This window comes from Flaviflexus sp. (assembly GCF_041440645.1).
Taxonomy (GTDB): Bacteria; Actinomycetota; Actinomycetes; order Actinomycetales; family Actinomycetaceae; genus Flaviflexus.
The window spans coordinates 1-57,671 of record NZ_JASDVN010000048.1 but is presented as its reverse complement, the minus strand read 5'-3'; the positions used below and the strand labels follow the sequence as shown (position 1 = coordinate 57,671).

Here is a 57,671-nt window from a genome sequence, read left to right as displayed (position 1 = left end):
TACCTGGGCGTCGATGCTGGATCGACCACGATCAAGGCCGTCCTCATCGACGAGGACGACTCGATCGTCTTCACCCACTACGCCTCCAACGAGGGCGACCCTGTGGCGGCCGCCGTCGACATTGTTCGCCGCATCCAGAGCGAGCTTCCTCCCGGGCTCGAGATCGCCCGCTCCTGCTCAACCGGGTACGGCGAGGGCATCGTCAAGACCGCTCTGGGGTTGGACGATGGTGAGATCGAGACCATGGCTCACTTCAGGGCCGCGAATAAGCTCATGCCGGGTGTCGACTCCGTCATCGACATTGGTGGTCAGGACATGAAGTACCTGAAGATCAAGGATGGAATCGTCGATTCCATTTCCGTCAACGAGGCGTGCTCGTCTGGTTGCGGTTCCTTCCTCCAAACCTTCGCCACAACAATGGGGCACACGGTCCAGGAGTTCGCCTCCGCGGCACTCGAGGCGAAGAGCCCCGTGGATCTCGGCACCAGATGCACCGTCTTCATGAACTCGTCCGTGAAGTCGGCCCAAAAGGAAGGCGCATCAGTCTCCGACATCTCCTCCGGCCTGTCGTACTCGGTTGTGCGCAACGCCCTCTACAAGGTCATCAAGCTCAAGAGCCCGGAGGACCTGGGGGAGAATGTCGTTGTTCAGGGCGGCACGTTCCTCAACGACTCGGTCCTGCGCGCCTTCGAGCTTCTGACGAAGCGCGAGGTCGTTCGCCCGAATCTTGCGGGTCTCATGGGCGCGTACGGCGCGGCCCTGACCGGGAAGAAGAACGACGATGGGTCGGCTGGACCCCACGTGCTGCCCCTCGAGGAGCTCGAGGCTCTGACGGTCGAGACCTCCGTCAAGGTGTGCCGCCTGTGCCAGAACCACTGCAAGATGACGATCAGTGAGTTCTCCACCGGTCAGCGTCACGTGTCCGGCAACCGCTGCGACCGTGGTGCATCCCTCGAGAAGCGTCCCCCGAAGTCCCCGATCCCCAACATGTTCGACTGGAAGTACAAGCGGACCTTCGGATATCGCAGGCTGACCGAGGCGAAGGCCTTCAGGGGCGACATCGGCATCCCGCGCGTCCTTGGCATGTACGAGAACTACCCGTTCTGGTTCACGGTCCTGTCCGAGCTTGGTTTCCGCGTCATGCTGTCCGGCAGGTCCTCGCACGAACTGTTCAAGGACGGCATGGAGTCCATCCCCTCGGAGAACGTGTGCTACCCGGCGAAGTTCGCCCACGGACACATCGAATCCCTTCTCGACAAGGGCGTGAAGACGATCTTCTATCCGTGCGTCTCGTACGAGAAGAAGGTCTCCGATGGTCAGGACAACAACTTCAACTGCCCGATCGTTGCCACCTATCCCGAGGTGCTACGAAACAACATGGAGCGGCTCGCGGGTCACGACGTCACCTTCATGTCCCCGTTCCTGTCCCTCTCGGACCGTGGGCTCCTTCCCAAGCGTCTCGTTGAGGTCTTTGCCGACTTCGGTGTGACCGAGGAGGAGGCGCTCGTTGCGTGCACGAAGGGCTGGGAAGAGGACGATGCCTACCGGCAGGATATTCTCGACAAGGGCCAGGAAACTCTCGACTACATCGCGAAGCACAATATTCGCGGCATCGTCCTCGCGGGCCGCCCTTACCATCTTGATCCCGAGATCAACCACGGCATCCCCGATGTCATCATCGGGTTGGGCATGGCGGTGCTGACAGAGGACGCAGTGAACTTCGGTGAGCTTGAGAGACCCCTGCGCGTGCGTGACCAATGGTCCTACCACTCCCGCCTCTACGAGGCCGCAGCCACCGTCGGCAACGCCCCCGACCTTCAGCTCGTCCAACTCACCTCCTTCGGGTGCGGGCTGGACGCCGTCACCTCCGACCAGGTCATCGAGATCCTCGAGGCCAAGAACGACGTGTACACGGGACTGAAGATCGATGAGGTCTCCAACCTCGGCGCCGCCAGGATCCGCCTCCGCTCTCTCGCGGCGGCAGCGGACGAACGACTCGAGTCGCAGTCGATCTCCACCCACCCGGATGATGCTGACGACATTCACGAGATGCGTCAGGAAAAGTACCCACGTGTGGCGTTCACGAAGGAGATGAAGAAGGAGTACACGATCCTGGCTCCGCAGATGGCGCCAATCCACTTCCGTCTGCTCGCTCCCGCGCTGCGCAGGGCCGGCTACAACGTCAAGCTTCTCGAGCACACAGACAGGGACAATATCGAAACCGGGTTGACCTATGTGCACAACGATGCGTGCTACCCAGCAATCGTTGTTATCGGTCAGCTGATCTCCCAGTTCACCGAGGGTAGGGAGAACCCGGACAGTAGCGCGGTCATCATCACCCAGACCGGTGGCATGTGTCGCGCCACCAACTACGCCGGCATGCTCCGCAAGGGCCTGGGCGACGCCGGCTACCCCCAGGTCCCTGTCATTGCGGCATCCGCGCAGGGCATCGAAGAGAACCCCGGGTTCGAACTCAGTGTTCCTCTCCTGCACCGTGCCTTCCAGTCCGTCACCGTCGGTGACGTTCTCCAGAAGGTCCTGCTCCGCACCCGCCCCTACCAGAAAGAAGGGAACGCGACAACACTCTACGAGCGCTGGGACCAGATCGCCCGCGAATACTTCGAATACGGGTATTCGGACACCCTGGGAGAGCGGATCACGTTCAACAAGATGATCAAGCGCATCGTCACCGAGTTCGACGAGCTTCCCCTCCAAGACATCCCACGCAAGCCCCGCGTCGGTGTCGTGGGCGAGATCCTCGTCCAGTACCACCCGGATGCCAACAACAACGCCGTCGGCACCGTCGAGGAAGAGGGCTGCGAGGCAGAACTACCGTCCCTCGCGCAGTTCTTCCACAACTCCCTGGCCACCGCCCAGTGGAAGCACGACACACTCGGCTCCCTCAGTCAGAAGCAGGCGAACCTCCACTCGATCGGTCTCTGGATTCTCCAGCAGTACGAGAAGCCGGCCCGGAAAGCACTCGAAGCATCTACGCGCTTCGAGGCGGGAGCCACCATCCAACAGCTCCGCGAGAAGGCGCAGGACATCGTCTCCCTTGGCAACCAGGCTGGTGAGGGCTGGTACCTCGTGGCGGACATGATGGACATGATTGAACGGGGATGCCCGAACATCATCTGTGCCCAGCCGTTCGCCTGCCTCCCGAACCACATCGTGGGTCGCGGCATGTTCAAGGCGCTACGCGGCAAGTACCCGGAGGCCAACATCGTCTCCATCGACTACGACGCGGGTGCCTCAGCGGTCAACCAGCTCAATCGCATCAAGCTCATGATCTCCACCGCCTTCCTCGGACATGAGGACGTCACGGAAGAAACCGAGTACGAGGTTCCGACCAACGTCGTCTCTCTCGGCATGCCCCGCGTGCGCGTCTCGAACTGACCTCACCGCGACCCGGCTCTCGCGCGATATAGCTCTGGCACGACCAGGCTGCAGAACGGAGTCCCTCGATCCCACGTCTCTCCTGGGCGAGCGAGGGAGTATTAGAGCGAAACAGGGCCCCTCCCACATGATCCGGTGGGAGGGGCCTGCCAATTGGAAGACAAACTAGTCTCCTGTTGACTGAACGAGGAACTACTTCTCTGTCACGGGTCCGAGAACAACCTTGGCCCAGGAACCGTGGAGCGATTCCTGATCGGAGGGCTGGAACAGGCCAGCAAGAACGTCTCGGTAGAGGCGGGAGAGCTCGTTCGAGTTCGAATAGGAGGAGCCACCGCTCGAGCGAATCGCCTGATCGACGGCGTAGAGGGAGGCCTCAGCGGCAGCATTCTTTGCGGCAGAGAGCTGGGGGTACCAGAGCTCACCACGGTCCCGCCCCTCATCCAGATCCCGCGCAATGAGGGTGACCTCGGCGGTTGCGGAGTTCATGCGCAGGGCTGCGCTCGCGAGCCGCCACCGAATGTCCGGGTCGTTCGCATACACATCCTGGTTGAGAACGGACTTGCGGGTTTTGACCTTGTCGGACGCCACCTCGATCGCGCGATTGCCGATGCCGAGGTACGTGGCGGCAAGGAAGGCCTCAAAGTAGGCGAAGATGCCGAACACGACCGGTTCGTAGCTGGGTCCCGGGGTAACCCTCTGGAGGACCTGCTCCTTAGGAGCGTGAGCACCCTCGAGCTTTGTCGAGTTCGACTGCGTCCCCCTCATGCCGAGCGTGTCCCAGTCATCCGCAATGGTGAACCCGCCACCTTCCCGGTTCAGGAGTGCAAACACAGAGTGCGGGCCGTCCTCGCCGGAGTCGTCACGACCGAAGGTCATGAGTTTCGTCCACACGGGGGAGAGGGACGTGAAGATCTTCTGTCCGTGGAAGCAGTAGCCGCCCTCGCCATCGGGCCGTGCCTCGGTGATGGAGCCGAACAGGACGAGGTCGTTGCCGGGTTCGGAGATACCGAAGGCAAAGACGTCACCGTTCACTGCGCCCTCGAGAATCTGCCGGCCTGAATCGACACCGTTTGCGACAAGGTGACGTCCGAGGCCCACGATGATTTGGTGCATGTTGATTGATAGTGCGGTCGCGGGTGCCGCCTGTGCTAGCCTGGTCTGCTCGTTGCAGATCTCCTCAACGCTGAGGCCCGCACCACCAAACTCCTGCGGAACGAAGGCCTTGAGGTAACCGGCCTCCTTGAGGTCCCTCAGATCCTCGTCAGGAAACACGTTCGCTTGATCGACAGCGTTTGCTCGGGAATGGATGGCGGAGAGGAGATCATCGGAAAGAAACATGGGTTCTGCCTTTCAGTCGTGGGATTGACCCGCGTCATTAGTTCTCTATTGTTGCGAAGGAAACGGCGTCTATTGGCGTCATTGCACGGTAATCATTCCTAGATAATCAGTGCACTATAATCACTGCTGCGTGATCATTGTCGAACGGTCAGTGCTGGATGTAAGGCTGTGGCCCAAGCCTTGGGCTTGGGCCACAGGGGTGAGCGGCCCGCCATCAGGCAGTGTGCTCAATGAGGTGGATCGCCTACTTGCCGATGACCTCCATGGCCTGGCGAGCAATAGCGAGCTCTTCGTTCGTGGGAACGACGAGAACCTGGACGGAGGAGTCGTCGGTGGAGATCTGACGGATCTCGTCACCACGGACCGCGTTAGTCTCGGCGTCGAGCTTGAGTCCGAAGCCCGCGAGACGCTCGAGGACCTCTGCGCGGAGCAGGTCGTCGTTCTCGCCGATGCCGGCAGTGAAGGCGATGACGTCGAGGCCACCCATGACGGCCGCGTAGGAGCCGATGTACTTGACGATGCGGTGCACGTAGATGTCGAGTGCCTCGCGTGCGTGAGCATCGCCGCTCTCAGCGAGCGACCACACGGCCCTCATGTCGTTTACTCCAGCAAGACCCTTAAGGCCGGACTGCTTGTTGAACAGGTTGTCGATCTCGTCGATCGAGAGGCCACCAACGCGGGACAGGTGGAAGATCGCCGCGGGATCGATGTCGCCCGTGCGGGTGCCCATGACCAGGCCCTCGAGCGGGGTGAGACCCATCGACGTGTCGACTGCCTTGCCGTTCAGGACTGCGGATACCGATGCGCCGTTACCGAGGTGGAGGACGATCTGCTTGAGATCATCGCGACTAACGTAGTCCGCAACCGCCTGCGCCACGAACTGGTGGGAGGTGCCGTGAGCGCCGTAGCGACGGATCGAGTACTTGTCAGCGATCTCGCGGTCGAGTGCGTAGCGGGCAGCCTCTTCGGGGAGGGACTGGAAGAAGGCAGTGTCGAACACGACGACGTGCGGGACGTCGAGGAGCTCGCGTGCCACGTCAATGCCGCGCAGGTGCGCGGGATTGTGGAGAGGAGCGAGCGGTGCCAGCTCCTCAATGAGGTCACGAACTTCCTGGGTTACGAGTGCGGGACCATCGAAGTGGTTACCGCCCTGAACAACACGATGACCAACGGCTTCAATGTGGGCGTCCGCGAGCTTCGGGCCAATGTTCTCGAATAGGTCGAGAACGAATCGGAGTCCCTCACCGTGATCAGCAATCGGCTGATCGTACTCGTGCTTCTCACCCTTGTAGGTGTGCTTAATGTGGCTAGATTCTTCGCCGATCTGCTCGACGAGACCCACGGCAATTGCTTCGCCCGACTCCGGATCAACAAGCTGGTACTTAATGGATGAGGAACCGGAGTTAATGACGAGGACTGTCATATGGAATACCCTTCGAGCTAGTTCTGTGCCTGGACTGCCGTGATCGCGATCGTGTTGACGATGTCGTCGACGAGGGCGCCGCGGGAGAGGTCGTTGACGGGTTTGTTGAGGCCCTGGAGGATCGGGCCGACAGCGATCACGCCGGAGGAGCGCTGAACGGCCTTGTAGCCAATGTTTCCGGCATTGAGTGACGGGAAGATGAAGACGTTGGCCTTGCCAGCTACGGGCGAGTTCGGCATCTTCTTACGTGCCACGTTCGGGTCGACAGCAGCGTCATACTGGATCGGGCCCTCGATGAGCAGATCCGGGTTCTTCTCACGTGCGAGTCGCGTTGCCTCAACGACTGCCTCAACGTCTGCGCCGGTGCCGGAGGAACCGGTTGAGTAGGACAGGAGCGCGATCCTCGGGTCGACACCGAACTGTTTCGCGGTCTCCGCGGAGGAGATGGTGATGTCGGCAAGCTGCTGGGGGGTCGGGTTCGTGTTGACGGCGCAGTCGCCATACACGAGAACGCGGTCGGCCATGAGCATGAGGAACACGGAGGAAACGATCGAGGTGTCCGGCTTGGTCTTGATGATCTGGAACGACGGAACAATAGTTTCCGCGGTCGTGTGGTTCGCACCCGACACCATGCCGTCAGCGTCCCCCATGTGCACCATCATGGTTGCGAAGTAGGATAGGTCCTTGAGCTTCTCCACGGCCTGTTCCTCGGTCATGCCCTTCTTGGCGCGCAGGCGAGCGAGCTCCGGGGCGTACCGGGACATGTAGGACTCGTCGGTTGGATCGATGATCTCCGCCTTCGACAGGTCGTAACCGCGCTCCGCGGCGCGGGCAAGGACCTCGTCCTTGTTGCCCAGGAGAACGATGTCGGAGACATCGTTGGACAGGATGATCGAGGCCGCCTGGAGCACGCGATCGTCGTCAGCCTCGGGCAGGACAACGCGCTTGCGATCCACGCGAGCACGCTCCATCAGCTCCGACTGGAACATGAGGGGCGGGCGGATGGCGGGCTTCTGAGTAAACACATCGAGGATTCGCTCATCGACCGCGCCGGCAAAGACCGGGATGTCCGGGTGGTCCTCGTTGATCTCGTCAACGAGACCCTCCTGGGGGTTGATGAGGAACACGGACGTGATCGGCACGTGTGCCGCACCCATCTCCCCTGCCGCGAGATCGATGTAACCCGCGGTCCTGTCCACGCTCCTGCGGCTCGCGTCGACAACCATGCCGATCGTGGTGCCAACGTTGGCTGCGGTGCGGCCGGAACGACCGATAAGACCGGGGTTGACGGGGTCACCTTCGGTATGACCAACAAGGAGTACTGCGTCGTAGTCTGTTGCAAACTTGCGGTAGGCACGCATGATGGCGTTCATGGCGGACGCTTCATCTTCGAAGTAGTGGTCACGCGTTGTGCCATGCCCCGCATCAAATCGCTGAACGATGGGATCTTCCTCTGCCGGACCGTTGACGTAGGGGCGGAAAACGCCCACCCTGTCGTACTTGGTGCGCAGAATATCCACAATTTGCTGAGCTATTTCAATGCCGCCGGTCACCTGTTCGGTTGATGCCAGGTACAGCGAGTCGGTCACGAGTTTTCCTTCCGCAGAGGTTCGTCCTGATATATACAGTATCGGTCATCAGGGGGACCAATGTCTTGGATCATGGCAAAAGTGACATAGGATCAACACATGGAAGAACGGGGCCGCGGTTGGGACTGGGTGAGGGAAGCTTTCACCCCAAAAATGATTGTTTTGTTCATCTTTCTGGCCATTGCCGCTGGTGTATGCATCAGGCTCGGATATTGGCAGCTTGAGCGAGCCACGGCTCGGGGAGCCGAACGGATCACGGCCGAGCACCAGGAGAGACTGAACTCACCTGCCGAACCCCTCGGCAATGTCCTCCGCGCCCAGACCAACATGACCTCGGACGAGTACGCGAGGCCCGTGTACGTGACCGGAACCTTTGATGAGAATCAGCTCCGCGTCCTCGATCGCGCAGTCAACGGCGAACCAGCCGACCTCATCCTTGCCGAATTCACCATCACCGAAGGACCCGATGCTGGGGCGAGGGCCCCAATCATTCGCGGCTGGGTTGAACCCGGAACAGAGCTTCCCTCCGTCCCCGATGGCGAGGTCACGGTCTTCGGGTACCTCGCGGCCCCGGAGGACTCCATCGGTGGCCTCACGGACGAGACCGCGGTATCGATCTCTCCTGCCGAACTCGTGAACGCGTGGGGTGGCCCCATCCTCTCCGGATACATTGTCGAGTTCACGCCCACGAGCGTGGACCCCGCGGCCATCGACGCAGGTGAAACCATCAGTGTCACAGCAGAAGCCACGTCCCCCGACGGGGTTCGCCACGCATCGGCACCCAAGCCCACGGAAGAGGGCGGCTTCAACCTCCAGAACGCCGCCTACGCAGTCGAATGGGTTGTGTTTGCCGGCTTTGCTCTCTTCATCTGGTTCCGCATCCTGCGCTCCACCGTCCACTCCAAGCGTGAAGAGAGAATGCTTGATGAGTGGGCGGAAGAGTTCCTGACTCAAGAGGAGTCTTCAACTTCCCAACCCTCACCGGAGTCCGCATCGGCAGGATCCGACTCTGAGAAGTAGTACTGACGCTGACACCTTCAATACGTGAGCACGACTTACGTCGGATGAGGACAACGTCGGTCATTTGCTCGTAATTTGCCGCATTGGTCATGTGAGTTGTTCCGACGTGGCCAGGTGTGAGAGTTAGCCGCATGTTGCTGACATGGGCGACAAACGACTCCTAGTTGGCGACCCAGGATCGAGAGACGCGTCAGCCAATAAACGGGGCGAGAGCCTCGGCTTCGCGTCGAAGTCGTGCAGCTTCGCCCAGCTGTCCCAGCGATTCAAACTCTTGTGCCACCTCTATGCGCTCGCTCATCTCACGCTCAAGAATGGCTCGAATCTCGACCTCGGAAAGCTCTCGACGCATCGCTTCTGCGGAGCCAGCGCCTATCGACGCTCCCGCTACGTGCTCGCTCGTTGTCTCGAGCTTCGTTGGACTAGCGTCAACGGCTTCAGCATTGTCGATCGCTGCGAGCGCCGACCGCAGGGCTGTTCCGGCGTCGCGTCCCCTGCCCTTCATGGCGTCCTTCAAGGCGGCGCGAAGTGCTTCGCGCGCCGATGTTGAATCCGTCAATGGCATGTACTCTCCTGAATTTGGGTCTTGTCCTCTACGGTACCGCCAACGTCCACTGAGACTCCCGTTGTGGATGTCCTCTGAATTCGTTTTTCTATTTCTCGAATTCCTTTTTCTATTTCCATTTGGGGTTCCGAAAGATCGGGAACGACCAGAGGCCACCAGAATCCGCCGGTCGTATCGGTGCGGGATTCTGATGGCCTCGAGGATGGATCCGGGCGTGGAACGACATTGATCAGGGGGCTGTCACCGCCACCGGTTCGGCGGGTGCGGCCGTATCCGCGGTCTTTGAGCTCCGGTTGAGTCCGAAGGCGACGAGAAGGATGAGAGTTCCGGCCAGGGCGAGGAGAACGCCGACCATGGAGGGGGCGCGGTATCCGAAGCCGGCGGTCACAACGACACCACCGAGGTAGGCGCCGAGGGCGTTGGCGGCATTGAAGGCGGCGTGATTCATGGCGGCCGACATGTTCGGAGCATCGGACGCGGCACGGAGCAGTCGTGCCTGCAGGCCGGTCGTGAACAGGCTCATCGCAATCGCGTTGAGGAACATGAGGGGGAGTACCACATACCAGATGTGCATGAAGATCGACATGAGGCTCAGGATCACCGCCATGCCCAGCACCCCAGCGAGAGCGGACTTGTCGATGGAGCGGTCGATGCAGGGGCCGGCCACGAGTGAACCCACGGTCATGCCACACCCGTAGAGAACGAGAACCCAGGGCAGGTACTCATCCGGAATCCCCGTCACCTCGGTCATGGTGGGCGTGATGTAGGTGTAGAACGCGAACGAGCCACCAAAACCAACGGCGCCCGCCACGAGCGGCAACCACACCTGGACGCGGGTCATGGACTTGAGCTCGGCACGGGCCGAAGAGGTCTTCTCAGCCGGAACTGGCGGCAGGAACTTGAACAGAGCCAGCATGGTGAGCAGACCAATGGCCGCGATGATCACGTAAGCCCAACGCCACCCAAAGGTCGACCCCATCCAGGTTGCGGCAGGGACGCCAATGATGTTCGCGATAGTCAGTCCCAGCATGGTGCGTGCCATGGCGGTGCCGCGCTTCTCGGGGCGGACCAGGCTCGCGGCAATGACCGCCGCAATGCCCAGGGTGATGCCGTGGGGGAGGCCGGTCAGGAACCGGGCCGCCAACAGGGTGGGCAGATCAAGTGCGAACACGGTCAGCAGGTTGCCAGCCGAGAAGAGGATCGAGCTCCAGATGAGCAGGTTCTTCCTGTCCATCTTCGACGTCAACGCCGTAATGAGAGGTGCACCAACGACCACGCCAATCGCGTAGGCGCTCACGGCCCAACCCGCCTGCGGATTGGTGATACCAAGGTCGGTTGCGATCCAGGGGATGAGGCTCATGGAGGCGAACTCCGTTGTACCCACGGCAAAACCACCCGCTGCGAGAGCGGTGAGAGCCAGGGGGACAGAACGAGCTGAAGGCATAAGTGTTCCTATCAAAGCGTCATCGAAGGGGTTTCTGCCGTTCAGTTACGCGGAGAGGTTCCGTACAGAAAGAAACGGAAAGTCCGAGAAGGCAGAGCACAAGCATAGGATGTGCGGGCACAACTATGCACGCATCTGACCGCCGTGGTGATCGTTCTCAGGCCCCATCCCACCATGTGATTAACGCAAGGAGAACGCAGTGACACAAGGAGGACAGAGGGATAGGGAAGGGGCCGCCCGACACCAGTCCGGCGGCCCCAGGCCTGGTTACCCGGCGCATGCGGGTACGTACTGCCAGAGGCTACCGAGAACTCGCCATTGCTCAGCGCTCCCGGTGCCAGGTTTCCCAGAGCTTCGCGTACGCTCCACCAGCATTCACCAGTTCGTCGTGGGTTCCGAGCTCGCTGATGAGACCATCCTCGATCACGGCAACGCGATCGGCGTCGTGGGCCGTGTAGAGGCGGTGGGCGATGGCGATGACGGTGCGAGCATCCAGCACTGCGCTGAGGCTCGCCTCGAGGCTCCGTGCCGAACGGGGATCGATGAGGGAGGTCGCTTCGTCCAGCACCACCGTGTGGGGGTTGAGGAGGACGAGGCGGGCGAGGGCGATCTGCTGGGCCTCCGCCGGAGTCAGCGTCTTTGAACCGGAACCGACCTCCGTCTCGAGCCCGTTCTCCAGCTCGTTCACCCAGCGCAGCGCATCGACGGAACGCAGAGCATCCCGCAGCTCCTCATCGGTTGCATCGGCCTTGGCGAGGCGGAGGTTGTGTGCAAGGGTGCCGACGAACACGTGGTGCTCCTGGGTGACGAGAGCGACCTGGCCACGGAGTTCCTCCTCTGTCAGGTCAACGAGGTTGACCCCACCGACCGTGACGGAACCGCCCGTGGGAGGGTGGATGCCGGCCAGCATGCGACCGAAGGTGGACTTGCCGGCACCGGACGGACCGACGATGGCGAGCCGCTCACCGGGAACAAGATCAAGGTTGATGCCCTTCAGGACATCCTTGCCCTCCCGGTACGCGTACCGCACGTCTTTGGCCACCAGGTTGTCTCCCTGGGGCTTCTCACCGGTGGCAACGCGGTCGTTCTCCACGAGGCGGACGCCGACGATGCGGGCGAGGGACACGGATGCCACCTGCAGCTCATCCAGCCACATGAGGAACTCGACGAGCGGGTTGCGGAGCTGAGCAGTGTAGAGCGCAACGGTTGCGACCATGCCGATTGAGACCGCATCGAGGCTGATGAGGTGAGCGCCCCACACGACCGCCACGGCGGTCGGTAGCGCACAACCAAACAACAGGAAGAAGAACAGCTCCATGCGGAGCTTCGCTGCCTGGGACTCGGATGCGCAGGCGCCAGCATCCACCACGGTGCGCATGCGGTTGCGGCGGGGTTCACCCAGGTGCATGGCGTCGATTGTGCCAACGAACTCGACCGACTCTGCGACCACGGAGTTGAGGCCTGCCCACGCCTGTGCGTTCCACAGGTAGACGGGGCGGGCGCGTTTCAGGTAGCGAACCGCGGCAACCACGACGAAGGGTACGCCCGTCAGGAGGGAGAGCGAGACCAGGGGAGAGGCCACGACCGCCATGATGATCGTGATGATGATCGTGATCGCGGAGGTGATGATCGCGGGTAGGCCGAAGCGCACGATCCACTGGATGCGATCCACGTCGTTCGTGGTGCGGGACAGGAGGTCACCCGTACCGGCCGACTCGACCGTCGAGAGCGGCAGGGTCGTGACCGACTCGAGGAACTCCTCGCGCACCTCGGCAAACACCTGCTCGCCCAGGACACGGGTGCGGAGCTGGACCGAGCGGGTCAGGATCGCGTAGATGAGGTACGAGCCGATGACGATGAGGATCGCGGCGGACACGTAGGACCGGGTCGTGCCGTCGAGGACGGCGTCAACAAGCTTACCGACGATAAACGGGACGGCAAGTGAGCTGACGGACGCGAGGGCGTGGATGACGACGATGGCAACAAACCGCCACTTGTGCCGGGAGAGAATCTCCTTGGCGTAGGCGATGACCTGCCGATTGTCGGCAATGGGAAGGATCTGGTTCATGATTCCTCACCGGACTGGCGGGTGACGACCCACTCGTAGCGCTGTGCTAGTGGATCGCCCGCGGAAGAACGAGCAAGCAGGTCATCGTGGGACCCGCGAATGACTTCCCGACCATCCTCGAGGAGAACGACTTCGTCGACCCTGTTGAGAATGAGCGGGAAGCCGGAGGTGATGATTGTGGTCTTGCCTGCCCGGCGTTCGGTCAGGCGCTGCGCGATCCTGTCCTCCGTGTGGGAGTCGACAGCCGAGGTGGGTTCCACGAGAACGAGAACCTTGGGGGAGTCGAGGATGGCGCGAGCGAGGGCTGCGCGCTGGCGCTGACCACCGGACAGGGAACGAGCCTTCTCCGTGACCTCACCCGAGAGCGAGTTGTCGAGGGAGGACAGCACGTCGTGAGCATCAGCATCGTCGAGCGCGTCAAGGATCTCCTCATCGCGCTTCGGATCAATCTCTGTCTTCGTGACTGCCGCGGGTCCAAAGACCTCGGCGCGGGCCTTGGCGAGCGGCTGATCGATGATCGCGTACGGGGTGGCGGCGTCGATGACGGAGCGAAGCTGACCGCCAAAGAGCTCGGGAGTTGCTCGCGCAAGCAGCACGTTCTCACGCACATCAACGATTGGTAGCGTCCGCACGTCGACACCTGATGCCGTGACGTCGGCAACCTCGTCGTCGATGCGAGCAAGACGCTCCGCGAGCTCAGCCACCTGCTGCGGCGCGCTCGACACGATCGCCGTGGAGATTCCCGGCTTGATCTCGATGCCGGTCACGTTGTCAACGATTGGACCATCGAAGACCGAGGCGGAACCCGTCTCCTGATGAGCGGAACCTGCCTCCTGAGAGGCGGAGCTCCACTCCGCGCTGGTGGAGTTCGTGGACGCACCGCTCGTTGCGGCCCGGGCAGCTGCGCTCACGTACTCGCGATCGGCGGTATCTGTCTCTGAGGCGACGCGTTCGGCCAGGGTGCCGGAGATCGGCTGGATGCGGAAGATGTTGAACATCTTGCGTGCACCAACGCGTGCGCGACCGAACTGGGTCACGACCATCATGACGATCTGGAGGGGACGTACCAGGTAAACGGTGAGGCCGAACAGGGCGGTGTAGTCGCCGACCGAGATGTCACCGTCGAGCGCGAGGAGGGCACCCTGCCACATGACGAAGGACGTGAAGAGGCCGGGGATGAGAATCTGGAGGCCATCGATCCACGACTGCAGGTAGGCAACCTTGTTGCCCGCCATACGCACCTTCTGCGACTGCTCGGCGTAGCGTTTCGCGAACTGTTCCTCGCCGCCAATGCCGCGCAGAACACGCAGGCCCGCAACCGTGTCAGTGCCGAGGGCCGTGAGCTTGCCCTGCTCGTCGCGTTGGAGCTGCTGTCGGCTCTGCAGGGGCCTGATCAGGAGGGAAGCGAGAGCGGTGATGATCGGAACACCGATGAGAACCACAAGCCCGAGACCGACGTTTTGGTTGAGCAGAACCATCGCAACGGTCAGGAACGCAAAAAGCCCGCCGACGAGGCGGGGAATGAATTCGACCAGGTTACCGACGTGTTCGGCATCGCTCATGGCGGTGGCGACAACCTCCCCGCTCGATTTCGTGCGGAGGATGGCAGGGCCGGATCTGGTCACGTGATTGTGCAACTGGGTGACGGCGCGCATGGTGGTGCGCAGCCAGGACACGATCTCGTAGCCGTGGCCCATCGACATGGCGAAGGCCTGGACGATGGCCAGCACTGTCAGCCAGCCTGCGATCGTCCACACGGCAGTGGTCGCGCCGTGCTCCATGCCCGAGTCGAGCGCAATACCGAGAACAACGGGTGTGAGGGCACCAACGACTTCTTGGATGGAACGGAAAATGGTGGCCGTGGTCAGTTGCACCTTTGATGAGGTGATGAAATCGGCCATGATTGCCCGCGGCCTGTATGCGGGCAGGGGTTTATCGACAACCGGAGGAAAGGAAAACACCACGACAGTCTAGCGACCACTAGGCGGAAGTGCTCACCCCCAATTTTGCGCCCTACTATAGGGTTGAGTAACAAGATGCCGAGTAAAGGATGTGACGTGGCCTCAGCATTGCCTGAACCAACTGAAGAAGAGGTGGAGCTGGCGCGGGTTGCGCGTCAGGACGCGGGCAAGAAGGCCCAGGTCGCCATGGCTTTCTACCGCGCCATGGCATACATCACCGGCTTCTGGCTCCTGCTCCTCGTGCTGGAGATGGTGCTGAAGTACCTGGTCGATGTGAACGGAAACCACGAGCCCGTTCTCGGCACGTGGGTGGCAATCGTGCACGGCATGATCTACGTCGTGTACGTCCTTGCGGTCTTCAATCTCTGGTCAGTTATGCGCTGGAGCTTTAGCCGTATGATTTATCTCATCCTTGCCGGTGTGGTGCCCGTCCTTTCCTTCGTTCTCGAACGCAAGGCGGCATCCTGGTATCGCGAGGACCTCCCCGGGGCCCTCGATGCGGTGGAGGGCCGCGCCCTGCGGCGCGCACAGATCTCACGCCTCAAGGCAGAGCGCGAAAGGTAGGACACGATGGAACACGAAACCGTTTACGTTGTCGACAACGGAGCCCAGTATGCACAGCTCATCGCACGTCGCGTGCGCGAAGCCGGCTACTATTCCGAGATCGTGCCGCACACGATCGCGACCGAGAAGCTCCTCGACAAGGATCCCGCAGCGATCATCCTGTCCGGTGGTCCCGCCTCCGTCTACGCCGAGGGTGCACCCTCGCTCGATAAGAACCTGCTTGAGGCCGGCGTTCCCGTTCTCGGCATCTGCTACGGCTTCCAGTCCATGGCTGCGGCCCTGGGCGGCACCGTCGACAAGACCGGTGAGCGCGAGTACGGCCACACTGACATCGAGGTGTCGGGTGGCTTGCTTGGTGAAGGTAACGACGAGTCGGTGTGGATGAGCCACGGCGATGCCGTGTCCGTTGCCCCCGAAGGCTTCACCGTCACCGCCACCTCGAAGGGTGCACCCGTTGCCGCCTTCGAGGATCCCGAACGCAAGCTGTACGGCGTCCAGTGGCACCCCGAGGTCCGCCACACCCCGGGTGGACAGGCATTCCTCGAGCGCTTCCTGCGCGAGGGCGCGGGACTCGAGTCCAACTGGAGCACCGGCTCCATCATTGATGAGCAGGTCTCCCGCATCCGTAACCAGATCGGAACCGACAGGGTCATCTGTGGCCTGTCCGGCGGTGTTGACTCTGCCGTGGCCGCGGCTCTCGTACAGAAAGCAGTTGGCGATCAGCTCACCTGCGTGTTCGTCGATCACGGCCTGCTGCGAGCAGGGGAGCGCGAGCAGGTCGAACGGGACTTCGTTGAAGCCATCGGCGTCAAGCTCATCACGGTCGATGACTCCGCGATCTTCCTCGACGCCCTCATCGGCGTCACCGACCCCGAAGAGAAGCGCAAGATCATCGGACGCGAGTTCATCCGTTCCTTCGAACGCGCCGCCCGCATGGTTTCCGAGGAGGAAGGCGGGGTCAAGTTCCTCGCTCAGGGCACCCTCTACCCGGATGTTGTTGAGTCCGGTGGCGGCGAGGGCGCAGCCAATATCAAGTCGCACCACAACGTGGGCGGCCTTCCCGACGACCTCCAGTTTGAGCTGTGCGAACCGCTGCGCGAGCTGTTCAAGGACGAGGTTCGTGCAGTGGGCCGCGAACTCGGCATCCCCGAGGTCATCGTGGGCCGCCAGCCGTTCCCGGGTCCCGGACTCGGCATCCGCATCATCGGTGAGGTCACAGGGGAGCGTCTCGACATTCTCCGTCGCGCTGACTTCATTGTCCGCGAGGAGCTCACGGCGGCCGGTCTCGATTCCGAGATCTGGCAGTGCCCGGTCGTGCTGCTCGCAGACGTTCGTTCCGTCGGTGTTCAGGGCGATGGTCGTACTTACGGCCACCCGATCGTGCTTCGTCCCGTGTCCTCAGAGGATGCGATGACGGCGGACTGGTCGCGACTGCCCTACGACGTGATCGCGAAGATCTCTAACCGCATCACCAACTCCGTGGCGGAGGTCAACCGAGTTGTTGTTGACGTGACCTCCAAGCCCCCGGGCACCATTGAGTGGGAGTAATTGAGGGAGGAACCTCCTCGGAGCTGAGACGCTGCGCAGGGTAACTCACGAAGGGCACGACCATGGTCGTGCCCTTCACTCATGTCGGGCTCATGTCTCATGACTGAGGTGAGCGAATAGTCGAGCGTGAAGCCGTGGGATGAGAGTTGGCCAAGTTCGTAAGTGCGACGCAGGGCGTGTGAAGGCAGTGTGAAGCGGGGCGTGAATCAGCCCAACTCGGACTCGTACGGTCTGGGGTAGCGGAGTGAGGCGAGCTGGAGGAGCGGAACACGCGTCGAGAGTCCAGGTCGCCTTCGGCACGATTCTTCGGACACGCCTGGCATGGAACGGCTTCAGGCACACATCATTCAGAACTGATTCGAGCACCCATCACTCAGAACTGCTTCGGGCGCACATCACTCGGAACGGCTTCAGCCACCCATCAATTAGAACCAGTGGGAGCCCGGCGGTTTGGCTGGACAGGGGGAGCGCACTCAAGGAGGCCCTGGGCACGCCTCTGGCTGGTTTCGAGATGGAGGCTTGGACAGTAACTCTGAAGGTGCTTCGGCGGACGTTCTACTCCCGTTGGTGGCACGTGGCGAGGTGCCACTTTGGCTCTCTAGGAGCTCTCTGACGGCGGTGCCAAGCACTGCATATCAATAGATCCCTGGAAGCCGTCACGGAAGTGGCAGAAGAAAAACTCAGACTAACCTGTGAAACCGGCTATACGACACGTGTTATGCCCGTCTCAAACGAGTCGCTTCGGGGGTGGAGCGGAGGCCAAATCGGAATAGTGGACCATTTTGCCCTGTCAAATTGGGACCTTTGTCTTCCCTAAGTTTATGAATATATCCAGAAAACTGAATAAACAATGGGGCAATTTGTCCGAATTGAAGTATGAATATTAGTGTCCGAATTGCCATCAATGTGATGCGTAGCACGTTAGGTTTCATAAAGTTACCGGGATTCCGCCGATTTACGCAAGGTTGGCGTCGCGGTATCAAATGTATACTTGTTGCCCGTTTCGGCACCCCATAAATTTGAGTCAACAGAGCAAGCAAGGGTTTGCTCGAGAAAGCGGGAGCAACAGGGGTTGCCCCGAAGGAGGAAGTTATGTTCACGAAGCTTGGGAAGATCACCGGCATTGTCACTCTGATCTTTGGCGTTCTGTTCGTGGGTACGGGCGGCGTTGCATGGGGTCTGGTTACCAGCCAGCTCAAGGCAGAAGACATCACCGTGTCGGCAGATGCTTCGATGTTCGGTGGCAAGCAGGTTGGTGGACCCCTCACCGCCTACGCACAGGCAGAGGTCATCAACAAGCACGCCCTCGCCATCTCCGGTGGCGAAACCTACGCAACTCTCGGCGCTCTCGCCAACCAGGCTGAAGAAGACGGCGACACCGATGCGGCTGCTGAGTACCAGGCACAGCGCACCACGATGATGAACGCTTCGTTCCTGCGCTCCTCGCTCTTTACCTCGGTCCTCGCATACGGCGTCTCGCTCTTCGCAATCGGTGTTGGTGTTTGGATGCTCCTCATGGGCGCAACCATGGTCTCCGCTGGTCGCAAGCAGAACGAAGTGACCAACGCCTGAGACGAGTGACAGCTAGTCAATAGCTCATCAGTAATCAGAGGAAGGTGCACGGCGCAGGTCGTGCGCCTTCCTCTTTGTATATGGTGGTGAAGGCTTCCATTGCATGTGACTGGTCCCAGTGCTTCCGTGCCTAGAAGTGGAACGTCAGCCACGACGAGAGATATCAAGTGACCTAGGTTCGAGCGGCTACTTGTGCAGATTCGTGTAGCGCAAAACGGTGTCAAATGTGATGTGGGTAAACTCTCCACGAAACGAATGTTCGAAGCTCGAAGTGGCAAGTTCGAGACGTTAGGCTGGCAGGCATGGATATTGTGCGTTCTATTCTGATCATCCTCCACCTCCTCAGCTGGGCTCTCGTCTTTGGCTACGCCATCGCCTCCCTGAAGACCAAGGAAATGCCGAAGGGTCTTCTGCACGGTGCACTCGGCGCCCTCGCAACCGGCCTGCTTCTCGTGGGCGTCGCCGAGATGAACGACTACGACGTCAACCACATGAAGATCGGTATCAAGCTCGTCGTTGCCCTGGTTATTAGCGGCATGGCGATCTGGGGCGGCCGACAGGAGAAGCTGAGCGCAGGCTTCTTCGGAGGCATTGCGGCGCTCGTGGCCGCCAACGTCGCCATCGCCGTCATCGTCTGACACTCTTAGTCGCCACCACCCCCAAGGTCGGATGTACCATTTCGTGTACGATCCGCGCACACCAGTAACTCGGTTTTTCGCTTCCCTGCGATAGCTATCTAGAGGACTTTCGTCGATGCCTTCTCAGCCACTTTCAGCACTCGATCGCCTGCGTCAGAAGGTCGCGGCCCAGGCCGCTGGCGCTGCCGCTGCGCCGCAAGCCCCGGCCGCACCGGCGGGGGCACAGTCACGCGAATCTGCACCCCAGGTGCAGGCCAGTGGCGCAGAGCGGCTGACCGAAGGTCTCAACCCACAGCAGCGTGCCGCGGTTGTGCACGAGGGGAGCCCCCTTCTCGTGATCGCCGGTGCCGGCTCGGGCAAGACCCGCGTCCTCACCCATCGCATCGCCTACCTCGTTGAGACGGGCCGTGCACGTCCCGGCGAGATCCTCGCCATTACGTTCACGAACAAGGCCGCGAAGGAGATGAGGGAGCGCCTGCAGGGCCTCCTCGGTCCCGTTGCGAACCGCATGTGGATCTCCACCTTCCACTCGGCCTGCGTGAGGATTCTCCGTGCGGAGCACGAGGCTCTCGGCATGAGATCCTCGTTCACGATCTACGACTCTGCCGATTCTCTCCGCCTCATGAACCAGGTGTGCCGAGAAGAGGCAATCGACTCTCGGGTGGCAACCCCGAAGTCCCTGCTGCGCAGGATCTCGGATCTGAAGAACGAGCTCATTGATCCGGATGACTTCGCACGGAACCTGACCGATCAGGCCGATGTCACTGTCGCTGCCGCTTACCGCGCGTACCAGGATCGTCTGAAGGCAGCAAACGCACTCGACTTCGACGACATCATCATGACGACCGTGAATCTCCTCCAGTCGCATCCGCTCATCACCGAGCACTACCAGCGCCGCTTCCGCCACATCCTGGTCGACGAGTACCAGGACACGAACCACGCCCAGTACGTTCTCATCAAGGTCCTGACGGGCACAGGGGAGAACATGGGTGAGTTGACGGTCGTTGGTGACGCCGACCAGTCCATCTACGCCTTCCGTGGCGCCACGATCCGTAACATCGAATCCTTCGAAGATGACTACCCGTCGGCCACATCGATCCTGCTCGAGCAGAACTACCGCTCAACACAGAACATCCTGTCCGCAGCCAACGCCGTGATCGCCAACAACCCGAACCGCAGGGCCAAGAAGCTTTGGACCGACCAGGGAGCGGGTGACAAGGTCATCGGCTACGTGGCCGACTCGGAACACGACGAGGCACGCTTCCTCATCGAGGAACTCGAGTCCCTCCACCCGAAGCGCAAGTGGTCCGATGTTGCGATCTTCTATCGCGCGAACGCACAGTCCCGCGCCATCGAGGAAATGCTCATCCGCGCGGGTATTCCGTACCGCCTCATTGGTGGCACCAGGTTCTACGAGCGCAAGGAAATCAAGGACGCACTTGCTTACCTGCAGGTCGTTGCCAACCCCGATGACACGGTTGCGCTTCGCCGTGTCTTCAATACTCCGCGCCGCGGGCTCGGAGCGAAGGCCGAGGAGGCCGTCGCTACCCATGCTCTCCGGTACGGACTGTCCTTTGGTGGTGCGCTCGCGGATGTGAAGAACGAGGAATCCCCTCGTGGCCCAGTCATGGGTCTCGCCACCCGCGCCGAGAACACCATCGTCGACTTCCGCACCCTTCTTGAAGAGGCACGTGACATGGCTGAGAAGGGTTCCGCCCCCGCAGACATTCTCGATGAGCTCATGTCCAAGTCGGGTTACATGGACGAGCTGCGCAGCTCGGAGGATCCGCAGGACGAGGCGCGCGTCGACAACCTGGCAGAACTGCACTCCGTTGCGACCGAGTTCAAGACAACCAACCCGGATGCTGGGCTCGGGGACTTCCTTGAGCACGTGGCACTCGTGTCCGACTCCGACCAGTTGCCTGATGACGGGGGAGTGGACGAAGGTGAGGTCACGCTCATGACCGTCCACACCGCGAAGGGCCTCGAGTTCCCCGTCGTGTTCGTGACCGGCCTCGAGGACGGCACATTCCCGCACATGAGGTCGCTGGCCGACCCGTTCGAGCTGTCGGAAGAGCGCCGCCTCGCCTACGTGGCACTGACGCGTGCCCGCGAAACCCTCTACATCTCCCGCGCAGCGGTGCGGAGCCAGTGGGGCGCGCCCCAGGAGCTCCCGCCTTCCCGTTTCCTTGACGAGATCCCCGAGGACCTCGTCGATTGGCGCAGGGAATACTCCGCGGGGGACGTACTGCGACGCTCCAGCACGACCAAGTACTCCAGTCCCGACTTCTCCCAGTCCAGCAGTGGAGGTGGGGAACGATCCTCCGGCAAGGTGAAGCCGGGCAGGCTCGATGGTGGGCCAAAGCGCAAGCAGTCTACCCGCCCGCAGGACTCCCTCAACCCAGCCGATCTCGAACGGCTCCAGGCCCGCCAGGCGGAGCTCGAGGCCGAACGCCAGAAGGCCGCAGAGGAGGCGAAGGCGGCACGAGCAGAACGCGCCAAGAAGGAAGAGGAGAGCCTCGGTGCTCTCGCCTCCCTCAAGGTTGGCGACACCGTCATCCACCGCTCCTTCGGTGCTGGCACGGTCATGGAGCTTGAAGGCGCTGGCGCCAACAGGGTCGCAAAGGTCAAGTTCGACTCCAAGACCAAGCGCCTCATGCTCGCCATGGCTCCGCTGACTCTGCCTGAGTAAACGGAACACCGCCCGTCAACGGAACGCCATCGCGATCATCGTCGAAGTGGCCCAGGCTCGTAGAGCCTGGGCTTTTTCGATGCTGCCGTACAGCTCATACTCGCCCAAGAATCCAGAATCCTGAATCCTGCGAGGGCGCTGCGCATGGCAGGGGCTCATGGAGCCGCTTTGATACAGCTGTGACAGATGTGAATATGCGTCGTCTAAGCGTAAGTTCCCTGCTTGGCGGCCCGGTGCATTGCGGCGAGTCACCTCCTGCAGTTTGTCCGGGACCCAATTAAGGTTGTTCCCAGGATTGAAGGGGGCGAGATGAGCACAGAAGCACAGGGGCGGCGTAAAGCGCGCCGTCACCCGATGGCAGACCCGGGTGGAATGATCCGCGGTCTTGATGGCCTGAGGGCGCTCGCTGTTGTTGCTGTTGTCATCTACCACATCACTCCAGGAGCCCTGCCCGGCGGTTTCCTTGGCGTCGACATCTTCTTCGTTGTTTCCGGCTTCCTCATCACGACACTTCTCCTTCGCGAGGTTCGCAAGACAAAACGAGTCGACCTCAAGGGCTTTTGGACGAGGCGTGCACGCAGGCTCCTGCCCGCGCTCCTTCTCCTCGTCGTGACCGTCGTTCCCATCGCTGGGCTCATCAACAGGGATTTACTTGTCGGTATTGGCAGGCAGGTGCTCGGTGCGCTGACCTTCTCGTCGAACTGGCTTGAGATCGCCAACGGCTCCTCCTACTTCGACCAGACCTCCCCGATGCTGTTCAAGAACTTCTGGTCTCTTGCGGTGGAGGAGCAGTTCTATCTGCTGTGGCCGCTCATCTTCATCGGAGTCATCATGCTGCTCCGGACCTGGAAGGCGCGAGTTGGGCTTGCCGGGGGATTGGCGCTGCTGTCGGGAGTTTTGATGGCGGTCTTAGCAGACCCCATGAACCTGACCCGCGTGTACTACGGAACCGATACCCACCTGTTCGGTCTCGCACTCGGCATTGCTCTAGCGTTCTCCTGGTCGCCGCCCTCGGGAACCTGGATGGCGGGAACGTGGCAGAAGTACAGCCAGGTTGCTGGCATTGCCGCCTTCATTGGTCTGATCGCACTCTTGCTGACGCTGTCGGACCAGTCCCTCATTGCCTACCGTGGCGGCATCTTCCTGTCCTCAATCTTGACCCTCATTCTCATCGCATCGATGCTGGCACCGGGATCCAAGCTCCCGACGATCTCGGACAACCCCGTGGCCACATGGATAGGTCACCGCTCCTACGGGATCTACCTGTGGCACTGGCCGATCCTCGTCATGATGAGCCTCATCGTTCCGGCCGCACCAGGTTCCGTGACCTTCTGGATCCGTTCGCTTGTCGCGGTGGCCCTCACCTTCCTCATCTGCGACCTCTCGTTCCGCTATGTCGAAACCCCGATCCGCCAGAACGGTTTCAGGGCTACGTGGGCGGCAGTGAGGGATCGCGTTGTCTCCCGTAGCCCCCTCGCGGTCGGACTAACAGTTGCGACCATCATCATGACTACAGGAACCGGAATCGCAGTTGCCGTCGCTCCCGAGAAGTCCTCCGTTCAGCTCGAGATCGAGGAGAACGAGGCACGCTTCGAGGAGCAGAACGGGGCAGATCCCGCGCAGCCACCTGGTCCAGGCGAGGAAGAACAGCCACCCCCTGGTGAGGGCGAAGGAAGCGAGAAGCCCGATCCAAGCGGCGAGGACACCTCCGGTGAAGGCGATGATCCGGGCCAAGAAGACCAGGGCAATGAAGAGCCAAGCGATGCCGAGACGGACCCTGATTCGGATTCGGATAATGGGTCGAACTCTGGAAACCCAGACTGGGCGATGCCGACGGGGGAGGAGATCACCGCGATCGGTGACTCCCTGATCGTGACCGCGGCCGATGGTCTCGAGGTGACGTTCCCGGGACTCAACTTCATCGCGAAGTCGAACAGGCAGTGGCACGAAGCTCCCGCACTCGTTCAGGAGGGCCTGAACAACGGGACGATTCGCAGGGCCGTCATCCTCGACTTCGGCACCAACGCCGGCATCCCCGACCCCCAGGTGGTGCGCGACGTCATCGACATGTTGGGACCCGATCGCATGATCGTCATCGTGACGATCTACGGTCAGTCCACCTTCATCGACGGCTCGAACGACATCATCAGGGAGATTGCGTCCGAGTACCCGAACGTGGCGGTTGCGGATTGGCACGCCGCGGTCAGCGCAGAACCCCACATGTTGCAGGCGGATCAGACCCACCCAAACATTGAGGGAATGTATCTTTTTGCCGAAACGGTGCAGGCCGCATTTGAGACACTTACCGCGCAGGGTGGGTAATAGGTCACGTATCTGACGTGACCTTGCTATCCTTGTCTGGGTGTCTCGAAGTCGAGACACCCAGACGTTATGGGAAGGATCTCCTCCGTGGACCTCTTCGAGTACCAGGCTCGTGACCTCTTTGCCAAGCACGGCGTACCCGTGTTGGAAGGTCTTGTAGCCACCACTCCTCAGGAAGCTCGCCAAGCAGCCGAACAGTTGAACTCAAGCCTTTTTGTCGTGAAAGCCCAGGTCAAGACCGGTGGTCGTGGCAAGGCTGGCGGCGTGAAGCTCGCTCGCACCCCCGAGGAGGTGGAAGAGGCGGCGTCCCAGATTCTGGGAATGGACATCAAGGGCCACACGGTGCAACGCGTCATGATCGCTGAGGGTGCCGACATCGCCGAAGAGTACTACTTCTCGGTTCTGCTCGATCGTTCCGAGCGTCGCTACCTCGCCATGTGCTCGCGCGAGGGCGGCATGGAGATTGAACAGTTGGCAGTTGAGCGCCCCGAGGCGCTCGCCCGCATCCCCGTCGACCCCACCGTTGGCATCACCGAAGAGGTCGCCTACGATATCGTCAACCAGGCGGGTTTCGGCAAGGACGACGCCGACAAGATCGTTCCGGTCATCCTGTCCCTCTGGAAGGTGTATGTGAAGGAGGATGCGACCCTCGTTGAGGTCAACCCCCTCATCAAGTCTCCCGACGGCGAGATCATTGCCCTCGACGGCAAGGTGTCGCTCGACGACAACGCGTCCTTCCGCCACGAGGACCACGAGGCTCTCGTCGACAAGTCGGCGGAGAACCCGCTTGAAGCCAAGGCCAAGGAAAAGGGCCTGAACTACGTCAAGCTCGAGGGCGGCCAGGTCGGCATCATCGGTAACGGTGCCGGACTCGTCATGTCCACGCTCGATGTTGTCGCCTACGCGGGCGAACAGTACGGCGTTGGTCCCGCGAACTTCCTCGACATCGGTGGCGGCGCGTCCGCCTCGGTCATGGCCAACGGTCTCGACGTCATCCTCGGTGATGATGAGGTCCGTTCCGTGTTCGTCAACGTCTTCGGTGGCATCACTGCGTGCGACGAGGTCGCCAACGGCATCGTGCAGGCCCTCGCCATCCTCGGCGATTCCGCGACGAAGCCGATCGTGGTTCGCCTCGACGGCAACAACGTTGAGGAGGGGCGCCGCATTCTCGTGGAGGCTGCGCATCCTCTTGTGACGATCATGGACACGATGGACGGGGCTGCCGCCAAGGCCGCCGAGCTCGCGGCGTAAGGAACAAAAAGACATGTCTATTTTTCTCGACAAGAACTCCAAGGTCATCGTTCAGGGCATCACCGGTTCTGAGGGCTCGAAGCACACGCAAAGGATGCTGAACGCGGGTACCCAGATCGTGGGTGGTACCAACCCGAGGAAGGCCGGTCAGTCCCTCGACTTCGAGGTCACCCCCGTGGGCCCCGGCAACGCGGTTGCCGGAACCGTGTCAGTTCCCGTGTTTGGCACGGTCGCGGATGCGAAGGAGCAGACCGGTGCCACCGTGTCCGTCATCTTCGTTCCCCCCGCATTCACCAAGGGTGCTGTCGTGGAGGCGATCGATGCTGGCATGGATCTGGTTGTCATCATCACCGAAGGTGTCCCGGTAGCTGACACCGCGGAGTTCCGTGCATACGCAGAGCAGAAGGGCGTTCAGCTCATTGGACCCAACTGCCCCGGCATCATCACCCCCGGTCAGTCCAACGTCGGCATCACCCCTCCGAACATCACCGGTCCCGGTCGCATCGGTCTCGTCTCCAAGTCCGGAACCCTGACCTACCAGATGATGTACGAGCTGTCGGACATCGGCTTCTCCACCGCCATCGGGATTGGTGGCGACCCGATCGTGGGCACCACCCACATCGATGCGCTCCGCGCCTTCGAAGCAGATCCCGACACTGACCTCATCGTCATGATCGGTGAGATCGGTGGAGATGCTGAGGAGCGTGCAGCCGAGTTCATTAAGGCGAACGTGACGAAGCCCGTTGTTGGCTACGTTGCCGGCTTCACCGCGCCCGAGGGTAAGACCATGGGCCACGCCGGCGCCATCGTTTCAGGTTCCGCCGGCACCGCACAGGCAAAGAAGGAGGCCCTCGAGGCCGTTGGTGTCAAGGTTGGTAAGACCCCGACCGAGACCGCAAACCTTGCACGAGAGATCCTCACCGCCTAATCAACACGGGCAACAGTCCGTGAAACACTCATCGGGAACAAGTCGGGAATAGGACTCCTGGTGAGTTGTACAGGAGCTTTGGGGCCGGACCACTTAGTGGTTCCGGCCCCAAAAGCTATTGTGGCTGATCATTGAGACTTCGCTAGGCCCTGCTAGGTCCCTATGCCTGTTGAAAAGGAAGAGCCTTGGGACAAGGGGCGTTTTCATAAATTGGCGAGAATAGCTTAATTGAGACTAGTCGTAGGTGACGTCCTCGAGTGTGAGGATTTTGACCTCGGGGGGAGTCACATCTGTGTTGGTAACTTGGACGGTGACATCGGCAGTACGATCCCAGCCACTGGGGTAGTCTTCTACCGGCGGATCTTTGCGGGTGAACCCTTCGGCCTCAAAATCAAATCCCTCGTCGTAAGGGACTTGCAGATAGGCCCAGCAGCTGGTCAGGAAATCCTCGTTTCCGAGAGAGCTCTCATCCACCGAGAAGCAAATGTCTATTGCGTCGCTACCGTCCTCGTAGACCAGGGCAACGTGATCGGCAAGCAACTGGTCCCCAGCCTGAACTTCCTCAAGCACCCCGTCGTCCACCCCATTATGGTCAACTTCGATCGGCCCGGACGAGCAGGCTGCAAGCAACATCACCACGGGAGCAATCAAGTACTGTCTCGTTCTCTTCATGGCGGTCTCCTCGCGTCAATTCTGAACGGTTGCTCTGCGGTGATGTCTATTGGTTAATGAACTGACTTTCGTGTTGTCCATATCTTAATGAACTGACTTTCGTGAAGTTGGAATCACTCTATCCCAGGTTTTCGGATTTGCTAAGAGAATGGGGCAGCTATCGGTTCCGCTTTGCGAATTCCGACAGCAAGACGATCTCCGTTTGAGCCGAGGACTGCCCTCGTTCTGGATGTTTGGCGGGGATCAAGGACAGGCGGTCATCGGCTGGCCGCCTGAAATGTGGCTGATCACTAGGTGAGTTGTTCGCGGCCTCGGAGGGCTTCGGCTGGAATTATGGAAGGCGATGAAAGCCGACGTCAGAACCCACCCGCTGCGACTGATCCTCGCAGGTATCCAGCCTGTCCTCTTTGGATGGGCGGCCATTGTTGTTCTCGGTATCTTCGCCTACACGCTCATGGCCGACTCGCCATCGCTAGGTTCGACGACCTGGCAGGACGTGGCCGGAGTGACGACAGGGTGGTGGCTGACCGCATTCGGTGGCACCCTCCACTTCGATGGGGTGTCGATCTCGCTACCCCCGCTCCTCATCACCCTCCTCACCTTCCTCGGGTTGTACTTCCTCGTGCGACGCATGCCGGTGGCGGACTGGAGAGATACGGCGATCTTTGTCGTCTCGGCGGGTGCGACGACGGCACTTCTCGGTCAACTCGCACCGGCGGGCTCCAACTGGTGGCTGTCCGGCGTTGGCGTTGCTCTCCTCGCCTTCCTTGCCATCCTCATGTCGAAGAACAGAACGGACTGGTTTGGTTCCTCCTTCTTCACCTCGACCGTGGGCAGGGCACTGTACGACGGGCTCATGCTCTCGCGGCGGGCAGTCGCAGCCGGCCTCATCTTTGGACTTCTTGGTTTCATCGCTGCCGTGATTGCGGGCTGGTCCGAGATCCTCGCGATCAACAGCTACTACATTGTTGAGTGGCATTCGAACGTTCTCATGTGGCTGTTCCAGCTCTGCTACGTTCCCACTTTCGTTCTGTGGGCTCTCGCGTACATGATTGGTGCCGGCTTCGCCGTTGGCGCTGGCACGAGCTTCTCGGCACTAGGCGTCACGTCCGCTCCGCTGCCCGCAATCCCGCTCCTCGGTGCTCTCCCACAACCGGGAGCTGGCACCCCTTGGATCATCGCGGTTGTCGTGGTTCTGTCGTTCCTTCTTGGCGTGAGGCAGTCCCGAGCATTCCCTGGCATCAAGGAAGCGGCAGTCACCGGCGCCATTCACGTTGCCTTCGTCGCCGTGATCTGTTCCCTGCTGGCGGCTCTTGCCCAGGGCTCCATCGGCCCGGAGCGGCTCGCCATCACTGGCCCCGAGGCTCCTGTCATGGCGGGGTTGGGTGCCCTGGTCCTGGCACTGCCTCTCTACGCCGGCATGCTCGCCAATCACCGCACGGCACGCGCTGCCTACAAGTCGTGGTGGAAGAAACTCCGGGACAAGACGGGCGGGGGCGAGGTGACCACGGAGCAAGAGGAACCGGCGGCAGTCACGTCCCATTCCGTCTCCAGCGATAAGGTGAAGATCCAGCAGACCGATGAGGCCCCGCAGGCATCGAACGGTGCACCCGGTAATCACGCGGCACCGACCTCAACGACTGCGATCACAGCTCACACCGCCCCAGAGGCCGGAAGGAAGAATTCATGACTGCACCCGCACGGCTCGCCGTTCTGATCTCTGGCGGCGGATCGAACCTCGAGGCACTTATGAGGGCGTGCGAGGATCCGGCCTACGGCGCGGAGGTTGTGCTGGTCGTTGCGGATCGCGACGGGTGCGGGGGAATGGACCTTGCCGAACAGCGGGGTATCCCCACGGCCACCATCAAGGTGAACGACTATGCGGAGCGTGCTGACTGGGACCATGCGCTCGCTACCGAACTACAGGGAGCAAACCCTGACCTTGTGGTCTCTGCTGGTTTCCTCAAGATCATGGGTCCGCAGGTGCTCCAGGCATTCCCCGGAAAAATCATCAATACTCACAACTCGCTTCTCCCGTCATTCCCTGGGATTCACGGCCCCGTCGATGCCCTCAACTACGGCGTGAAGATCGCGGGAGCCACCCTGTTCCTCGTGGACGAAGGAATGGACACGGGTCAGATTCTTGCCCAATGCACCGTCCCCGTGCTCGAGGACGACACGGAAGACACGCTTCTCGAGCGGATCAAGGTCGCTGAGCGGGCTCAGCTGGTCGAGACCGTTGGCATCATGATGCGGTCGGGATGGCGGGTCGAGGGGCGACGCGCCTTCCTCAACTCCGAAGACTGACAGCACCTCATGACCCCTTGTCAGCATTACTTTTGTCGGCGCTGGTCACGAGTGTGGACGAATGGCCACGGGTGAGGGGTGCGCACCGCTCACCCGTGGTTTCTTCTTGGCAGCGTTTCGAATCGGGCTGGGTTCGGCAAGGGATAAAGTGAGGGTGTGGCTTGAGCGGTCTCACCAGCGTACTTATTTTGTGTAATTCGTTATGCCTGGGAGCAACCTGCAGGCAGACATGCTTAAATGGCGGTAGGTAATTGGATGGAGAGCAGATGCGCCACTGGGTGAGAGGAACGGCTTTCGGTGCCGTTCTGGTGACCGCGGGACTCATGACGGGAGTTGCGGCCGTTGCCGCCCCCGAGAACACCATCGACCCCGTGAGTGATGATCCGGCGCAGTCGATTGGGTTCCTGACCCCGAGCGATATTCTCCCTACTCCGACCGATCTGGACCCGGAGCCCACCGACGAACCCACGGATCCTCCGATCGAGGAACCCACAACTGAGCAGCCGACCGACCCTCCGACAGAGGAGCCGACCGATCCTCCCACCGAGGAGCCCACGGATCCGCCGACGGAAGAACCCACCGAACCTCCCACGGAGGAACCGACCGAGCCGCCGACAGAGGAGCCCACGACTCCTCCCACGCAGGAGCCGACGGCACCTCCGACCGATCCCGGCACTGGAGTGTTCCCGGAGGACCCGACGTTCCCGGTCGCTCCGCCCGTGAACCAGGCACCTCGCATCACCTCGATTCCCCCCATCACGGCTGTGAGCAGGGCGGACCTGACCGAGCCTGACCTGCTGAGCGGCATTGTCATTACCGACGATGTTGATCACTACTTAGTTCCCGAGATCACGAACTGGGGAGACTGGTACAACCCGGTTGAGTGCCCCAGCGGCTACCCCTGCATGTACCAGCTCGTGTACTTGGTGTTTGATTCGCACGGCAACTACGACGATGCCACGCGCAACATCATTATCACGGGCCAGCAGACGGGCCTCATGCGCTCCATTATTTCCACGGCCAGCAACAACCTGATCGACAATGGTGTGTTTGATCAAGGTGCTGGACAGGACGAGCTTCCCTACACGGGTGTCGATGCTGAGCACCTGTTCGGCATTTCTGCCGTTCTCATTGCTGGTGGGATCGGCTCCATGTACTGGGGAAGAAGAAAAGCTATCCGCTAGAATCGGATACGGTCACAACTGGCGAGGAAGATGGAACACCATCGGGGAGTGACCATGACTGCCGCGTCGCACGCCTGGGCTTAGCGGTGGATAGTCAAGAGGAGAATAATGTCTCGCGCACTCATTTCCGTATTTGATAAGACCGGCATCGTCGACATCGCCCAGGCCATCAGCCAGGTGGGCATCGACATCATTTCCACTGGAGCCACGGCACGTGCACTAGCGGAGGCAGGCATCCCTGTCTCCGGTGTCGAGTCCGTGACCGGCTTCCCCGAGTGCTTCGAGGGTCGCGTCAAGACCCTGCACCCGCTCATTCACGGTGGCATCCTGGCCGACCGTCGCGAGTCCGATCACGTTGAGCAGATGTCGGAGCTGGGTGTCGAACCCATCGACATCGTCATCGTCAACCTGTACCCGTTCGAGGAGACCCTCGCATCGGGCGCAACCCCAGACGAGTGCATCGAGCAGATCGACATCGGTGGCCCCGCCATGGTCCGCGCCGCAGCCAAGAACCACGCCTCCGTCGCTGTCCTCACCTCGCCCGCACAGTACGGTGAGGCCATCGAGGCGATCCAGCGTGGTGGTTTCACCGACGCCGAGAAGCGTACGCTCGCTGCCCGCGCCTACGCGCACACCGCCGCCTACGATGCTGCCGTTGCGAACTGGATGGCGACCCTGGCCGATGATGAGCCGCAGTACGTGGGCGTGGGTCTGCCCCGTACCGCAACCCTCCGCTACGGCGAGAACCCGCACCAGAGCGCATGGATCTCCGCCAACGGTGCCGGCGGCGTTGCGAACGCCGTTCAGCTCGGCGGCAAGGAAATGAGCTACAACAACTACCGCGACACGGACGCTGCCGTGCGTGCAGCCTACGACCACCTGTCCCCGACGGTTGCCATCATCAAGCACACGAACCCGTGTGGCATCGCAACCGCCGAGACCATTGAACAGGCGCACGCCTCCGCGCACGCATGCGACCCGGTCTCCGCCTACGGTGGTGTCATCGCGGCCAACAGGACCGTGACGCTGGCGATGGCGGAGCAGGTCAAGCCCGTCTTCACCGAGGTCATTGCCGCTCCCGGTTACGACGAGGATGCACTCGCGCTCCTCCAGACCAAGAAGAACCTCCGTATCCTTCAGGTCACCCCCTCTGACGAGACTCAGGACATCACACAGATCTCTGGTGGCTTTCTCGTACAGGGACGCGACCTGGTCGATCAGGCAGGTGACGTTGCCGCGGGATGGTCGCACGTGGCCGGACCCGAGGCTGACGAAGCCACCCTCAAGGATCTCGAGTTCGCGTGGCGCACGGTTCGTTCCGTCCGCTCCAACGCCATCCTGCTCGTCAAGGACGGTGCGTCCGTCGGTGTCGGCATGGGCCAGGTCAACCGCGTTGACTCCTGCCGCCTCTCCGTCGAACGAGCCAACACCCTCGGCGTGGCCGTCGAATCCGATGTGGATTCCGCAGGTGGCGCGCAGGCCTCCGCCTCCGGTAGCGAGGAGCGCGCACGCGGAGCCGTCGCAGCATCCGATGCCTTCTTCCCCTTCGCCGATGGTCTCGAGGTTCTCATTAACGCGGGAGTCAAGGCCGTGGTTCAGCCCGGTGGCTCAATCCGCGATGACGAGGTTATCGAGGCAGCCAACGCGGCAGGCGTACCCATGTACTTCACGGGTGTCCGCCACTTCGCCCACTGATCGCAAGACATCGACATCTCTCCCAAACACCTAAGCTGGACATCGCGTCACGGTCGAATGTGGTGGTGAGTTCTCGAGTGAATCTCAGTGAGTAACTGAGGATGCCGAGAAGAGCTAAAAGGAGATGTCGAGAGGAACTGAATAAGAGTTGGGCCAGGATTCATTCCTGGCCCAAACTTTTTCATCTCAGTGCAGTCCAGAGCGCAGACAATCACTGACTTGAGGACGATCCACTGTTTTCTGGCGAATGGGGGTGCCTGGGCTTGCTTGCGCGCTTGGCTCTCTATCCGCGCAGGATCTTCTTCAGGGGTCGGGGGTCTGCTGCCGCATCGGGGGTGAGGGGATGACCCAGGTTGCGGCGTAGTGCGACGCCGTCGGCGGGTCTGTCGATCGTGAAGCCACCTGTTAGCTGGTCGTTCAGGATCCAGAGCGTGCGTGAGCCGTCCTCGAGGGTGACGGGAGTACCCTCGGCCCTGCCGATGAAGAGGAGTTCCTTGTTCGCGATGGTGGAGAAGACATCCGAGACCAGGGGAAGCGGCTCGTCGGTTGGGTCCGTCATGATCGCCTCTGCCACGCGGGAAGCCTGATGAAGTGCTGTGTTCCAGTGGCCCCACGTGGGTCCTGTTGTCAGCGTCGCGCAGTCGCCGACGGCATAGACGTTGGGCATGGTCGTGCGGCCCCACCCGTCCGTCGTGAGGTCGAGTCCGAGCGTGTTCTGAATGGCTCCGGTTGCCTCGACGAGAGTGCCGTGTTTCTCCGGGAGCGTGTTGGTGATCGTGACCCCCATGTCCTCCAGCGCTCGTGCGATGGGTGCGGACGCTTCCTTGCCCAGGGTGGGTAGTATCGAGTCCGCGATCTCGACGAGGGTGACCTCGTGACCCTCCTGAACAAAGGATGAGGAGAGTTCGCATCCGAGCCAGCTGCCACCCACGATGGTGACGGGGCCGGTGACGGCACGGAGCTTGTCGGCATCCTCGCGGGTTCTGATCGTCAGTGCTCCCGGGAACATGTTCCGAGCATCTGCACCAAGAGCGAGCACGACGCTGTCGGACTGGTAGGCGACTTCTTCGTTTTGGTTGCTTTCTTCGCCTATTGTCTCTTCGCCGATTCCAATGCCGCTGGTGTTCCTGACGCAGACCGTGGTCCCCTCGACTCGGGAAACGGTGCCGTGAATGACCTCGTCGACGAGCTCGGACAGCTGACCGAGTCCTTCCGCCGAGAGTGGCCTGCGGTAGTTGCCGAACAACTCCTTTGTGAGCGGCGGGCGGTCGTAGGGCGGTACCCCTTCGCGATCAATGGCCCGGATGGGACCGGAGTATCCTCGCTCGCGTAGTTCCCCAGCAACCCGCAATCCGGCCAACCCGGTCCCGCATATTGTTAGCAAAAATACCTCCAAACGATACAGTAAGCGTATGGGAGAAAAGCGCGTACCGTCATCAACACTCTACGTTTTGATGACCGTGTGGATCGCAATTGTGACTGCCCTTGCTTTCGCTGTGGGGCCAGTGTTTTCAATCCGCTCCCTAGCAGTTAGCATGGTCCTTTTGGGCGGGGCGAGGCTCGTGCTCCCGACAGGTTTCGTTCCAGACATTCGCGGGCGAGTCTGGGACACATTGACACTGGTCAGCGGTGGCGCGGCTCTGCTACTCCTATCAGAATGGGGCAATGCCACAGTGGTGGCTTAAGGAAAGAAGGTTGTTGAATGGATGTCGTGACGCGGGCGGTTACAAAGGCGCAAGAGTGGTCGGAAAACGCGAGTAAGTACGCCACACCGTACGCATCGGAACTCCTCTCGAAGGTCCTTGACCACCCCGGTGGTCTGTCATACACAGTGAACTTCGTTGACGGCGTGATCCGCCCCGAAGATCCCCACGTGGTGGCAGACAAGCTCAAGGACATCTCCTCCCAGGACGCCTCGTTCCTCCCCGGATACCTCGCGACCCTCGCGAAGGGCGGAGGCGCCATCGCACCCCTCGCACCCAAGCTCGCAACGGAGGCCGCAACCAAGCTGTTTGCGGCACTCGTCGGTGACCTGGTTGCTGACGTGACCCCGGCCAAGCTCGGGCACACGATCGCGAAGAAGCGGGCCGATGGCTCAAGGCTCAATCTCAACCTCCTCGGCGAGGCAGTGTTTGGTGACGCCGAGGCCACCCGCAGACTAGCGGCCACAACCGAGCTCATCGAGCGAGACGACGTCGACTACGTGTCCCTCAAGGTCTCCTCCGTCATCGGCCACCACGCACCCTACGGTGTCGTCGAGGCAATCGAACACGCCGTCGAGAAGCTCCTGCCCGTGTTCAGGACGGCGCAGCAGCACGGCACGTTCATCAACTTGGACATGGAGGAGTACAAGGACCTGTACCTCACGAGCGAGGTGTTCAAGAAGATTCTCGATCGGGACGAATTCCTGAACTACCGCGCCGGTATTGTCCTCCAGTCCTACCTGCCCGATGGGAGGGCCGCACTCGCCGATCTGACCGCGTGGTCGAAGGAGCGTCGCGCTCGCGGCGGAGCCCCCATCAAGGTCCGCATCGTCAAGGGCGCGAACCTGTCGATGGAGCGCGTGGACGCCACCATGAGGGGATGGGAACTAGCCGTCCAACCCAGTAAGGCTGACACCGACGCCAACTACCTCGTCATGTTGAAGGATGCCCTGACGAAGGAGAACACCGACGCCGTTCACATCGGCATCGCTGGACAGAACCTCTTCACCCTCGCCTACGGCGTGCTGCTGGCCATGGACAACGGACTCGAGATCGGTCGTGAGGTCGATGTGGAGATGCTGGCGGGCATGGCCACCCCTCAGGCTCAGGCCGTCCGCGACGAGGTCGGTCCGCTCCTGTACTACGTTCCAGTGGTCCGACCCGAAGAATACGACGTCGCCATCTCCTACCTGGTGCGCCGTCTCGAGGAGAACGCAACCCCCGAGAACTTCATGTCCAATGTCTTCAACCTTGACGACGCTGCAACCTTCGAGAAGGAAGCGGAACGCTTCCGGACCGCAGCTCGTAAGGCCGAGGAGGGCATCGCGTTTGGTCCGCGCCGCCTCCAGGACCGCACCAAGGCACCCGAACCGGTCTCCCACGAGTTCGAGAACACCCCCGACACCGATCCCTCCCTGCCCGCCAACATCGCGTGGGCACGCGACATCGCGAGCCGGATGGCAACATCCGACCTCGGTGAGGAAACGGCGCACTCTCACACGATCACAACGTACGAAGAAATAGATGAGGTCGTGAAGACCGCGGAAGCGGCGGGTAAGGAATGGGCGGCGCGCCCAGCCACCGAACGAGCAGAGATTCTGCTGTCTGTTGCGAACGTGCTGGAAGCCAACCGCGGACGGCTTATTGAGGTCGCGGGTTCTGAGGCAGGTAAGGCCATCGACCAGGGCGATGTCGAGGTGTCCGAGGCCATCGACTTCACCCGCTACTACGCGTCCCTCGCGCCGGCACTGGAGAACCTCGAGGGTGCTCTCTTCCGTCCCGTGGGCACGACTCTCATTACCCCGCCCTGGAACTTCCCGATCGCGATCCCCGCCGGTGGCATTCTCGCCGCCCTCGCAACGGGCTCCTCGGTCCTGTTCAAGCCGGCGTCCGTCACGAAGCGCATCGGCTCCCTGATCGCGGAGCTCATGTGGGAGGCGGGCGTCCCGAAGGACGTTCTTCAGCTCATCAACATTGACGAGAAGGCACTCGGTGCGGACCGCGGGCTCGGTCGATACCTGGTGGAGAAGGCCGATCAGGTCATTCTCACGGGCTCCATCGACACGGCGCGCATGTTCCGTTCCTGGCGTCCCGACCTGCGCATCTTTGCAGAGACCTCCGGCAAGAACGCCATCATCGTCACCCCGCACGCCGACATTGACCTGGCGGTCAGGGACGTGGTCGCCTCCGCCTTTGGTCACGCGGGTCAGAAGTGTTCCGCGGCCTCCCTCGTCATCCTGGTTGGTTCTGTTGGCTTCTCGAAGCGTTTCCGAAACCAGCTGGTCGATGCTGTCCGCTCCCTCCACGTGGGATATCCGCAGGACCTGTCAACCGAGATGGGTCCCCTCACCGAGAAGGCCTCCGGCAAGCTCCTGCGCGGTCTGACGGAGCTCGAGCCGGGACAGTCCTGGGTGCTGGAGCCGAAGCAGATCGACGAGAAGCTGTGGACCCCGGGGGTGCGCGCGGGCGTGCAGCCCGGTTCCGAGTTCCACCTAACCGAGTACTTCGGCCCCATCCTCGGCATCATGCGTGCGGACAGCCTCGAAGAGGCTGTGGAATGGCAAAACGCCGTCGAGTTTGGTCTAACGGGTGGTATTCACTCGCTCGATTCGGCCGAGATCGCGTACTGGCTCGATCACGTTCAGATCGGCAACGCCTACGTCAACCGCACCATCACCGGAGCCATCGTGCGCCGCCAGCCGTTCGGTGGCTGGAAGCGTTCCACGGTCGGCACGGGCACCAAGGCGGGTGGCCCCAACTACCTGCTGTCGCTGGGACACGTGGAACCCGAGTTCACCCACGAGGCCGAGGGCCCCATCACCGACACGGTGCTGCGCGACGCTCACCGGGTCGCCAAGCTCATCGACACGACGAGCAGGACGAACGAGATCCTGGTCGGCATGGACAAGGCGCTGAAGGACGAGTTCCGAGGAGAGCACGATCCGTCCGGACTCGGGGTGGAGATCAATATTCTTCGCTACGTCGGATTCCCGAGGGTCATCGTGCGCTCGGGTGAGGGAGTTGCCCTCGGTGATCTGCTGGCAAGCGCAGCCGGTGCCGTCACCCTCGGGGCCGGAGTCGAAGTGTCCGTCACGGCTCCGCTGCCTCCGGCACTGTCGGAGTTCTTCGCGGACCACGAGGTCAAGGTGACGATCGAGACCGAGGAGGCGTGGCACCGCCGAGCAGGCGGCCTCTCCATCAACGCCGACGGCGTCCGCGTCCGCCTCCTGGGAGAGGACCCGGTTGCTCTGGCTCGGGCGGTCCGCGGTTCCGTGGACGTTGGCATCTACTCCGATCCCATCACCCCGGCCGGTAGGGTCGAGCTCCTCGCCTACGTTCAGGAGCAGGCGATCTCAGCAACAAACCACAGGTTCGGTAACAAGACGGACCTGCTCGAAGGCGTGCTGACATATTAGCAACGGCGTACTGACACTCGTCTTCTGGATGGATTGAGTGCTCGTCGACTGTTTGAGACAGTTGGGATGGACGAGGGCCCGTGGGATGAATCCCACGGGCCCTCACTGTCGATGGATTCTTATTTTCTGCCCTGAGTTTCCTCTGCCTTTGTGTCTATTCTGGCGTGAGGTCGTCTCTTTCTCACGGTCGCACCAACTGGTTGCGACCGGCCGGCTAGTTGTTTCTGACCTTTACGTCCTTGGCGGTGACGTCGATGATCATGAGGGCGTCGTCCACTCCCGTGATCCCAGGGCCGATGTAGACGTTCTTCTTCCCATCCATCTTCGCCCACGAGATGTTCATGTTGGCGTCGATGTCCATGGTGTTCTCGGAGCGGATTGCAACGTCTCGTGAGGAGGTGATGATGGTGGCGGTTCCGGTCGTGTAGATGGGGATGGTGATGGGGGAGGAGGGATCGAGCCAGCTCAGGTCTGCCACGATGTCTTCCTGGCGGGAGCGGACTCCCGCTGCCGCGAGTTCCTCGGTTACGGGAGAGAAGCGCAGGGGCCCTGCCTTCCTAGCAGACCGTGGCCACAGGGCCGCGATGATGAGGACGATGGCGAGTCCGATGAGGGTGAAGACGAGCACCTGGGTGGGGCTGATGTCCGTCACCACGGACCATTCCAAAGCGAGGGCCAGGATCCACAGGGATTGGAGGACGACAAGGATGCCGATGACGATGGTTCCGATGACGGGTTGCTTGGTCATGATGCCCTCTCGATCTTGAGGGAGGACATCATGATGTTCGTGTGGATGACGATGTCTGCATCGTCAATCGAATCGATGTCTCCCACGTAGTAGGTGAGTTCCCCAGAAAAACTGTTGTTTGACATGTTGCCGTCCCCACCCGATGGCACCTCTGCCATGGTGAAGTCGGTGATGATGGCGATCTTCTGATCGTCGTGAACGGTGATGTTGAGCTCTCCCATGCGGCCAATGACCTCGAACTCGCCCTCGTCGAGGTCGGTGACATCAATGTCCATGGTTCCCATGACGAAGGAGAAATCACCCTCGACGTCGGCCTGGGAGGTCGGTGCCCAGGACCCCTCACCCATGAGCACGTGATGCTCGTTGTGGGGGAGCGTTGCGATGACTCCAACCGGGATCGTGAGGAGCGCGGTGATGATGGCGAGGGCCGTGAGGCCACCGCCTCTCCTACCCGCAATTCCGTATCCGATGACCGCGAGGCCGAGGATCAGGGAAACGACGGCGAAGGTTGCGAGGACCAGGTTCGGGTTTGAGAGCGGGCTGAGGCCACGATCGATAGCGAAGGTGAGGAGCGCTCCGACGAGAAGGATGAATGCCAGTCCGAGAAGGACGACCCGGCCGCTCGCTGCGGGACGCTTCGAGCCACCGTAGTCGGCGACGTCGGCGTAGAGGTTGCTTCGGTCAAGAGGCTGGGTCTGGGCCGGTGAGGGCGCACCCGTGGGGTTCTGATTCATGGTTTCCTCTGATCCAAGGTTTGTTCCATTGCTCTTGTACGAGTGAGCACCCGCATACGAAAAGGAACCGGGCTGGTATGCGGGATCATCGCCACCCTTGTAACGATTCATGGGATCCGAGTCCGAAGCGGTTGCCGAGGGCTCGCCCGCAGTCGGTTGGAAGGCTCCACCGGACCCATAAGGTGCGCTGGATCCAAGAGTGCTGAAGCCAGGGATGCTGGTTTCATTCGTGTTGGATGCGGATGCTCCATAGGAGCCGGTGCTTTCACCGGAGGGAGTCTGCGCTGCACCCGCGCCTCCGGCGGTGGGCTGGGGAGTCGTTGCGAAACCGGGTTGTTCCGGGAAATCCTTCGTGTCCCTCATGCTGACGATGAGAGTCACGATGAGAACGATCGTGATGATGAGGCCGAGGGGGCCGAAGAACGACCAGTTGTCGTTCATGATGCTCGGTGTCGTGACCGACATGAGGAGCAGGATGCCACCAATGACAACGCTGGCGGACAGCTTTTCGTAGAACGGCTCCTGCGCGTGAATGCGGCCTTCGTGATCGGGAAGGAGCATCCAACCGAGCACGTAGAGGGTGATGCCGGCGCCACCGAAGAACGAGAGGACAACGAATCCTGCACGAACAAGGAGTGGATCGACAGTCCAGCGGGTGGCGAGCGCCTTGCTCACACCCGCCAGGGGCGCATCGGGTGGTCGGATGATTCCGAACCCCCGAATCGAATCAAAGAATCTATCTCCAGTCATGCTTCTATCTTGTCGCCTCCCGCGTAGAGAAGATATTGGGGCTCCCCTGATTAATCCCTGAGATTGATTTATCGGGGGAGCCCTGGGCCAATTGCCATGGAAGAATCAAGCCATGGAACGCTACCCGCTACGGAGGCCGGAATCAGGCAGGCTCATTCTCGGGGTCTGCCAGGGTATTGCCGATCATCTGGCAGTCAACGTGTGGATCGTTCGCGGCATTTTCGTTGCCCTCACCTTCGTACAGTTCGTTGGCGCCTTCGTCTACGTGTGGCTCTCGTTCGCGATCCCGGCCTCCCCGGACGTTCCCGACAGGGTTGAGAAGAGGTTCTCCCCGGGTACCCGTACGCGCCTCCTTGCACTAGCGGTCCTCGTTCTCGTCACTGCCCTCGGGCTGTGGGCCAGCAACCAGGTCATCTCCATCAACATCGGCATCCTCCTCGCGATCTCCTGTGTCGTCATCGGTGCGGGACTGGCGTGGACCTCGGCGGGTGGGAAGTCGATGAAGGTGCAGATCATTCGTATTTCCTCCGGCATCGCGCTCCTCGTCATCGGGGTCCTGATCTTTGCTGTTCGCGACGAGGACCCAAACACAATGCTGCTGTCCGTCATCATCGGCCTCACCGTGCTCGCGATCGCTCTCGGCGGCATGTGGCCCGCCGCCTCACGGATGGTGAAGGAACTCGATCGGGCACGTGAGGAACGCGCAGCAGAGACCGCTCGTGCCGACATCGCGGCTCACCTGCACGACTCCGTCCTTCAAACCCTGACCCTGATCCGCAATAGTGCAAGCGATCCCGCCACCGTCACGCGTCTCGCACGCGTTCAGGAACGACAGTTGCGATCCTGGCTGTACGGGGGTGAGGCAGAACAGACCTCGCTCTCGGAATCTCTGCGCACCATGGTTGGCGAGGTCGAGGACCTGTACGGAGTCGAGGTCGAGTACATTGCCGTGGGCGATGCTGAGGCCGATGAGCACAGTGCCGCTCTCCTTGCCGCGGGCAAGGAAGCCCTCGTCAACGCCGTTCGTCACGGCACGCCGCCCGTCACGTTCTATGCGGAGTTCGGCAAGAACCGAACGGAACTGTTCATTCGAGATCACGGAACGGGTTTTGAGATCGACGACATCCCGGAGGATCGGCACGGTGTGAAAGATTCGATCCTTGGTCGCGTACGCAGGCACGGCGGAACTGCGACAATAAAGAGGAGGGATCCCGGAATCGAGGTCCAGATATCTTTACCGCGAGGTGCTTCATGATTCGCATCGTCATCGTTGATGATCACCCACTCGCCCGCGCCGGCATGGCAGGCCATCACCACCGTACGAAACGCCCTTCCCGACGTGGTGCTTTTGGACGTGCATATGCCGGGAGGGAGCGGCGGAGGCGGAGCCGAAGTGGTCCGCGACTGCACCGACCTCTACCCGGGAACCAAGTTCCTCGCCATCTCTGTGTCCGATGCTGCACGCGATGTTGTTGCTGTCGTGCGTGCCGGTGCCCGCGGCTACGTCACGAAGGACGTGACGGGGGAGAAACTCGGGGATGCCATCCGCCGAGTCCACGACGGCGATGCCGCGTTCTCCGCCAGACTCGCTGGCTTCGTGCTTGACGCCTTCGGAAGTGGCGCCGGCGATGTGGCCGTGCAGGACGACGAGCTCGACAGGCTCACGGCCAGGGAGCAGGAGGTCATGCGGCTCATTGCTCGCGGCATGGCCTACAAGGAGGTCGCGAGTGACCTCTACATCTCCATCAAGACCGTCGAAACCCACGTCTCGGCGGTTCTCCGCAAGCTCCAGCTCTCCAACCGCCACGAGCTGGCCCGATGGGCGGCGGCGAGGCGAATCGTCTGACGCCCCTCAGGTCCCCACCTGCTCGAACTCAGCTCATCAACTGCTCGAAGGTGAGGTGCTGCGGGAGCAGGACTGAAAGCGCACAGGAACTGCACGAGCACTAGCACTGCAGAAGCGACACGGACAAAGCATAGGTGAAGGTTGGCGCAATTGGCACCAGCCTTCACCTATTCTCTGTTTTGCTTGACTGCTTAGCTGAGGGTCGCGCTTGCTCCTAGTCAATGAGGATGGGGAGGGACTCCGCCTTACCCTTGAACTCGGGGTCCGACACCATGTAGGTGACGTCCTTGAGACCCAGCCACCACTGATCCGTTGGGAGGCGGGTTTCCGGATCCCAGTACTCCTCCATGTGGCTCAGGGGACGGACCGAGATCTCGCCCTCCTTCATGCCGACGAACGCGCACTTGTCCTTGCCCTGGCTCAGATACTCATCGAGCGCTGCGATACCGACGTTGACGAGACGGACCGCAAGCAGGCGGTCGAAGGGGGTGGGGTTGCCGCCCTGCTGCATGTGGCCAATGACGGACTGGCGAACATCGAACAGTCCGGCTCCCTCCTCCTCGAAGATGCGGGCGAGGAAGTCGGTCGTGTAGTGCTCCGAGGCGTACTCGTTGCGAACGACTAGGTAGAGGCTGCGTCCGCGTTCAAAGGCACCGATCATTTTGTCGGTGTCGGCAGACAGCTGGGCGAGGGTGATGCCGGTTTCGGCCAAGTAGACCTGCTCCGCACCTGATGCGATCGCGCTCATGAGAGCCAGGTAGCCGGAGTTGCGGCCCATCGTCTCGGTCACGAAGCAACGGCGTGAAGCAGAGGCGGACTGCTTGATCTGGTTGAGAGCAATGACGTTCGTGTTGAGGGCGGTGTCCGCCCCGATCGACAGTTCGTTCGCTGGCAGGTTGTTATCGAGGGAGGCGGGAACCGCGATGATGGGGATGCGGAAGGCGGCGAAGCGTTCGCGCTCTTCCTTCATCTTGATCGCGGCCTCGTAGCCGTTGAGGCCACCGATGATCATGATGGCGTTGATGCCCTCATCCTCGATCGTGCGTCCCATCGCGTAGAACTCATCAATCTCGGGGATGCGGCGGCGGGTGCCGAGCTGTGCGCCACCCAGACCGGACCAGGAATCCACATCAGACCAGGAAAGGGGAACGACGTCACCCTCCACGAGCCCGGGCAGGCCGCCCTTGATCCCGACCATCTCGTACCCGCGGTCAATGCCAAGGCGGACGGCGGCACGGACTGTCGAGTTCATGCCCGGAGCGAGACCGCCCACGTGCATGAGAGCGATCTTGCCCTTCGGCTTCGTCACTGTGCTGGTCGGCACCGCGGATGCCATCGTGTCAAAGACCTGGAGCATCTCGCCGTAGGAGGAACCACGGGAAGCGACGGCGGACTCGTAGTCGCCCGTGGCCGTGTACTTCTTGACCGCACGGGTATCCTCCACGGCCTTCATGAGCGGGAGTTTCTTGATCCGGTTGCGGCTCGTGCCGACAATGAACGGCTCGGAATCGCTCTTGAGGAGCTCAACGGCCGCCGTATAGCCCAGCAGGGTCGGCATCCACCGGTCGTAAGCGGACGGGGCGCCGCCGCGCTGAACGTGACCAAGAAGCGTGACGCGTGCGCTCTCGCCCAGGCCCTCCTCAAGAACAGTCTTGACCCGGTCGGCGGTGATGGGTTCGCCCTGACGATCCGTGGCACCCTCGGCAAGGATGATGATGGAGTCGCGGCGGCCGGCCTCGCGACCCTGCTTAAGAGCCCGACACATGTCCTCTTCCCAACCATCGGCCGGAGGCTGCTCGGGAACAAACACGTAGTCACAGCCACCAGCGATCGCGCTCATGAGAGCCAGGTAGCCGCAGTGGCGGCCCATCACCTCAATGACAAAGGAACGACGATGGGATTCGGCCGTGGAGGAGATCGCGTCGATTGCGTCAATGATGCGGTGGAGTGCGGAGTCCGCACCGACCGTCATGTCCGATCCCACGAGGTCATTATCGATGGAGCCAACGACACCGGCGATGTAGAGGCGGGGATGAGCGTCTGCAACGTCGCGCGTGATCTCGCCGCTTGCCACCAGTTCCTCAACGAGCGAGGGCCACTCTGTCGCCAGCTCGTTCGTGCCGGTCAGGGTGCCATCGCCGCCAATGGAGATGAGGCGGTCGATGCCGCGGGTGATGAAGTTCTTAACCGCGTCCCTCATGCCGTCGCGCTCGCGGAAGCGATCGGAGCGGGCGGTGCCGATGATGGTGCCACCGCGGTGCAGAATGTCGGACACATCGGACCACGACATTTCCTGAATGAGATCGCCGCCTTCGACGGCTCCCTTCCATCCTTCTCGGACTGCGAAGGGCCTTGCCCCCTCATGAAGGGCGGTACGGACAACGGAACGGACTATGGCATTCATTCCCTGGGCGTCTCCGCCAGAGGTCAACACGGCAATCTTCACTGGTTCCATGTCTCTATTGTGGCCCAAGTTTTCTGCAGCGTGGGAGCCTATCCAAAGCAAGATATGGCAATATTTGAGGAATCCTCAAGGGAAACTGAAGGTAAGTCGTTGCAATGTCGACCGAATTGTCTCGATCGTCCTGACCCCACGTTGACCCGCTTCCTACCACCAAGCCGACCGACGACATCCCACGAAGTCGACCGAGCCTGGGCACGGTGGCGGCGAGAATTTCCCGCCGTACGGGACCCCAATGCTCCCGGCATCGGCACGCCCCTCAATGGCGATTATTGTGCCCTCGAGACATACCAGATGAGAGGCAGAACCGGTGGTTTGGGGAGTGGGTTGGGGAGTGGTCCACTGGCAAATGCGCGGCCTGCCTGTCCGTTTAACCGCAATGTAGGCAATAATTTGAGGCATGAGCAACGACGACCGCTTTAGACCGCAGGACAATCAGCCAGATCCAAACCAGGGGGGCCAGTACTACGCCCCTCAGAACTCCGATGGTGCGGACAGCCCGCACACCGGGGAAGGGCAGAACCTGCAGTGGTCCGGTCAGTCCCCTCACACGGGCCAGTCACCCCAGTGGCAGAACCAGTACTCGCAGAACCAGGTTCCGCAGAACCAGGGCGAGATGCCGCAGCAGGGCTCGCAGAACTTCCAGCAGAACCCAGGCACTCAGCAGGACCAGGGTTTCCAACAGACTCAGAACTTCCAGAGCCAGGACCCGCAGGGTGGCCAGTTCGGTAGCTCCCAGAGCCCGCACACCGGCCAGGGACAGAACCTGAACTGGTCCGGGCAGTCGGCTCAGACCGGCGAGTACTCGCAGGGCGGGGGATGGCCGCAGCAGGTGCCGCCCCAGGGCGCGGGCGGGGCCGGAGGTCCGGGAGGTCCCGGCCAGAACTGGGGACAGGGCAACTATCAGGGCGGCCAGCCGCCAAAGAAGCGTCGCTCCACCGCCATCATCGCGATTCTGCTTGTGCTCGTCCTTGTGCTCGTTGGTCTCGGCATCTGGTGGTGGATGGGTCGTTCCTCCCAGGCTGAAGCAGCGGACGGAGCAGCAAACCCCACGGAGGCCGCAACCACTCTCGTTGAACGCGTCAACAGTGGCGAGTTCACCACGATCTACGAATCGATGTCGCCCTCGGAGAAGCAGTACAGCTCGGCTCTGCTCTCCATCCTCATGAGCTACTCGTGGGAGGCCATGAGCGAAGAAACCGACACGGACACAGAGGATGCTCAGGAAGCTCTCACGGAGGCTCTTGACCGCTACTCCGAAGTCATCGACTACAACATGGAGATCGGTTCGATGGAGGAGGTGCCGCTCACGACCGGCATGACCGGTGTCGCCATCACCGACGGCTCCATCACTGTTGAGATCACCGATGTTCACGAGTTCTCCGTCATCACCGCCGATGTGGTGCAGGAGATGTACTCGGAGGAGCAGCTCGCCGCCATGTTCGGCGTGACCGACGGCGATGAGCTCGTCGCTCAGATCGAACAGGCCATCACCGAAGCGGATGGCGCCGGCCCCCACTCGGTCGACTTCACCGAGCTCGAACCGCTGATCCTCGTCATGGTGGAGGAAGAAAAGGGCTGGTACGTGTCCCCGATCTCCTCGGCAGTCGCCTACGTTCGCCCCGACTACTTCACTGATTCGGATGCTCGTCAGAGCTTCATTCAGCGCAATGGCGAGTTCACCATGACTACACCGACACCCTCCTCGTCCCCTGAGGAAGCGGCGGAGCGCTTCACGAAGGCACTCTCGGACGAGTCGATCACCGACGCTCTCGGTTACCTGCCTCTCGCTGAACAGCGCGGCCTCGGGCTCGGCATCTACCTGGCTGAGGCGCCGCAGATTCAGGAAATCACCTTCGGTGACCTCGTGCGACTGTCGAACATCGTGACCACCACGGTCGAGATCTCGGATCACTCCGCGCTCACGATCTTCGATGAGGTCCTCATCGACTTCAACCCGGCACTGACCGGTTCCGCCCTCCAGATCGAGCTCGCGAACGAGCAGCTGACGGTCGGCACCTGTGAACCGATCGATGCGTCGCTCCTGCTCGACCCGGATTCCCCGGTGCTCGCGTTCGCGACCGTCCATGACGAGTCGGGCTGGAACGTATCGCTGTTCGGAACATTGCTGAACGCCGCCGGAGCTGTCTCCACGGATACTACTAACATGGCGGAATATGAAAACCTCATGAACCAGCTGAATACGTGTCTCGGATAGTTCATCTATCGGACGAATGCGTGGTGGGGCCACCGAGAGGGGCCCCACCACTCTTGTGGTTATGTGAGAATTGATCCATCTATCCCTGAGTGACAAGGACCATCATGTCAGCATCTCCAATTGATCCAACGGTGACATCAGCCTGGAAGAGGCTCGAGCAGATCGCAGATGGATTTGCCCCCAACTTCCATGAGTGGTTCGCGGCAGATCCCCAGCGTGCGGACACGTTCACCTACCGGGCTGGCACTCTCCACGTCGATCTTTCGAAGTCGTACCTCAACGATGAGGTCCGCGACGCACTCGTAGCTCTCGCCAGCGAGACAGGAGTTGAAGAGCGACGCGACGCCATGCTGAGCGGTGAGCGCATCAACGTGACGGAGGACAGGGCCGTCCTCCACACCGCACTGCGCGCACCCCGCGGCGCCACCATCACCCTCGATGGCGACAATGTTGTCGACCAGGTTCATGAAGTTCTCGATCGCGTGTACGAATTTGCGAACAAGGTGCGGTCGGGCGAGTGGACCGGCATCACCGGCAAGCCGATCACGACGATCGTCAACATCGGCATCGGCGGCTCCGACCTTGGCCCGGTCATGGCCTACGAGGCTCTCAAACCGTACGTGAAGGACGGCCTCGAGGCCATCTTCATTTCCAACATCGATCCGACGGATGCGGGGGAGAAGCTCAAGGGACTCGATCCCGAGACCACGCTCTTCATCATCGCCTCAAAGACCTTCACCACCCTCGAGACCCTGACGAACGCGAAGGTGGCCCGCGAGTGGCTGCTGAGCAACCTGCCCGAGGGTACCGGTGACGAGGCCGTTGCCAAACACTTCGTTGCTGTCTCGACCGCTCTCGACAAGGTTGCCGACTTCGGCATCGATCCGGACAACGCGTTCGGTTTCTGGAGCTGGGTTGGTGGCCGCTACTCGGTTGACTCCGCGGTTGGCACTTCCCTTGCCGTGACGCTTGGCCCCGACAACTTCGAGGAGTTCCTCGCGGGATTCCGGGCCATGGATGAGCACTTCGCAACCGCTCCCGCAGAAGAGAACGTTCCGATTCTCATGGCTCTGCTCAACGTGTTCTACACGAACTTCCTGGGTGCCCCCACGCACGCAGTACTCCCGTACTCGCAGTACCTGCACCGCTTCGCGGCCTACCTCCAGCAGCTCACGATGGAGTCGAACGGTAAGTCCGTGCGTTGGGACGGCACCCCCGTTACCACGACCACGGGTGAAGTGTTCTGGGGCGAGCCGGGTACGAATGGGCAGCACGCCTTCTACCAGCTCATCCACCAGGGTACCCAGCTCATCCCGGCCGACTTCATCGCGTTCGCGAACCCGACCTACCCGTTCGTGACGGACGGTCAGGACCAGCATGAGCTGTTCCTCGGGAACTTCTTTGCGCAGACCAAGGCGCTCGCGTTCGGCAAGACCGCCGACGAGGTACGCGCGGAAGGCACCGCGGAGGCGATCGTGCCGGCACGCGTGTTCGAGGGCAACAAGCCGACGGCCTCGATCATGGCGCCCTCGCTCAGCCCCTCCGTCCTCGGTCAGCTCATTGCCCTCTACGAGCACATCACCTTCGTTCAGGGTGTTGTGTGGGGCATCGACTCCTTCGACCAGTGGGGTGTGGAGCTCGGCAAGCAGATGGCGAACGACCTGGGACCGGCGATTTCCGGCGACGAGGAAGCCCTCGCGAAGCAGGATCCGTCCACCCGTTCGCTCATCGCCTACTACCGCGAACATCGGGACGCAAGGCCCGAGAATGACAGGTAGTTTCCGCGTAGACTGAGACCTGGATAACCCGATCGGGCCCAAGTCGACATAGGAGTTGTAAATGACCAAGTCACCCGTCACCGTGACCGTAACCGGAGCCGCCGGCAACATTGGATATGCGCTGCTTTTCCGCATCGCCTCCGATGGCCTGCTAGGACCCGACGTTCCCGTGCGCCTCAACCTGCTGGAGATCCCGGCCGCGGTCAAGGCCGCTGAGGGAACCGCGATGGAGCTGAACGACTCGGCATTCCCGCTGCTTGACTCCGTCAACATTTATGACGACGCCAACCAGGCTTTCGAGGGAACCAACGTTGGTCTTCTCGTTGGCGCACGCCCCCGCACCAAGGGCATGGAGCGCGCTGACCTGCTTGCAGCAAACGGTGGCATCTTCGGTCCCCAGGGCCGTGCCATCAACGATCACGCAGCTGACGACGTCAAGGTCCTGGTTGTTGGAAACCCCGCCAACACCAACGCCTACATCGCAGCGGCGTCCGCACCGGATGTCCCGGCCGACCGCTTCAACGCCATGATGCGACTCGACCACAACCGTGCAGTGTCGCAGCTGAAGGAAAAGACGGGCACCCCCGTTTCCGAGATCAAGAACGTTGTTGTGTGGGGTAACCACTCCGCAGATCAGCACCCGGATGTTTCCTACGCGACCCTCGCAGGCAAGCCCGCACTCGACGCAGTGGAAGAGGAATGGCTCTCCAGCTACTTCGTTCCCACCGTTGCCAAGCGCGGCGCCGCCATCATCGAGGCACGTGGTGCTTCCTCCGCAGCATCCGCCGCTTCCGCCGCCATCGACCACGTCTACGACTGGGTCAATGGCACCAAGGAAGGCGAGTGGACCACCGCGGGCACCGCATCGCACGGTGAGTACGGCGTTCCCGAGGGCCTGATCTTCGGCTTCCCGACCATCTCCAAGGGTGGAGAATGGGAGATCGTCACCGGTCTCGAGATCAGCGAATCGACCCAGGCAGGAATTGACCGGAACATCAAGGCCGCCCAGGAAGAGATCGATGCCGTCAAGGAACTCGGCATCCTCTAAATAGCAATACCCAAACAAAAAGTAGCAATACTAAAAAAATAACGGACGCGCTGGCCCGCCCCGAGCAATCGGGGCGGGCCAGATCCTTGTCTAATCGACGTTCAGCACTTTGCCTCGTCCAGGTCATGGAATACTCATCTCATGCTTTGCGAATGATTCGCATTATCGTTATATCGAGGGTGTGTCCATCGCTACTCGCACGCCTCGGAGCGTCACCTCTCGCAATTCATATCGGGGCCGAACCCTAGCGATCCTGTTCTTCGTCATGATTGGACTTGCTCTCGTTGGGCTCCTCGTTGGCCCGCACTCGGTCTCTCCCTCGGACACCCTTCGCGTGCTGGGTGCGATGATTATGGGACACACCGACTTCACGGGATCGGATGCCGTGATCTCAGCGGTCCGCGTGCCACGCGTTCTCGTCGCACTTCTTGTTGGCGCGGGACTTGGCGTTGCTGGTGCGGCGATGCAGGGAGTATGCCGGAACCCGCTCGCCGAGCCGGGTATTACGGGAGTGTCGTCCGGTGCGGCAGCCGCTGCCGTCATCCTCATCGTCACGGGCGTGGCCAGTGCTCATTGGCTGGTGCTACCGCTGGGCGCGTTCCTTGGGGCGCTCGCCGCCGTCACCATCGTTCACACCTGTGGCGCGCTGACGGGTTCCATCTCCTCGCTCCTCCTTGTAGGCATCGCGCTCAGCGCTTTCCTCGGAGCCATCATCAACGCCGTGGTGGCGAATGCGAGCGACGCTGAAGATGCGAGGTCGGCCATGTTCTGGCTCAACGGGAGCCTGGTTGGTCGCACCATGAACGACGTCGCGATCAGCTTCATCCCGCTCCTCATTGGCGTGGCGGTGGTGCTGTGGTTTGCTCGTGACCTCAACCTGCTCTCCCTTGGAGATGCGACAGCTGTGACGAGCGGCATGAATGTCGGGAGAACGAAGCAGTGGATCATGGCGGGTGCTGCTCTCGCCACCGGGGCCGGCGTCGCCATCACCGGTGTCATCTCGTTCGTTGGCCTTGTCGTTCCGCACCTCATTCGGCTGATCTGGGGTTCGGACCATCGCTTCCTTCTACCGGCAAGCGCGATCCTCGGAGGAATCTTCTTGTTGGCGGCGGACACGGTGGCACGCCTGCTGTTCTATCCGATCGTGTTGCAAACAGGCACGGTTACCGCCTTCATCGGTGCGCCCTTCCTTCTCGTTCTCGTTCTCAAGCAGGCACGGAAGGGGCTGTCATGACGAACCTGATTCATAGAACACGAAACAGTGAAACAAAGACGGTCGCACCCAAGGCTTCCACTGGAGCCACCGCCGGAGTCGCCACTGGAGTCGATACGGGTCCAGGTGCTGTCGATGCACGCTCCGCTTCGGAGGCTACGTCGGTGCCTGTTTCGATGGTCACGGTTGCCCAATCGGTAGCGGAGAACGAAGACGCGAGCGCTACTCGGCCTGCTCCAGTCGTGTGCCTGATCAACGTGACCGTGTCCTATCGGCAACGAACAGTCCTACGCGGCATCTCCTCGAGCTTCGAGGAGGGACTCGTGCACGGCATCATCGGTCCGAACGGCGCCGGCAAGTCCACTTTGATCAAGGCGATACTGGGACTCCTTCGGCGTACTGGACGGATTGACGTTCGAGGTCAAGATCTGGATTCCCTGTCCGCTCGTGGGCGCGCGAGGCTCATGAGTTACCTACCCCAGGACATCCCGCCGGTGGACATGACCGGGCACGACTACGTGACCATGGGGCGTTATCCGTGGCGATCGCGGCTCGGTGGTTTGACGGCGGAGGACGTGTCGTTTGTCGAGGAAGCCCTGGATGCAACTGGGGCACAGTCATGGTCACCTCGCGCGGTGAGAACCACCTCCGGCGGTGAGCGACAGTTGTCGGCACTCTCTCGTGCCACCGCCCAGCAACCAAACTTCTCATCGTCGATGAACCGAGTTCCGCACTGGACGTGGGGCACGAAATGTCGGTGTTTGGGCTGTTGCGGCCCTGGATCCAGGAGCAACCCGGCGAAACAATCATCGCTGTCCTGCACGACCTGTCCCTCGCCGCACGCTTCTGCGACCGACTCACCCTCCTTGGTAATGGCGAGATCGTCGCCCAGGGAACACCGGACGAGGTCCTGCGGCCCGAGCTCCTCAAAAGTGCGTACGGGGTGGACGTCGATGTTCGCAGGCACGAGATCACGGGAGCCCTGCAGGTGACAGTCCTCTAACGCCGCCAGGGTTCGAGGGAGGTTCATCCCGCCAACGCCTCCATCACTGACTCTCTCGAGTCAGCGAGGAACAGAGATCGGACAGAGTATGGCTCCTAACTCTGGCTCCTCCACACGCTCCATTTTCATCAATCAAGAGAACGTTGCTCACTAACCATGAGAACTTTGTTCACCAACCACGAGAAGAAGAAAGAACAATGACAATTCGAAAACTATCGGGAGCTACCATTGCGGTCGCTCTATCACTCTTTGGTCTTGCAGCGTGCGGGACGGACGAGAGTGCTTCTGAAGAATCGGCAACGGTTTCTGAATCCACTGACGGAGCTGGGGAAACGGAGAATGAGGATTCTGTCACTGAAGATACGGACGCGGTTTCGGACAGCGACTCTCATGAAGCGACCGCGACTGGGACATGGCCGCGAACGATAACCATCGGCGATTCGAAGGTGACGATCGAGGAGGCCCCGAGCAGGATCGTAGCGGTGTCGTCGGAGAGCGCGGAGATCGCGTTGATCCTGGCCGGAACTGAGCGAGTTGCGGCGGTCCCGTCCTCCAGCCAGGCACCGCACTCGAACACTACCGATCTCGCAACGCAGGTGGATCAGACGCTACCGCCGGGAACGGATCCCGATCCGGAGCTCATCCTGTCGATGGAACCGGACCTGGTTCTCAATACTGCCCGCCACGGTGGTGAAGAGACGGCGGGTCAGCAACTCGAGCAGGCAGGCGTTCCTGTCGTTAACATCGACCCGTCCGCGTTCTCAACCCCCGAGACTGTTGCCGATACTGTGACACTCGTGGGGGAGACGCTCGGTGAAGAGGAGAAGGCGGCCGAGGTAACGACCGTGTTCCTTGCCGAAATCTCGCAACTGGATCAGACACGTGAGGAAACGGACCAGCGCTTCCTCGCGCTCATGGCCCGCGGCGACAGCGTGATGGCGATGGACGACTCCCTCATGCTTCCCGGCCTCATCACTCGCGCCCATGGAATGAACGCTGGTGACGCTATTGGGTTGACCCAGACCAGACCCATCGATGCGGAGCTGATCGCCACGGTGAATCCCGACATCATTTTCTTGGAGGACTTCCAGGGCCAGGGCGAGGAACCGTTCGCCGAGATTCTCGACAATCCCGCACTCGCCGATGTTCCCGCCGTCGCCAATGACCGCATCTAACTCATCCCCATGAGTGAGGCATCCGGAATCTCGGGACTCAACACCGCCGCGGGCTACCAGAAGGTCATCGAAGCACTTGCTGAGTAAGAGCCAAGCTAGGTAAAAGCCGGTTGGGTAAGTACCAGCTGAGTTAGAGGCGGCTGAGACAGAGCCAGCTGGGTTAGAGGTTGCCGTGTAAGAGGCGGCTGGCTCGGCATTAGCCATGTGATTCTCGCAAAGGTTGCGTCATGCGCGTTGTATCCGCAGTGCTTCGACGTCGCATCGTCCCCCGGACATTGAACTCGTCAGTTCAGTTTCCGGGGGACAGTCGTGACGGCATCTTGTCCATCGACGCCCTTAACGCTTATTCATCCGAGGTACACGATCGAGATCTCAAGAAGGAATCGTCACGCTGATAGAGCACCACGGTTGGATGGCGTTCTCGCTGCGCTACCTGGAAGCTCCGTTGTTGGCTGGCGTTCTTAGAAGCGGTGTTACATGGGAGAGCGGCGGGCGCCCCAGCGACCATCGGCTTTCGTGACCCTGATGGGGAAACTAAAGGCATCCGAGATGTGCTCACTTGTCAGGACCTTTTCGACCGGACCCTGCTGTGGGATGACTCCGTCGCGAATGAGAACGGCGTGCGTGGTGCTCGAGGGTAGTTCTTCAAGATGATGAGTCACGAGCAGCGACGTCATGTTGAACGCGGCGAGCTGATCGAGGGTATCGAGGAGCTGTTCTCTCGCCTTGAGGTCAAGTCCCGTTGTCGGTTCGTCGAGGAGGAGAAGCTCGGGCTTGCCCGCGAGGGCACGGGCGATAAGTGCGCGACCGCGCTCACCCTGGGAGAGGGTCGGCCACACGGCATCCCTGCGGTGCTCGAGACCAATCTCGACGAGCAGACGTTCTGCTAAAGCCAGCTCATCTTCGCTTGCCCGCCAGCGCATGGGTAGCTCCACGGTGCCGGTGGTGCCGGTGAGGACCACGTCGAAGACGGTGGGGATGCCGCGAACGGGGTGGCGGGGATTGACGTGCCCGATGCGGGCACGCACGTCCCGCAGGTCCACCCGCCCAATCCGGTTACCCAGAATGTCGACAGTTCCCGAGGTCGGGTGGGCGTTGGCTCCGCACAGGGAGAGGATCGTGGACTTGCCGGCCCCGTTCTCCCCGAGCATCGCCCAGCGTTCACCTTGCTCAACACGGAAGGTGACGCCGTCCAGGATCTGTACGCCGTTCCTGCGGAACGTGACGTCCTCGAGACTGATGACCGACATTACGGGAAGACAACCGTGCGTTCGCCGTTGCGCAGAACGCGACCCTCAGCGTGCCACTGCACTGCGCGCGCAAGCACCCTGCGCTCCACGTCCTCACCGATGGCCTGAAGGTCTGCGGAGCTCAGTGCGTGGGTCACGCGCTCAACGTCCTGCTCGATGATTGGACCCTCATCCAGATCCTCGGTCACGTAGTGGGCGGTCGCTCCGATGAGCTTGACGCCGCGGTCGTGTGCCTGCTGGTAGGGGCGAGCACCCTTGAAGGAGGGGAGGAAGGAGTGGTGGATGTTGATGATCGATCCCGCCATGCGGTGGCACAGCTCGGGCGACAGCACCTGCATGTACCGCGCCAGCACGATCAGTTCCGCACCGGTCTCCTCAACGACCTCGAGGAGCTGAGCTTCCGCCTCCGCCCGGTTCTCCTTCTTGAACGGAATGTGCGTGTACGGGACTCCGTAGAAGTCGGCGATGGGGCGGAGCTTGTCGTGGTTGGAGACGACGCGAGTGATGTCGATGGGGAGGCGGCCCTCGCGCTTGAGGTAGAGCAGGTCCGTCAAGCAGTGGGAGGTTGTCGACCCCATGATGATGGTCTTGATCTGACGATCCTTCTCGGTCACGTCGATCCGAGCCACGAATTCAGCCTCGAGCTTGCGAACCGGCTCGGTCAGGTCCTCGACGGTCCCGGGAATCTCTGCCTCGACGCGGAGGAAGAATTGGCCCGTGTCGGGATCCCCATACTGCTGGGATTCGAGAATGTTGCCGCCTGCGGCGACCAGCAGGCCGGAGACGCTGTGCACGATTCCGGGGCGGTCGGGGCAGGACAGTGAAAGAACGATAGACGACATGGTGCAAGAGTAGTCGGTTCCCTGTTTCAGTCGGTGGATTTATCGCCCACTGGACAGTGAGGGATTTGGGGGAGGGGTTAGTATTGGTGCAATTGCCCCGACCATGGAGAGAATCTAATGGATCTGCTTAACTCGTCGATCGCTGAGGTCGACCCCGATATTGCTGCGGTCCTGGACCAGGAACTGGCCCGCCAGCGTGACACTCTAGAAATGATTGCCTCGGAGAACTTCGTTCCCCGTGCGGTTCTGGAAGCACAGGGTTCGGTCCTCACCAACAAGTACGCCGAAGGTTACCCGGGCAGGCGCTACTACGGTGGTTGCGAGTATGTTGACGTGGCAGAGAACCTCGCCATTGAGCGTGCCAAGAAGGTCTTCAACTGCGAGTACGTCAACGTTCAGCCCCACTCGGGTGCGCAGGCCAACGCAGCCATCTACCACGCACTCGTCACCCCCGGCGACACCGTCATGGGTCTCGAGCTCAGCCACGGCGGTCACCTGACCCACGGCATGAAGATCAACTTCTCCGGCAAGAACTACCGCATCGTCTCCTACGGTGTGCAGAAGGAAACCGGCCTCATCGACATGGATGAGGTGGCGGAGATTGCTCGCCGCGAGCAGCCGAAGCTCATCGTTGCCGGCTGGTCCGCATACCCGCGTCACCTTGATTTTGAACGCTTCCGCCAGATCGCCGACGAGGTGGGTGCCTACCTGTGGGTCGACATGGCTCACTTCGCAGGTCTCGTTGCAGCTGGCCTGCACCCGAACCCGCTCCCGCACGCACACGTCGTCACCACGACCATCCACAAGACCATTGGTGGACCCCGCTCCGGCATGATCCTCGCCCAGACCGACGAGCTTGCCAAGAAGCTGAACTCCGCCGTGTTCCCGGGTCAGCAGGGTGGTCCCCTCATGCACGTCGTGGCAGCCAAGGCTGTGGCCATGAAGGTCGCGCAGAGCCCCGAGTTCAAGGACCGTCAGCAGCGCACCCTCGACGGTGCGAAGATCCTCGCCAACCGCCTCCTCGAGAAGGACGTTGCCGACGCCGGCATCTCCCTCGTCTCCGGCGGTACCGACGTCCACCTCGTGCTCGTCGACCTGCGTGACTGCGCCCTCGATGGTCAGCAGGCTGAGGACCTCCTCCACTCGATCGGCATCACCGTCAACCGCAACGCGATCCCGTTCGACCCCCGCCCGCCGCGAGTCACCTCCGGCCTCCGCATCGGCACCCCCGCGCTCGCAACCCGCGGATTCGGCGAAGCCGAGTTCACGGAAGTTGCCGACATCATCGCGACCACCCTCGTCGAGGGCAACGCGGCCGATGTGGACGCGCTCCGCGCCCGCGTCAAGGCACTGACGGAAGCATTCCCCCTCTACGAAGGACTCAACTAACTTGGTCGCACAGGTACTCGATGGCAAGGCAACCGCGCAGACAATCAAAAATGAGCTCGCAGAACGCGTAGCGGCTCTCAAGGAGCGCGGCATCGTTCCAGGTCTCGGCACAATCCTCGTGGGGGATGATCCCGGCTCCCAGAAGTACGTTGCTGGCAAGCACCGTGACTGCCAGGAAGTCGGCATCAACTCCATCCGCGTTGACCTACCGGCCACCGCAACCCAGGACGAGATCCTCGACGCTGTTCACCGGTTGAACGACGATCCGGCCTGCACCGGCTACATCGTTCAGCTGCCCCTGCCCGCAGGAATCGACACGAACCTCATCCTCGAGTCGGTTGACCCGGACAAGGACGCGGACGGACTCCACCCCACCAACCTGGGACGGCTCGCCCTGCGCGCCAAGGAACCGATCGACTCCCCGCTCCCGTGCACGCCCTCGGCAGTTCTTGAACTACTGCGTCGCTACGACATCGATCTGAACGGGAAGGACGTCGCAGTGGTCGGCCGCGGCACCACCGTCGGTCGTTCCATCGGCCTCCTGCTCACCCGCAAGGACATCAACGCCACCGTCACCCTCATGCACACCGGCACGGTGAATATGGCGGACAAGGTCAAGCATGCGGATGTCGTTGTCGCGGCGGCGGGCTCCGCTGGTCTTGTCAAGGCATCCTGGCTCAAGCTGGGAGCCGTTGTTCTCGACGTCGGAGTCTCTCGCGTCACCAAGGAAGACGGCACATCGAAGATCTCCGGCGACGTTGAACCCGCGGCGAAGGACGTGGCCGGATGGCTGTCTCCCAACCCCGGCGGCGTTGGCCCCATGACCCGAGCTATGTTGCTTGAGAACGTGGTGAGGATGGCGGAGGCGTGAGGGTCACAACCGTCAACGTCAACGGCATTCGCGCCGCAGTCAAGAAGGGCATGACCGAGTGGGTGACCGAGAACAATCCTGACATCCTCCTCCTGCAGGAGGTCCGCGCCCCCGAAGAGCTCGTCGAAGGGCTTCTCCCGGGGGAGTGGAAGGTTGTTCAGCAGGCCTCCCGCGCCAAGGGCCGCTCCGGCGTCGCCATCGCGGTGCGTCCCTCACTCGAGGTCACGGGCGCGAGGGTCGGACTCGAAGGTGATAACGACGTGGATTCTGGCCGCTGGGTCGAAGCCGACGTCACCGTGGGTTCTACGACCGTCACCTTCATCTCCGCCTACCTCTACTCCGGCACAGCCACCAAGGAGGAGGTCATGGCGGCGAAGTACCGCCACCTGGACATGGCGCAGGCACGCCTCGCCCAGATCGAGGGCGAACTGCTCATGGCGGGGGACTTCAACATTGTGCGAGGACCGAAGGACATCAAGAACTTCAAACCCAACCACAACAAGACTTCCGGCGTGCTCGATCGTGAGATGGCGTACCTCGAGGATTGGTTCTCCCGCTACGAGGACGTGCACCGCAATCTCGTTGGCGACGTCCAAGGCCCCTACACGTGGTGGTCGCAGCGCGGCAAGGCATTCGACACGGATGCCGGATGGCGTATTGACTATCAGATGGCAACGAAGGCGCTCGCGGACACCGCGACCAACGCCTCTGTTGGCAGGGCCGCAGACTACGCCTCACGCTGGTCCGACCACGCTCCCGTGACAATCGACTATGACGTGTCCAGCTTCTAGTCGCCACTCGCGTAGTCGCCACTCGCGCAGATAAATGACAAAACGACATATCGATCAGGCTCGTGGGCGGATGCGACAGCACCCGCCCACGGCCTTGTGGGATGTGGGCCAATGACGCCACGTCTCGCGCACGGGAAAAGAATCAGGGAGTGCATCCCTGCAGTTCCAGCCCTCAATCGCATCAAGTGCCTCGATCAGCCATGGTTGGGGGGTGCCCCTATGTTGTGTGTCAAGCTGCGAGGAGGGTTTCGGGACTGTCGT

39 protein-coding genes, 2 pseudogenes and 1 riboswitch (1 of these 42 running past the window's edge) are annotated in these 57,671 nt (G+C 61.4%); of the genes and pseudogenes, 27 read left to right on the top strand and 14 right to left on the bottom strand.

From position 1 onward, the window contains the following. A protein-coding gene (locus tag QMB98_RS07005; RefSeq protein WP_371684971.1) for an acyl-CoA dehydratase activase-related protein crosses the window boundary here: on the top strand, positions 1-3,396 show its 3' portion. 948 nt of this gene lie to the left of the window's left edge; only the last 3,396 of its 4,344 coding nucleotides appear in the window; the start codon falls outside the window, past its left edge; its stop codon occupies positions 3,394-3,396. 192 nt (positions 3,397-3,588) lie between these two features. Here QMB98_RS07005 and QMB98_RS07000 read toward each other — a convergent pair whose 3' ends face one another. The 3 genes from QMB98_RS07000 to pta form a co-directional block, all read right to left on the bottom strand. After that, positions 3,589-4,734, bottom strand: a complete 1,146-nt coding sequence (locus QMB98_RS07000; RefSeq protein ID WP_371684970.1) for an acyl-CoA dehydrogenase family protein — start codon at positions 4,732-4,734, stop codon at positions 3,589-3,591. A gap of 244 nt (positions 4,735-4,978) precedes the next feature. Then, on the bottom strand, positions 4,979-6,157 hold the full coding sequence (locus tag QMB98_RS06995; RefSeq protein WP_371684969.1) for an acetate/propionate family kinase: 1,179 nt from the start codon (positions 6,155-6,157) through the stop codon (positions 4,979-4,981). Between the two features lie 17 nt (positions 6,158-6,174). Continuing rightward, the gene (gene pta, locus QMB98_RS06990) at positions 6,175-7,746 is read right to left on the bottom strand and encodes a phosphate acetyltransferase (RefSeq protein ID WP_371684968.1); all 1,572 of its coding nucleotides are present in this window, start codon (positions 7,744-7,746) and stop codon (positions 6,175-6,177) included. 162 nt (positions 7,747-7,908) lie between these two features. On the opposite strand from pta, the gene QMB98_RS06985 reads away from it, so the two are divergent. After that, positions 7,909-8,766 (top strand): SURF1 family protein, encoded by an 858-nt coding sequence (locus QMB98_RS06985; protein WP_371684966.1) that lies wholly within the window; start codon positions 7,909-7,911, stop codon positions 8,764-8,766. A 190-nt stretch (positions 8,767-8,956) separates the two neighbouring features. Here QMB98_RS06985 and QMB98_RS06980 read toward each other — a convergent pair whose 3' ends face one another. The 4 genes from QMB98_RS06980 to QMB98_RS06965 all read right to left on the bottom strand — a co-directional run bounded on the left by QMB98_RS06980 (position 8,957) and on the right by QMB98_RS06965 (position 14,801). Continuing rightward, positions 8,957-9,328: a hypothetical protein gene (locus tag QMB98_RS06980; RefSeq protein ID WP_371684965.1), complete on the bottom strand. Its 372-nt coding sequence runs from the start codon at positions 9,326-9,328 to the stop codon at positions 8,957-8,959. Positions 9,329-9,557: 229 nt separating this feature from the next. Then, complete coding sequence (locus tag QMB98_RS06975; protein WP_371684964.1) at positions 9,558-10,772, bottom strand: MFS transporter; 1,215 nt, start codon at positions 10,770-10,772, stop codon at positions 9,558-9,560. 322 nt (positions 10,773-11,094) lie between these two features. After that, entirely contained in the window at positions 11,095-12,840 is a 1,746-nt protein-coding gene (locus QMB98_RS06970; RefSeq protein ID WP_371684963.1) for an ABC transporter ATP-binding protein, read from the bottom strand. Further along, complete coding sequence (locus QMB98_RS06965) at positions 12,837-14,801, bottom strand: ABC transporter transmembrane domain-containing protein (RefSeq protein WP_371684962.1); 1,965 nt, start codon at positions 14,799-14,801, stop codon at positions 12,837-12,839. The genes QMB98_RS06970 and QMB98_RS06965 overlap by 4 nt, the downstream gene beginning before the upstream one ends. 96 nt (positions 14,802-14,897) lie before the next feature. Between QMB98_RS06965 and QMB98_RS06960 the strand changes: the two genes are divergently transcribed. The 8 genes from QMB98_RS06960 (at position 14,898) to sucD (ending at position 26,316) form a co-directional block, all read left to right on the top strand. After that, entirely contained in the window at positions 14,898-15,365 is a 468-nt protein-coding gene (locus tag QMB98_RS06960; protein ID WP_371684961.1) for a DUF3817 domain-containing protein, read from the top strand. A 6-nt stretch (positions 15,366-15,371) separates the two neighbouring features. Further along, entirely contained in the window at positions 15,372-16,913 is a 1,542-nt protein-coding gene (gene guaA / locus QMB98_RS06955; protein WP_371684960.1) for a glutamine-hydrolyzing GMP synthase, read from the top strand. A 1,092-nt stretch (positions 16,914-18,005) separates the two neighbouring features. Further along, a complete protein-coding gene (locus QMB98_RS06950) occupies positions 18,006-18,485 on the top strand; it encodes a hypothetical protein (protein WP_371684959.1) in 480 nt (159 codons plus the stop codon). 302 nt (positions 18,486-18,787) lie between these two features. After that, complete coding sequence (locus QMB98_RS06945; RefSeq protein ID WP_371684958.1) at positions 18,788-19,123, top strand: hypothetical protein; 336 nt, start codon at positions 18,788-18,790, stop codon at positions 19,121-19,123. A 115-nt stretch (positions 19,124-19,238) separates the two neighbouring features. Beyond that, positions 19,239-21,815 (top strand): UvrD-helicase domain-containing protein, encoded by a 2,577-nt coding sequence (locus QMB98_RS06940; RefSeq protein WP_371684957.1) that lies wholly within the window; start codon positions 19,239-19,241, stop codon positions 21,813-21,815. 309 nt (positions 21,816-22,124) lie between these two features. Beyond that, positions 22,125-24,137, top strand: coding sequence for an acyltransferase family protein (locus QMB98_RS06935; RefSeq protein WP_371684956.1), 2,013 nt, complete (start codon positions 22,125-22,127; stop codon positions 24,135-24,137). 87 nt (positions 24,138-24,224) lie between these two features. Further along, on the top strand, positions 24,225-25,388 hold the full coding sequence (gene sucC / locus QMB98_RS06930) for an ADP-forming succinate--CoA ligase subunit beta (protein ID WP_371684955.1): 1,164 nt from the start codon (positions 24,225-24,227) through the stop codon (positions 25,386-25,388). A 13-nt stretch (positions 25,389-25,401) separates the two neighbouring features. Next, positions 25,402-26,316, top strand: coding sequence for a succinate--CoA ligase subunit alpha (gene sucD / locus QMB98_RS06925; RefSeq protein ID WP_371684954.1), 915 nt, complete (start codon positions 25,402-25,404; stop codon positions 26,314-26,316). 234 nt (positions 26,317-26,550) lie between these two features. Here the strand turns inward: sucD and QMB98_RS06920 are convergent, their stop codons facing one another. Beyond that, positions 26,551-26,988: a hypothetical protein gene (locus QMB98_RS06920; protein WP_371684953.1), complete on the bottom strand. Its 438-nt coding sequence runs from the start codon at positions 26,986-26,988 to the stop codon at positions 26,551-26,553. A gap of 343 nt (positions 26,989-27,331) precedes the next feature. Here QMB98_RS06920 and QMB98_RS06915 point away from each other — a divergent pair, with 343 nt between their 5' ends. The 4 genes from QMB98_RS06915 to purH all read left to right on the top strand — a co-directional run bounded on the left by QMB98_RS06915 (position 27,332) and on the right by purH (position 32,174). Next, positions 27,332-28,678: a DUF6350 family protein gene (locus tag QMB98_RS06915; protein WP_371684952.1), complete on the top strand. Its 1,347-nt coding sequence runs from the start codon at positions 27,332-27,334 to the stop codon at positions 28,676-28,678. After that, positions 28,675-29,295 (top strand): phosphoribosylglycinamide formyltransferase, encoded by a 621-nt coding sequence (gene purN / locus QMB98_RS06910; RefSeq protein WP_371684951.1) that lies wholly within the window; start codon positions 28,675-28,677, stop codon positions 29,293-29,295. The genes QMB98_RS06915 and purN overlap by 4 nt, the downstream gene beginning before the upstream one ends. Before the next feature lie 266 nt (positions 29,296-29,561). Then, on the top strand, positions 29,562-30,479 hold the full coding sequence (locus QMB98_RS06905) for a hypothetical protein (protein WP_371684950.1): 918 nt from the start codon (positions 29,562-29,564) through the stop codon (positions 30,477-30,479). 4 nt (positions 30,480-30,483) lie between these two features. Beyond that, a riboswitch (ZMP/ZTP riboswitch) is annotated at positions 30,484-30,566 on the top strand. A gap of 21 nt (positions 30,567-30,587) precedes the next feature. Further along, on the top strand, positions 30,588-32,174 hold the full coding sequence (purH, locus tag QMB98_RS06900; RefSeq protein ID WP_371684949.1) for a bifunctional phosphoribosylaminoimidazolecarboxamide formyltransferase/IMP cyclohydrolase: 1,587 nt from the start codon (positions 30,588-30,590) through the stop codon (positions 32,172-32,174). Positions 32,175-32,457: 283 nt separating this feature from the next. On the opposite strand, the gene QMB98_RS06895 is transcribed toward purH, so the two are convergent. After that, positions 32,458-33,558, bottom strand: coding sequence for an FAD-dependent oxidoreductase (locus QMB98_RS06895; protein WP_371684948.1), 1,101 nt, complete (start codon positions 33,556-33,558; stop codon positions 32,458-32,460). Positions 33,559-33,876: 318 nt separating this feature from the next. On the opposite strand from QMB98_RS06895, the gene QMB98_RS06890 reads away from it, so the two are divergent. Next, entirely contained in the window at positions 33,877-37,293 is a 3,417-nt protein-coding gene (locus tag QMB98_RS06890) for a proline dehydrogenase family protein (RefSeq protein WP_371684947.1), read from the top strand. A 214-nt stretch (positions 37,294-37,507) separates the two neighbouring features. On the opposite strand, the gene QMB98_RS06885 is transcribed toward QMB98_RS06890, so the two are convergent. Both QMB98_RS06885 and QMB98_RS06880 read right to left on the bottom strand, forming a co-directional pair. Further along, on the bottom strand, positions 37,508-38,041 hold the full coding sequence (locus tag QMB98_RS06885) for a hypothetical protein (protein ID WP_371684946.1): 534 nt from the start codon (positions 38,039-38,041) through the stop codon (positions 37,508-37,510). Then, on the bottom strand, positions 38,038-39,525 hold the full coding sequence (locus QMB98_RS06880; protein ID WP_371684945.1) for a PspC domain-containing protein: 1,488 nt from the start codon (positions 39,523-39,525) through the stop codon (positions 38,038-38,040). Before QMB98_RS06880 ends, QMB98_RS06885 begins: the two co-directional genes overlap by 4 nt. Positions 39,526-39,637: 112 nt before the next feature. Between QMB98_RS06880 and QMB98_RS06875 the strand changes: the two genes are divergently transcribed. Further along, positions 39,638-40,780 (top strand): PspC domain-containing protein, encoded by a 1,143-nt coding sequence (locus QMB98_RS06875; RefSeq protein WP_371684944.1) that lies wholly within the window; start codon positions 39,638-39,640, stop codon positions 40,778-40,780. Then, positions 40,777-41,371, top strand: a pseudogene (locus QMB98_RS06870) (LuxR C-terminal-related transcriptional regulator). The gene QMB98_RS06875 and the pseudogene QMB98_RS06870 overlap by 4 nt, the downstream one beginning before the upstream one ends. Positions 41,372-41,585: 214 nt before the next feature. Here the strand turns inward: QMB98_RS06870 and QMB98_RS06865 are convergent. After that, positions 41,586-43,826 (bottom strand): 6-phosphofructokinase, encoded by a 2,241-nt coding sequence (locus QMB98_RS06865; RefSeq protein WP_371684943.1) that lies wholly within the window; start codon positions 43,824-43,826, stop codon positions 41,586-41,588. Positions 43,827-44,232: 406 nt separating this feature from the next. Between QMB98_RS06865 and QMB98_RS06860 the strand changes: the two genes are divergently transcribed. From QMB98_RS06860 to QMB98_RS06830, 7 genes and pseudogenes are all read left to right on the top strand, one after another. Further along, positions 44,233-46,050: a hypothetical protein gene (locus QMB98_RS06860; protein ID WP_371684942.1), complete on the top strand. Its 1,818-nt coding sequence runs from the start codon at positions 44,233-44,235 to the stop codon at positions 46,048-46,050. A gap of 104 nt (positions 46,051-46,154) precedes the next feature. Next, a complete protein-coding gene (pgi, locus tag QMB98_RS06855) occupies positions 46,155-47,828 on the top strand; it encodes a glucose-6-phosphate isomerase (protein ID WP_371684941.1) in 1,674 nt (557 codons plus the stop codon). 61 nt (positions 47,829-47,889) lie between these two features. After that, complete coding sequence (locus QMB98_RS06850) at positions 47,890-48,876, top strand: malate dehydrogenase (RefSeq protein ID WP_371684940.1); 987 nt, start codon at positions 47,890-47,892, stop codon at positions 48,874-48,876. A 265-nt stretch (positions 48,877-49,141) separates the two neighbouring features. Beyond that, positions 49,142-50,110: a FecCD family ABC transporter permease gene (locus QMB98_RS06845; protein WP_371684939.1), complete on the top strand. Its 969-nt coding sequence runs from the start codon at positions 49,142-49,144 to the stop codon at positions 50,108-50,110. After that, positions 50,107-50,784: pseudogene (locus QMB98_RS06840) on the top strand (ABC transporter ATP-binding protein); the annotation flags it as partial. The gene QMB98_RS06845 and the pseudogene QMB98_RS06840, both read left to right, overlap by 4 nt. A gap of 56 nt (positions 50,785-50,840) precedes the next feature. Beyond that, positions 50,841-51,092 carry a hypothetical protein gene (locus QMB98_RS06835; RefSeq protein WP_371684983.1) on the top strand — a complete coding sequence of 84 codons (252 nt, stop codon included), beginning with the start codon at positions 50,841-50,843 and terminating at the stop codon, positions 51,090-51,092. A gap of 482 nt (positions 51,093-51,574) precedes the next feature. Continuing rightward, a complete protein-coding gene (locus QMB98_RS06830) occupies positions 51,575-52,267 on the top strand; it encodes an ABC transporter substrate-binding protein (RefSeq protein WP_371684938.1) in 693 nt (230 codons plus the stop codon). Positions 52,268-52,740: 473 nt separating this feature from the next. Here QMB98_RS06830 and QMB98_RS06825 read toward each other — a convergent pair whose 3' ends face one another. Together QMB98_RS06825 and purU are read right to left on the bottom strand one after the other, a co-directional pair. Next, positions 52,741-53,517 (bottom strand): ABC transporter ATP-binding protein, encoded by a 777-nt coding sequence (locus tag QMB98_RS06825; RefSeq protein ID WP_371684936.1) that lies wholly within the window; start codon positions 53,515-53,517, stop codon positions 52,741-52,743. After that, the gene (gene purU, locus QMB98_RS06820; protein ID WP_371684935.1) at positions 53,517-54,359 is read right to left on the bottom strand and encodes a formyltetrahydrofolate deformylase; all 843 of its coding nucleotides are present in this window, start codon (positions 54,357-54,359) and stop codon (positions 53,517-53,519) included. Before purU ends, QMB98_RS06825 begins: the two co-directional genes overlap by 1 nt. 117 nt (positions 54,360-54,476) lie before the next feature. Between purU and glyA the strand changes: the two genes are divergently transcribed. The 3 genes from glyA to QMB98_RS06805 are packed head-to-tail and all read left to right on the top strand — an operon-like array spanning position 54,477 to position 57,410. After that, on the top strand, positions 54,477-55,748 hold the full coding sequence (gene glyA / locus QMB98_RS06815) for a serine hydroxymethyltransferase (RefSeq protein WP_371684934.1): 1,272 nt from the start codon (positions 54,477-54,479) through the stop codon (positions 55,746-55,748). A 1-nt stretch (position 55,749) separates the two neighbouring features. Next, the gene (locus QMB98_RS06810) at positions 55,750-56,619 is read left to right on the top strand and encodes a bifunctional methylenetetrahydrofolate dehydrogenase/methenyltetrahydrofolate cyclohydrolase (RefSeq protein WP_371684933.1); all 870 of its coding nucleotides are present in this window, start codon (positions 55,750-55,752) and stop codon (positions 56,617-56,619) included. After that, positions 56,616-57,410 carry an exodeoxyribonuclease III gene (locus tag QMB98_RS06805; protein ID WP_371684932.1) on the top strand — a complete coding sequence of 265 codons (795 nt, stop codon included), beginning with the start codon at positions 56,616-56,618 and terminating at the stop codon, positions 57,408-57,410. Before QMB98_RS06810 ends, QMB98_RS06805 begins: the two co-directional genes overlap by 4 nt. Positions 57,411-57,671: the final 261 nt, after the last annotated feature.

What these genes read in the sequence shown, in the direction of transcription:
- QMB98_RS07000 (WP_371684970.1), bottom strand. Translation starts at nt 4,734, where the DNA reads ATGTTTCTTTCCGATGATCTCCTCTCCGCCATCCATTCCCGAGCAAAC.
- QMB98_RS06995 (WP_371684969.1), bottom strand. Translation starts at nt 6,157, where the DNA reads ATGACAGTCCTCGTCATTAACTCCGGTTCCTCATCCATTAAGTACCAG.
- QMB98_RS06980 (WP_371684965.1), bottom strand. Translation starts at nt 9,328, where the DNA reads ATGCCATTGACGGATTCAACATCGGCGCGCGAAGCACTTCGCGCCGCC.
- QMB98_RS06975 (WP_371684964.1), bottom strand. Translation starts at nt 10,772, where the DNA reads ATGCCTTCAGCTCGTTCTGTCCCCCTGGCTCTCACCGCTCTCGCAGCG.
- QMB98_RS06970 (WP_371684963.1), bottom strand. Translation starts at nt 12,840, where the DNA reads ATGAACCAGATCCTTCCCATTGCCGACAATCGGCAGGTCATCGCCTAC.
- guaA (WP_371684960.1), top strand. Translation starts at nt 15,372, where the DNA reads ATGGAACACGAAACCGTTTACGTTGTCGACAACGGAGCCCAGTATGCA.
- QMB98_RS06950 (WP_371684959.1), top strand. Translation starts at nt 18,006, where the DNA reads ATGTTCACGAAGCTTGGGAAGATCACCGGCATTGTCACTCTGATCTTT.
- QMB98_RS06945 (WP_371684958.1), top strand. Translation starts at nt 18,788, where the DNA reads ATGGATATTGTGCGTTCTATTCTGATCATCCTCCACCTCCTCAGCTGG.
- QMB98_RS06940 (WP_371684957.1), top strand. Translation starts at nt 19,239, where the DNA reads ATGCCTTCTCAGCCACTTTCAGCACTCGATCGCCTGCGTCAGAAGGTC.
- QMB98_RS06935 (WP_371684956.1), top strand. Translation starts at nt 22,125, where the DNA reads ATGAGCACAGAAGCACAGGGGCGGCGTAAAGCGCGCCGTCACCCGATG.
- sucD (WP_371684954.1), top strand. Translation starts at nt 25,402, where the DNA reads ATGTCTATTTTTCTCGACAAGAACTCCAAGGTCATCGTTCAGGGCATC.
- QMB98_RS06920 (WP_371684953.1), bottom strand. Translation starts at nt 26,988, where the DNA reads ATGAAGAGAACGAGACAGTACTTGATTGCTCCCGTGGTGATGTTGCTT.
- QMB98_RS06915 (WP_371684952.1), top strand. Translation starts at nt 27,332, where the DNA reads ATGAAAGCCGACGTCAGAACCCACCCGCTGCGACTGATCCTCGCAGGT.
- purN (WP_371684951.1), top strand. Translation starts at nt 28,675, where the DNA reads ATGACTGCACCCGCACGGCTCGCCGTTCTGATCTCTGGCGGCGGATCG.
- QMB98_RS06905 (WP_371684950.1), top strand. Translation starts at nt 29,562, where the DNA reads ATGCGCCACTGGGTGAGAGGAACGGCTTTCGGTGCCGTTCTGGTGACC.
- purH (WP_371684949.1), top strand. Translation starts at nt 30,588, where the DNA reads ATGTCTCGCGCACTCATTTCCGTATTTGATAAGACCGGCATCGTCGAC.
- QMB98_RS06890 (WP_371684947.1), top strand. Translation starts at nt 33,877, where the DNA reads ATGGATGTCGTGACGCGGGCGGTTACAAAGGCGCAAGAGTGGTCGGAA.
- QMB98_RS06885 (WP_371684946.1), bottom strand. Translation starts at nt 38,041, where the DNA reads ATGACCAAGCAACCCGTCATCGGAACCATCGTCATCGGCATCCTTGTC.
- QMB98_RS06880 (WP_371684945.1), bottom strand. Translation starts at nt 39,525, where the DNA reads ATGACTGGAGATAGATTCTTTGATTCGATTCGGGGGTTCGGAATCATC.
- QMB98_RS06875 (WP_371684944.1), top strand. Translation starts at nt 39,638, where the DNA reads ATGGAACGCTACCCGCTACGGAGGCCGGAATCAGGCAGGCTCATTCTC.
- QMB98_RS06865 (WP_371684943.1), bottom strand. Translation starts at nt 43,826, where the DNA reads ATGGAACCAGTGAAGATTGCCGTGTTGACCTCTGGCGGAGACGCCCAG.
- QMB98_RS06860 (WP_371684942.1), top strand. Translation starts at nt 44,233, where the DNA reads ATGAGCAACGACGACCGCTTTAGACCGCAGGACAATCAGCCAGATCCA.
- pgi (WP_371684941.1), top strand. Translation starts at nt 46,155, where the DNA reads ATGTCAGCATCTCCAATTGATCCAACGGTGACATCAGCCTGGAAGAGG.
- QMB98_RS06850 (WP_371684940.1), top strand. Translation starts at nt 47,890, where the DNA reads ATGACCAAGTCACCCGTCACCGTGACCGTAACCGGAGCCGCCGGCAAC.
- QMB98_RS06845 (WP_371684939.1), top strand. Translation starts at nt 49,142, where the DNA reads ATGATTGGACTTGCTCTCGTTGGGCTCCTCGTTGGCCCGCACTCGGTC.
- QMB98_RS06835 (WP_371684983.1), top strand. Translation starts at nt 50,841, where the DNA reads ATGTCGGTGTTTGGGCTGTTGCGGCCCTGGATCCAGGAGCAACCCGGC.
- QMB98_RS06825 (WP_371684936.1), bottom strand. Translation starts at nt 53,517, where the DNA reads ATGTCGGTCATCAGTCTCGAGGACGTCACGTTCCGCAGGAACGGCGTA.
- purU (WP_371684935.1), bottom strand. Translation starts at nt 54,359, where the DNA reads ATGTCGTCTATCGTTCTTTCACTGTCCTGCCCCGACCGCCCCGGAATC.
- glyA (WP_371684934.1), top strand. Translation starts at nt 54,477, where the DNA reads ATGGATCTGCTTAACTCGTCGATCGCTGAGGTCGACCCCGATATTGCT.